Genomic DNA, 56630 nt, shown 5'->3' with positions numbered 1-56630 from the left:
TGCGCCCACACCACTTCCTCGACATTGGTCATGCGCGCGAGGCGTGCGACCAGCGGTTCACCGGGGAAGGGATAGAGCTGCTCGATACGAATGATCGCGGTGGTCGTGTCGCCCGCCGCGTCGCGTGCCTCGATCAGGTCATAGGCGACCTTGCCGGAGCAAAGCACCACGCGCTTCACATCCTTGTCCGCCGGCGCCGACGGGTCCGAGAGGATGCGCTTGAAATGCGTATCGCCCAGGAAATCCTCGGTCTTGCTGACCGCCAGCTTGTGCCGGAGCAGCGACTTCGGCGTCATGACGATGAGCGGCTTGCGGAAGTTGCGGTGCATCTGCCGGCGTAGCAGGTGGAAGTAGTTGGCGGGCGTAGTCACGTTCGCGACCTGCATGTTGTCGCCCGCGCACAGCTGGAGGAAACGCTCCGGACGCGCCGAGCTGTGCTCGGGGCCCTGACCCTCATAGCCGTGCGGCAGCAGCATCACGAGGCCGTTGGCGCGCAGCCACTTGGCCTCGCCCGCGGCAATGAACTGGTCGATCATGATCTGCGCGCCGTTGACGAAGTCGCCGAACTGCGCCTCCCACAGCACCAGCGTCTTGGGATCGGCGAGCGCATAGCCGTACTCGAAACCGAGCACGCCATATTCGCTCAAGGGGCTGTCGAGCACCTCGAACCGGCCGTGCGGAATCTCGTTCAGCGGCACATATTTGTGCTCATCGGTCTGGTCGACCCAGACGGCATGACGCTGGCTGAACGTACCGCGGCCCGAATCCTGGCCCGACAGGCGCACGCCATAGCCTTCCGACAGCAGCGAGCCGAAGGCCAGCGCCTCGCCGGTTGCCCAGTCGAAATTCTCACCCGACTTGAACATCGCGGCCTTGGCGTCGAGCACGCGGTTGAGCGTCTTGTGCGGGGTCAGGCCGTCCGGGATCGTCGTCAGCGTGCGGCCGAGGCTATCGAACAGCTTCTTGTCGATGCCGGTCTCGACGTTGCGGCGCGCGGTTTCGGCGTCCATCGGCGCGCCGAGGCCCTGCCAGCGGCCACCGAACCAGTCGGCCTTGTTCGCCTTATAGCTCGCGCCCGCGGTGAACTCGTCCTCGAGATGGGCAGTGAATGCGGCCGCCTGGGCCTTGGCGAACTCGCCGTCGATGACGCCTTCGCCCTCAAGCCGCTTGGCATAGATGTCGCTGACGCCGGGGTGACCCTTGATCTTGGCGTACATCAGCGGCTGGGTGAACGAGGGCTCGTCGCCTTCGTTATGGCCGAAGCGGCGGTAGCACCACATGTCGATGACGATGTCGCGCTTGAAGGTCTGGCGGAACTCGATCGCCATCTTGCACGCGAAGGTCACGGCTTCGGGATCGTCGCCGTTGACGTGGAAGATCGGCGCCTGGACGCCCTTGGCGACGTCGGACGGATAGGGCGACGAGCGCGCGAATTGCGGGCTGGTCGTGAAGCCGATCTGGTTGTTGATGATGAAGTGGATGCAGCCGCCGGTGTTGTAGCCGCGGATGCCCGAGAAGCCGAGGCACTCCCACACGATGCCCTGGCCTGCGAAGGCCGCGTCGCCATGGATCAGCACGGGCAGGACCTGCTCGTGATCCTCAAGGTCGTTGCGGTTGGTCTGCTGCGCACGGACCTTGCCGAGCACCACCGGGTCCACCGCCTCGAGGTGCGAGGGATTGGCGACCAGCGACATGTGAACGCTGACCCCGTCGAACTCGCGGTCGGTGCTGGTGCCGAGGTGATATTTGACGTCGCCCGAGCCGCCGATGTCGTCGGGGTTGGCCGAGCCGCCGGCGAATTCGTGGAAGATGACGCGATAGGGCTTGGCCATCACCGTGCCGAGCATGTTGAGTCGGCCGCGATGCGCCATGCCATAGACGATCTCGCGCACGCCCTGCGCGCCGCCATATTTGATGATGGCTTCCATCGCCGGGATCATCGATTCGCCGCCGTCGAGCCCGAAGCGCTTGGTGCCGACATATTTGCGGCCCAGGAACTTCTCCCACTGCTCGGCTTCGATGACCTTGGACAGGATCGCCTTCTTGCCTTCGGGCGTGAACTCGATCGCCTTGTCCTTGCCCTCCATGCGCTCCTGCAGGAAGCGGCGTTCCTCGACATCGGCGATGTGCATGTATTCGAGGCCGACATTGCCGCAATAATTGCGGCGCAGGATCTCGACCAGCTCGCGGATCGTCGCCTTCTCCAGCCCCATCGTGCCGCCGAGATAGATCGGACGATCGAGATCAGCGGCAGTGAAGCCGTGATATTCGGGCGTCAGGTCGGCGGGCAGGTTCTGGTGCGACAGGCCCAGCGGGTCGAGATTGGCGGCAAGATGCCCGCGCACGCGATAGGTGCGGATGAGCAGCATGGCGCGGATCGAATCGTTCGCGGCGCGCGCGATGTCGGCCGACGAGGCTGCGGGCGCCGCTGCCGGGGCGGGGGAAGCGCCGCCGCGCGCGGGCTTGGGCGCCGGCTCCATCTGGGTCGGATCGAGCGCCGCGGTGAGGGCGTCGGTGTCGCTGAGCGGCCAGTTGGGACGTTCCCAGCTCGGGCCGTTGACGGTGCCTTCCAGCCCGTCGAACCACTCGCGCCATCCGGCTTCGACGGACGCGGGGTCCGCCTTCCACTTGGCGTAGAGCGTCTCGACGAACGCCGGGCTCACGCCACCGGCGATGTCTGCGAAATCCAGGCTTTCAGCGCCCACCATCTTCCTCGTTCCTTCGTCACCCGGCCGGTGCCGGGATCTTCAACCGCACGATGCCCCGGCGCGAACCGGGGCGCCGGCGTGTTCGTCAGCCCTTCAGCACTTCCACCAGCGTCGAGCCGAGCTCGGACGGGCTGGCCGAAACGCGGATGCCCGCGGCTTCCATCGCCGCGATCTTGCTCTCGGCGTCGCCCTTGCCGCCCGACACGATCGCGCCGGCATGGCCCATGCGGCGGCCCGGAGGCGCGGTGCGGCCCGCGATGAAGCCGGCCATCGGCTTCTTGCGGCCGCGCTTGGCCTCGTCGATCAGGAACTGGGCGGCCTGCTCCTCGGCGTCGCCGCCGATCTCGCCGATCATGATGATCGACTTGGTCGCTTCGTCCGCCAGGAACAGCTCGAGCACGTCGATGAAGTTGGTGCCGTTGACGGGATCGCCGCCGATGCCGACCGCGGTCGTCTGGCCAAGGCCTGCATTGGTGGTCTGGAACACGGCTTCATAGGTAAGCGTGCCCGAGCGCGAAACAACGCCTACCGACCCTTCGGAGAAGATGCTGCCCGGCATGATGCCGATCTTGCACTGGTTGGGGGTGAGGACGCCGGGGCAGTTCGGGCCGATCAGGCGGGTCTTCGAGCCGCTGAGCGCGCGCTTGACCTTGACCATGTCGAGCACCGGAATGCCTTCGGTGATGCAGACCACGAGCGGGATCTCCGCGTCGATCGCCTCGAGAATCGAGTCCGCGGCGAAGGGCGGCGGGACGTAGATGACCGAGGCGTCGGCGCCGGTCTTGCTCTTGGCTTCGGCGACAGTGTCGAACACGGGCAGGCCGATATGCTCGGTGCCGCCCTTGCCCGGGGTCACGCCGCCGACCATCTGCGTGCCGTACGCCAGCGCCTGCTGGGTATGGAAGGTGCCGGTGTCGCCGGTCATCCCCTGGGTGATGACCTTGGTGTTACGGTCGATCAGAATCGACATTCAGAACCCTCCGATTGATTGGCTGACGAAAATCAGCCCTTGGATACCATAGGAAGCGCCGAGCGGATGGCCGCGCGGCACGTACGTAATTTCGAGGCTGACGCCCGGCTGCCACGGCTCCCAGCGCCGCTTGCTGGCGGTGCCATTGGCCTGAACGGTGTTGGGCGTGGCGCCGACCCATCCGTCGATCGTCTCGCGCGGCGGCGCGGCGGTGGCGTCAAGGTCATAGGCGCGGCAGCCCGTGGCCCAGCCGCCGTCCTTGCCTGACCTGGGGCCGGTCTCGATCCGGCTGGTCACCAGCCACACGTCGCGGCCGTCGAAGCGCTGACGAAACATCTGGCCCGAGACTTTCGCCTCCGGCGCTTCCTTGCGCATCGCCTCGCGGCCCTTGGCGACGATCGCGGTAACGCGCGGATCGGCCTGCGCCTCGGCGATCTCGACCCAGCCCGCGGCGGTCGCCGCGGCACCGACACCGTCAAATTTGCGCACGTCGAAACACGCCGCCTTGAATGCAGCAAACAACGGCGAGGGCGCAGGGCCAGCCTGCGCCGCTCCGACCGTCGCTGCGATCAGTCCAAAGGCGGCGAATGCCGGCATCAGCCGAGCGAGCTGTCGATGCCCTTGCAGGCGACCAGCAGTTCCTTGACCGCGTCGACCGAGACCTGGAGGTTGGCCTTGGCCTCCTCATTCAGCTCGATCTCCACGACCTGCTCGACGCCACCGGCGCCGATGATCACGGGCACGCCGACATAGAGGTCATCGACGCCGTACTGGCCGGTCAGGTGCGCGGCGCAGGGCAGCAGGCGCTTCTGGTCGTAAAGATACGCTTCGGCCATCGCGATGCCGCTGGTCGCGGGAGCGTAGAAGGCCGAGCCGGTCTTGAGCAGGCCGACGATCTCGCCGCCGCCCGAACGGGTGCGCGCGACGATGGCGTCGATGCGCTCCTTGGTCGAGCGGCCCATCTTGATGAGGTCGGGGATCGGGATGCCTGCGACGGTCGAATATTCGACCACCGGGACCATCGTGTCGCCGTGGCCGCCGAGCACGAAGCTGTTCACTTCCTTGACCGACACGTTGAATTCTTCGGCCAGGAAGTGGCTGAAGCGCGCCGAGTCCAGCACGCCGGCCATGCCGACGACCTTGTTGTGCGGGAGCCCCGAGAATTCGCGCAGCGCCCACACCATCGCGTCGAGCGGGTTGGTGATGCAGATGACGAAGGCGTCGGGGGCGTTGGCGGCGATGCCTTCGCCGACGGCCTTCATGACCTTGAGGTTGATGCCGAGCAGGTCGTCGCGGCTCATGCCCGGCTTGCGGGCGACGCCGGCGGTGACGATGATGACGTCCGCGCCCGCGATATCGGCATAGTCGTTCGAGCCGGTGATCTTGGCGTCGAACCCTTCGACCGGGCCGCACTGCGACAGATCGAGCGCCTTGCCCTGCGGAACGCCCTCGACCACGTCGAACAGGACGATGTCGCCGAGCCCCTTGAGGGCGGCGAGGTGAGCAAGCGTGCCGCCGATGTTGCCGGCGCCGATGAGGGCGATCTTCTTGCGGGCCAAATGAGCCTCCCTAAACAAGGTTGGGCGGCTCCAATGACTCTCCGGGCCGCAGGGAACGCAGGCGCATTAGGCGCTTTGGTCCCCTGCGGCAACCGTGGAATCGACCCTGTCAAGGAAATCTTTGCACTTGCGAATTAGTTGCAATAATTGAATTTGGATCGCGTCGTTTTCGCTATCACGAGACAGGGTGATGTCCGTGCCGCCCGGTGTTGAATGATCTTCCACGCGGCGGGCGTGGTACCAATCAGGCGGGCAGGGCGGTAAGATCCTGATAGAACATCAGCGTGTTGCCGTCGGGGTCGAAGAAGGTGAGCAGGCGGACCATTTCGGGGATGTCGAGGATCGGCCCGTCCTGTCGCACGCCTGCGGCATCGAGCGCAGCCTTGGCGGCGTCGATATCGGTGACGCCGAAGGTCAGCGTGGCGCCGCCCGGGCCCCCGGCATTCTCGACCTGTGACAAGCCGACATTGACGCGCGCCACGTCGCTTTCGAGTTCGCACCAGGCCAGGTCGTCGCGGCGGTAGAGCAGCCGCATGCCCAGGATGTCGGTGTACCAGGGTATCGCCTTGTCGAGACTGGAGACACCGATCGAACAGGTGAGGCCGCCGTCATAGGCGATCGCCGCGGCGGTCGCGGTTTCCGTGGTTGCAGAGCTTGCCATGTCATCCTCCCGTGACTATGGTTCCGTTTGTATAGTAGATTGCGAAATGGTCAAGTCCGTGAACGATCCGGTTCTTTCACCTGCGGTATTGCAGCTGCTGAGCGCCAGCCGCTGGGCGATCCCGGTGCTGGCGTTGCTCAGCCGGGACCAGGGATCGCGCTTCGCGGTGATCGAGCGGCGCTTCGGCCTGTCGCGCAACAGCCTGACGCGTACGCTCGCCTATCTGCGCGAACAGGGCTGGGTGATGCCCAACCCCGGCTATGGCCACCCGCTGCGCCCCGAATATGTGCTGAGCGACGCCGGGCGCGCGATCGGCGCGGCGTGCGAACGGATAGAGGGGGTGCGGATACGTCTGGGGCTGGAAGCGCCCGACCTGTCGCGCTGGACGCTGCCGGTGGCGGGCGGGCTGGAGGACGAGTGGACCCGGTTCAACGCGCTTCAGACGCGGCTCGCGCCGGTGACGCCGCGCGCGCTCTCGCTAACCTTGCAGGCGATGATCGGGCAGGATCTGGTGCGGCGGCGGCTGGAGGACCGGTTTCCGCCGCTGCCGCTCTATGGCCTGACCGGGCGGGGGCGGAATTGGCGGGGGCGGTGGCGGGGTGAGGGTCAGCCCGCGCTGCCATGCCCCTGCGCCAGATAGTCTTCCGACTGCATCTCCATCAGGCGGCTGACGGTACGTTCGAACTCGAACTTGCCGTCGCCCTCGCGGTAGAGGTCCATCGGTGAGGCGTCGGCCATCGCCAGCAGCTTGACCTTGTGCTCGTAGAGCGCGTCGATCAGCGTGACGAAGCGCGCGGCCTCGTTGCGGTTTTCGGGCCCCAGGCGGGGGATCCCGACGAGGATCACGGTGTGATAGCGGCGGGCGATGGCGAGATAATCGGCGGCGCCGCGCGCCTCACCGCACAGCCGCTTGAACGAGAAGACGGCGACGCCCTTGAGGCTCTTGGGGACGTGCAGCGTGCGGCCCTGCACTTCGAGATCCTCGGACGGCACATTGGCGCGATCCTCGACCGGATAGTCGGTGAGGCGGAAAAATGCGGCGGACAGGGTGGCGGTGTTCGCGGGGCTGTTCGGGACCAGCCACATGTCCATCAGACCGAGGCGATCGCGGCGATAGTCGGTCGGGCCGTTCAGCGGCAGGACGTCGAGCCTGTCCTTGAGCAGCGCGATGAACGGCAGGAAGGAATCGCGCTGAAGCCCGTCCTTGTAGAGATCGTCGGGCGGGCGGTTGGAGGTCGCGACCACCGTCAACCCCTCGGCCACCATCGCGGTGAACAGGCGGGAGAGGATCATCGCGTCGGCGGCGTTGTTGATCACCATCTCGTCGAAGGCGAGCAGGCGGAGATTGTGGGTCAGCGCCTTGGCGACGGGCACGATCGGGTCACCGGCTTCCTTCTTGCGCTCCTCCGCGATGCGCGCGTGGACCTCGATCATGAACTCGTGGAAGTGGACGCGGCGCTTGCGCTCGATCTTCACCGTCTGGAACAGCAGGTCCATCAGCATCGACTTGCCGCGCCCCACACCGCCCCACATGTACACGCCCTTGGGCGCCTCGGGCGCGCGGCGGGCGAGGCGCCACAGTACGCTGCCCTTGCGCGGCCCGGTTTCCAGCTCGTGCGCGAGATGGTCGAGCCGGCGCGCGGCCGCCGCCTGATCGGGATCGGCGCGAAGCTCGCCAGCGGCGACCAGCGCCTGATATTTTTCAAGAACCTTGGTCATGTATCCGACTTGGGCGGCGAGGACTTGCGCACCGTGCCCGAGAAGCTGGCGAGGACGTTCGCCTCCTGCTTCACCAGCCCGCGCATGAACAGCATGCGGCCGGTTTCGCGCAGCAACTCGACCTCGGCGACGATCGGCTGGCCGATCATGCTGGTACCGATGAACTGCGCCGACAGGTCGAGCGTCACCGCGCCGCCGGCCGAGAGCACGCCGAAGCTGCGTGCAGCGGCGAACAGGGCTACGTCCATGAAGCCGAGCAACGCGCCGCCATGGGTGGAGTCGCGCAGGTTGGAGTGCTCGCGCGCCGGCACCATCCGCACCAGTGCCTTGCCGTCCTCGACCCGGGTCAGGATCGGGCCGAGAAAGGCGTTGAAGCGTGTGGGATCGCGCAGCTCCCAGCGCTTCCAGCCGGGATGGTCGGGATCGTCGGTGAAGGTGAAATGCGGTTCTGCGTTCATTTGGGGCAGTTCTTGTCCAGTTCGCCGCTGCGGATGCGCTCGACATAATAGGGGATCATGGCGAGCACGCGCAGCTTGTCGGCGGGCGGTGTGCCGCCAACGGACCAATCCTGCCATCGGTCGGCGCAATAGGTCGCCTTCTCCTTCCCGCGCGCGCAGTCGAGAAGGCCGATGAATCGCTGCTTCCACGCGTCGAAAGCAGGGCGGTCCATCGGCGCGCCGTGCCCCGGGATCAGCGTGGCGAAGGGCGTCGCCGCAACTTCCTCGAGCGCCTTCAGCCAGCCATCGGGGCAGGCGGTGTCGAGGAAGGGGACGGGATTCGTCACCAGATCGCCCGCGACGAGGATGCGGCTCTGCGGGTCATAGAGCCAGACGTCGCCCGCGGTCGCGGCGTTACGGGCCAGACGCAGTTCGATCTTCCGCCCGCCTGCGTCGATCGTGCCGTTCCTGCGGACGACATCGTCGGGCCTCAGCTCGGTGCCACGTTCGAAGGTCGCGAGATCGCCGCGTACCTCGCTGGCCATCGGCTCGGGGATATTGCCGGCGTCGAGTGCGGGGCGGGCGGACTCGGCGCTGCGCTTGAGGAAGCCGGTGAGGGCGCCGTCGATCGCATCGCTGGCGGAGACGCGCATACCAGGATGCTTCGCCCGGAGCGTCAGGTTGCCGCTGACATGGTCGAGGTGCCAATGGGTGTTGACGATCCGCACCAGCGGCTTGCCACGTGCGGTGATCGCTGCCTCGATCTTCGCCACTTGGCTGGCATGGCGGCCGGTATCGACGAGCAGCAGCCCGGCTGGGCCCTCGATCAATACCGAGTTGCCGTCCGGCTGACGGCCCGGCTCATATCCGCCCTCGATCAGCCATATGCCCGGCGCGACCGGCTTGGCCTCCTGCGCCGCGGCGGGAACCGCGATCGCGGCCAGCAGCAGGGCGAGAGCGGCGCGCGCGATCAAACGATCCGCTCGGCTTCCATCTTCTTGATCTCCGCGATCGCCTTGGCGGGGCTGAGGCCCTTGGGGCAGACGTTCGCGCAGTTCATGATCGTGTGGCAGCGATAGAGGCGGAAGGGATCTTCCAGCTCGTCGAGGCGCTCGCCGGTGGCTTCGTCGCGGCTGTCGGCCAGCCAGCGATAGGCCTGGAGCAGGATCGCCGGGCCGAGGAAACGGTCGCTGTTCCACCAATAGCTCGGGCAGCTGGTCGAGCAGCAGGCGCAAAGGATGCACTCATAGAGGCCGTCGAGCTTGTTGCGGTCGTCCGGCGACTGCAGCCGTTCCTTGCCCGAGGGCGGCGGGCTGACCGTCTTCAGCCAGGGCTGGATCGATGCATATTGCGCGTAGAAATGGGTGAAGTCGGGGACGAGGTCCTTGATCACGTCCATCGCTGGCAGCGGGGTGATGCGGATGTCGCCCTTGATATCCTCGATCGCGGTGGTGCAGGCGAGGCCGTTCTTGCCATCCATGTTCATCGAGCACGATCCGCAGATGCCTTCGCGGCACGAGCGGCGGAAGGTGAGGCTCGGATCGATCTCGGACTTGATCTTGATCAGCGCGTCGAGAACCATCGGCCCGCAATCGTCGAGGTCGATGACGAAATTGTCGTAGCGCGGATTCTCGCCCGAGTCGGGATCGTAGCGATAGATGGTGAAGGTCTTGGTACGGCTCGCGCCGGCCGGCGCCGGGTGGCTCTTGCCCTTCGTGATCCTGCTGTTCTTGGGAAGAGCGAAATCAGCCATGTGAAACCCCGTACCGTGTCAGACGGGGCGCGGCGTGACGTACCGGCCCCTCGATTTGGACGGTCAGATACATAAGCGGGGCCGGTGCTGCAAACGCTTCGAACAGACAGGGCCAAAGATCAGCGCCGTACCGCGGCGAGACTCTCGGCAGACGGGCGGCCGACCGGCGCGGTTGTGGCCTTGGGCATTCGCGCTTCGAGCGGTGTGAGCCATGCGTCGACACCGGTGCCCTTGTCGTGCTGGGGCAACGATGGCTCGAGGCCGGCCTGCCGTTCCCATCCGGCGATCAGGCCGGCAGCTTCCGTCACTGCGGGGCCGAGCGGCTGGGGCTTGCGCAACGCGCGGTTGATCAGCGCGTCGCCGAAGAAGGTCCAGTCGTTCTCCGCGAGGCAGCCGAAGGAAGGACGGTCCGATGCCGCGGCGCTGACGATCATCGTCTGCGGCCCCCGAAGCACCGGTACGAACACGCCCGAATAGCAGGCGCTGACGATCAGCAGCCGTCGCTGGATGCCATATTCGCCGAGCAGATAGCCGAGGCGGTGGGGCGAGATCGCGCCCCAGCCTTCATTGCCGTCATTATAGACGATGCCGAACGGCGCGCCGTGGCTGGTGGCATAGAGGACCAGCACGTCCTCGGCCGGGTCCATCAGCTCGGCGATCCGCGCCAGCGCGGCTTCGAAATTGGCCGGAGACCCCATCGGCAGCGGGCTGGGTGCCGATCCCTCGCTGCCGCCGAGCACGATCGTGCGGCCCGCGGCATCGTAGCGGCGGGCGAGCACCTTGCCCGCCTCACGCGCCTCGCGCCCGAACACCGGATCGCTGTCGAGCGCCACCGAGACGACATAGGCATCGATCACCCCCTTGCGCTGGGGAAGCAGCGGGGCGAGCGCCCTGGCCATCCGGCGATGCTCGGCCAGCGCGTGGCGCGCGGGCCGGTCGCGCTCGATCTGGGTCCCGCCATCGGCCTGCTGGCCGATCTCGACCGGGGTCAAGCGGGCGACGGCGAGCGGGGGCGGGGCAGTATGCTGAGGGGCTGCATAGGGTTGCTGCTGCGATGCCGACGCCGGGAACAGCGCGAACAGGACGACAAGCGGCAGCAACATCGAACGCATCGACTTCCCCCGTGATCTACGGGGAAAGTGAGTGCGCTCCCAGGGATCGTCAAGGTGATGCGGGCCGGGGCCCGCACCACCTCAATACACCCGCTTCTTCGGCTTGATGTACTCGACCTCGTCGGTGAGCGTGTATTCGTGGACCGGGCGGTAGTCGATCGACGTCGCGCCGCCCTTGCCGCCCCAGCCATCGAAGGTCGCGACGGTGTGCTTCATCCAGTTCGCGTCGTCGCGATCCGGGAAGTCCTCGTGCATGTGAGCGCCGCGGCTTTCCTTGCGGTTCTCGGCGCCCTTGATCGTGACCAGCGCCTGGCCGATCAGATTGTCGAGCTCCAGCGTCTCGATCAGGTCGGTGTTCCAGATCAGCGAGCGGTCGGTGACGTCGATGTCCTCCATCCGCTTGTAGACCTGGTCCATGTGCTGGACGCCTTCGGACAACAGCGCGCTGTCGCGGAACACGGCGCAATGGCGCTGCATCGTCTTCTGCATGTCCTTGCGGATCTCCGCCGTCGACGATCCGCCCTTGGCGTTGCGGAAATGGTCGAGCCGGGTGAGCGCGAACTCCTCCGAACCCTTGGGCAGCGGGTTGTGCGGCGTGTTGGGCTTGAGCGTCTCCTTGAGGCGCAGGCCGGTGGCGCGGCCGAACACGACCAGGTCGATCAGCGAGTTGGAACCGAGGCGGTTGGCGCCATGGACGCTGACGCAGGCCGCTTCGCCGACCGCGAACAGGCCGGGGACGACCGCATCGGGGTTGCCGTCGCGCAGTTGCACGACCTCGCCATGATAGTTGGTCGGGATACCGCCCATGTTGTAATGGACCGTCGGCACCACCGGCAGCGGCTTCTTGGTCAGGTCGACGTTCGCGAAGATCTTGCCGGTCTCGGTGATGCCTGGCAGGCGCTCGGCCAGCACCTTGGGATCGATATGATCGAGGTGAAGGAAGATGTGGTCGTTTTCCTTGCCGACGCCGCGGCCCTCGCGGATCTCCATCGCCATCGAGCGCGCGACGACGTCGCGGCTGGCGAGATCCTTGGCGGAGGGGGCATAGCGCTCCATGAAGCGCTCGCCTTCGGAGTTGGTGAGATAGCCGCCTTCGCCGCGCGCACCCTCGGTGATCAGCACGCCCGCGCCGTAGATGCCGGTCGGGTGGAACTGGACGAACTCCATGTCCTGCAGCGCGAGGCCGGCGCGCAGCGCCATGCCGTTGCCGTCGCCGGTGCAGGTGTGCGCCGAGGTCGCCGACTGATAGACGCGGCCGCCGCCGCCGGTGGCGAGGACGACGGCATGGCTGCGGAAGCGGTGGATCGAGCCGTCTTCCATGCACATGGCGATGACGCCGCGGCAGGCGCCGTTTTCCATGATCAGGTCGAGCGCGAAATATTCGATGTAGAAGTCCGCGTCATACTTCAGGCTCTGCTGGTAGAGCGCGTGGAGCATGGCGTGGCCGGTACGGTCGGCCGCGGCGCAGGTGCGCTGCACCGGGGGGCCTTCGCCCATATTCTGCATGTGGCCGCCGAACGGGCGCTGGTAGATCGTGCCGTTGTCGTTGCGGCTGAACGGCACGCCGGCATGCTCGAGCTCGATCACGGCCGCGGGCGCCTCGCGCACCATATATTCGATCGCGTCCTGATCGCCGAGCCAGTCCGATCCCTTGACGGTGTCGAACATGTGCCAGGTCCAGTGGTCCGGCGAGTTGTTGCCCAGCGAGGCGGCGATGCCGCCCTGCGCCGCCACGGTATGGCTGCGGGTCGGGAACACCTTGGTGATGCAGGCCGTCTTGAGGCCGGCCTCGGCACAGCCCATCGTCGCACGCAGGCCCGAACCGCCGGCACCCACGACGACGGCGTCGTAGCTGTGGTCGATGATCTTGTAGGCTGCGGACATTATGCGGCGGCTCCGGTGAGGGAAATCTTGAGGATCGAGAAGATCGCGAAGACCGCGGCGGCGATCGCGAAGAAGTTGAGCAGCGTCATCAGCACGATGCGGCGGGCGTCGCGCTCATAATCCTCGATCACGACCTGAAGGCCCATCTTGAGGTGATAGAAGACGCTGATCACGAGCAGGATCATCGGCACTGCGGCGAGCGGCGAGGCGAGCCAGGCCTGAACGGTGGCATAGTCGAGGCTGGGCAGCAGGACGAGGCTGGCGATCAGCCACAGCATGAGCGCCAGATTGGCGCCCGCGGTCAGCCGCTGCTGCCACCAATGGTGCGTGCCCTCATGCGCCGAGCCGAGACCGCGCACGCGGCCGATGCTGGTTCCGTTGCCCATTACTTCGTCTCCACCTGGATCGGTGCATTCGCGACCGGCGGCGCAAGCAGGCGGTCGTAGCTCAGATACCCCCAAAGCAGCACGGTCAGCGTCACCGAAACCACCATCGTCAGGATCGCGAAATTGCGGTTGGCCTTCAGCTCGAACGCCGCGCCGGCATCGAGCACGAAGTGGCGGATGCCCGTCATCATGTGCTGGAAGAAGCTGAGCGTCAGGCCGATGCCGAGGATATAGCCGATGATGTTGGGCGCGCCCGACTTCACCGTCAGCAGGTCCATGAACCAGTCATGGCATTCCTTGCCGCCGGCGAGCGCGCCGAGCCAGGCGAGGAAGACGATCGCGCCGACCGTCGCCATGCCGGAGCCCGTGACGCGGTGCAGGATCGAGACCAGCATATGCGGACCCCATTTCCACACCTGAAGATGGGGCGAGAGCGGACGGTTTTCGTTGCGGGCGGATGCCAAGGCCAAGGTTCCCCTGTCGAGTTGCGCGCCTAATGAGACAGAGCGGCCATCGATGCAAGCCGCAAGGCGGATGCGTGGCTAACCGGGCCTTAACCCTTCTCCCTTAGGCCGGTGAAAGGGTCGGGACTGTCTCTCGGCAATCGGGCAATTCAACAAGGGTCGAATCGTGAGCGAATCCGCATCGAGCAAGCAGATGCCACCGGTGGGGAGTGTCAGCCCGACGCTCGATCTGCGCGAACGCTTGCGCCTGTTCGACCTGACCGATCCCGATCATGCCCTGGCACGCCAGCTCTGGGCCGCGCTCGAGCCCGACGCGGCGGTGGTGGCGGCGGCGCATTGGGAGCAGTGGCAGCGCTTCTACGGCGATCGCAAGACGATCGCACAGCACGACCATGACCGGATGATCGAGCTGGGCATCGCCTATCTGCGCAACCGCTATACCAATCTCACCGGGCTCGACTGGGTTCAGTCGGCCGAGCGCACCGTCGCGGCGGCCTATGCGCAGGACGTATCGCTCACCGCGATCCTTTCGATGACCGACGCGGGCGGGCGCGCGACGCTCGATATCCTCAACCGGCGGCTCGGCGGTTCGCCCGAACTGACCCCGATCATCGACCTGCTGTTCCGCCTGCGCTCCATGGAATGCGAAATCTACACTGCCCTCTACTCAGCCTATAACGAATATGATGCCCGCGCATCGCGCGACCAGCTGGCGGCGGAGTTCCGCGAATCGATCGGGATCACCGTCGAGCAGGCCACACGCGACGGCGAGGCATTGCGCGCGCAGGCGACGCTGACATCGGGTGCGACCCGCGGGATGCTGGGCAAGGCATCGGAAGTCGCAGCCGCGGCGGAGCAATCGGCGGTGGCGATGCGCGAGGCGGCGCATACTGCGGCGGGCCTGATCCGCGCGATCGAGGATGCGCGGACCGAGGTCGAGGCGGCGGCGGGGATCGCGACGCGGGCGTCGGCGCAGGCGGGCGAAGCGGTGGCGATGAGCGAGATGCTGTCCGATCACGCCAAGTCGATCGAATCGATCCTGGGCCTGATCCGCGACATTGCCGGGCAGACAAATCTGCTGGCGCTGAACGCGACGATCGAGGCTGCCCGTGCCGGTGACGCCGGCCGCGGCTTTGCGGTGGTGGCGCAGGAGGTGAAGAGCCTTGCCAACCAGACCGCGCGTGCGACCGACGATATTGCGGCGAAGATCGCGGCGATCCAGTCGGCGACCAAGGGCACGGTGGATACCAATGCCTCGATCCGCGACACGGTGATGGAGGTTCAGGCTTCGGCCGACCGCATCCGCACCGCGATGGAGATCCAGGCCCAGACCGTCACCGCGATCACCGCTGCCGTGGACGAGACTGCGCTCGCCGCCGACTCGATGTCCGCGACGATCGGGGCGATCCGCGAGGATACTGAGGCGGTTGCGAGCGAGATCGACCGGGTCGGGCAGGGCTTTGCTGCGCTTGACGGCCAGCTTGGCACGCTCAGAAACAGCGCGGGCGAGTTCGTCGCAAAAGTCGCCGCATAAAAGAGACTATGGAGGGGATGGATGGCCGGAGCGAAGGAGCTCGGCCAATGGAGCGGCCGCAGCCGTCCCATTGCCGAGCGGATCCGCGACTATGACTGGGATGGCGCGATCCGGGCCGGCTGTGCCGATATCGCCACGCTGATCGGCGACGATTTCGGGCGCGTCTCGCAGGCATTCTGGGATCATTATCTGTCGCTTGAGGCGACGGCGCATGTCCGAGACTATTTCACCGGCCAGCGGATGCGCGACCAGGTGCGCGCGAGCGCCGACTATATGGCGGCCAAGTTCCAGCGCCCGTTCGACGAAGCCTGGCTGAAGATGGCGTCTAAGCATGCCGATGACGCGCATCGCTCTCGCATCCCGCTTTCGGCGCTGCTCTCCGCCTTTGCCTATGCCCATACCCGCACACATGAGATCATCCGCGAGCGGCTGAGCAACGATCCGGCGCGGTTCGCCCAGCTGGTCGATGTCGCGCAGCGCATGTCGCTGCTTGAAGCCGACTTCATGGCGTCGCAGCTCGGCGCCCGTGATGCCGAACTGGCGCGCACCGAGCGGAGGGCGCGGGGCGAGCAGTTCCGGGGCGAGATCGCAGGAACGATCGAGCTAACCACGACGCTTGGCGCCAAGGTGCGCGGGCAGGCGCGCGGTGCAGCGGATTCCACGCGAGGCATGCTCGGCAAGACCAGCGAAGTCGCAGCCGCGGCGGAGCAATCGGCGGTGGCGATGCGCGAGGCGGCGCATACTGCGGCGGGCCTGATCCGCGCGATCGAGGATGCGCGGACCGAGGTCGAGGCAGCGGCGGGGATCGCGACGCGGGCGTCTGCGCAGGCGGGCGAGGCGGTGGCGATGAGCGAGATGCTGTCCGATCACGCCAAGTCGATCGAATCGATCCTGGGCCTGATCCGCGACATTGCCGGGCAGACCAACCTGCTGGCGCTGAACGCCACGATCGAGGCTGCCCGTGCCGGTGACGCCGGCCGCGGCTTTGCGGTGGTGGCGCAAGAGGTGAAGAGCCTCGCCAACCAGACCGCCCGTGCGACCGACGATATTGCGGCGAAGATCGCGGCGATCCAGTCGGCGACCAAGGGCACGGTGGATACCAATGCCTCGATCCGCGACACGGTGATGGAGGTTCAGGCTTCGGCCGACCGCATCCGCACCGCGATGGAGATCCAGGCCCAGACCGTCACCGCGATCACCGCTGCCGTGGACGAGACTGCGCTCGCCGCCGACTCGATGTCCGCGACGATCGGGGCGATCCGCGAGGATACCAAGAGCGTCGCTGACGAGATCGACACGCTCCAGCGCGAGTTCGGGGAGATCGATGAACGGCTCGGGCAGCTCAAGGACGCGGCGGGCAGCTTTTCGGCATCGGTCGCGGCCTGATCTCACATATCTCGACTTCGCTCGATCCGAGCGGGTAGAGGGCGGGGATGACCATCAACATTCTCGTCACTGGTGCCAGCCGCGGCATCGGCGCAGCCATCCTCGAAGCGCTGAAGCTGCCCAATGCGAAGGCGGTGGGGCAGGGCACGTCGAGCGGCATCCCCGCGGACTTCACCGATCCCGCCGCCCCGCGCGCACTGTGGGAGGCTGCCCTCGAGCAGCTCGACGGGCGGATCGACGTGCTGATCAACAATGCCGGCATCTTCGAAGCGGCGCCGGTCGATCTCGACGACGACGAATGGCTCGCCGTTTGGGAGCGGACGATGCAGGTCAACCTGACTGCCGCCGCACAGCTTTCGCGGCTTGCCGTCCGCCACTGGCATGAGCGCAAGCGCGGCGGGCGGATCGTCAATATCGCCAGCCGCGCCGCCTATCGCGGCGACAGCCCGGCGCACTGGCATTATGCGGCGTCCAAGGCGGGCGTGGTCGCGATGACCAAGAGCATCGCGCGCGGTTTCGCGCGTGAAGGCATCCTGGCCTTCGCGATCTGTCCCGGCTTCACCATGACCGGCATGGCCGACGACTATATGGCGAGCCGCGGCGGCGACAAGCTGCTCGCCGACATCCCGCTCGGCCGCGTGGCGATGCCCGAGGAGGTGGCGACGATGGCCCGGTTCTGCGCGCTCGAGGCACCCGCATCGATGACCGGCGCGGTGCTCGACGTGAACGGTGCGAGCTACGTGCGATGAGCAGCTGGAAGATCACGCTTCCCTGTACTCGCGACGAGGCTGAGGCGATCGATTTCGAGGGCGCCGAACTGCTCGGCATCGATCCGGCGCCGGTGCTGCTGACCAGCGAGACGATCCCCGATGATCCGCTCGCCTGGCAGATAGAGGCCTATTTCGAGAGCAAGCCGGGCAAGGCCGAGATCGCGGCGCTGCAAACGTTGGTACCGAGCGCTGGCAAGGCCAAGCCGCTGGTCGAGAAGCTGCCCGACGAGGATTGGGTGACGCTGAGCCAGGCGGGGATCGAGCCGGTTCACGCCGGTCGCTTCTACGTCCATACCGGCACCAATCGCGGCGACGTGCCGGAGGGCGCCAAGACCTTCCTGATCGAGGCCGGGCGCGCCTTCGGCACCGGCACGCATGAGACCACCAGCGGCTGCCTGCGCACGCTCGACGCGATGCGCGCACGGGGCGAGGTGGTGCGCAACCTGATCGATGTCGGCACCGGCACGGGATTGCTCGCCTTCGCCGCGATGCACCTCTGGCCGCGCGCCTATGCCACCGCATCGGACATCGATCCGGTCGCGGTCGAGGTGACGGCGGAGAATGCCGTCGTCAACGGCGTGCCGCTGGGCGTCGGTATGGGGCAGCTCGCGCTTGCCGCGGCGCCGGGGCTGGAGCATCCGCTGCTGCTCAACCGTGCGCCCTATGACCTGATCATCGCCAATGTCCTGGCCGGGCCGCTGATCGAATTGGCGCCGAGCATCAGCGCCGCGCTGGCCGAGGGCGGGACGCTGGTGCTGGCCGGGTTGCTGGAGACGCAGACCGAGCGCGTCGCCCATGCCTATCGCCGACAGGGCCTGCGGCTTGCCGGCCGGACCTCGACCGGCGAATGGCCCGCGCTGCGACTGCGCAAGCGCGCGCGCTACGGCTGGGGGCGGGTGGAACGGTCGGGGCCTGACGGGTTGGGTTTGGCTCCGGGCTTCGGCAGCTGGTAACGGCGCGCAACCGGATCGTTTCGGCGGCGTTCAAACCCCGGGGTGTACAATTTGCGACAATGTTTTGATGGACGCGACCGGCTGACCTGACCAGTTTCGGAGGCATGATGACCCGTCCGACGATCCTGATGACGCTCATCGCGCTGCCGCTCGCCGGTTGCGCCGCCGGGCCGGATTACCGGCCGAAAGGCGCGTCCGAGCTGGGCGTGCCGTCCGCTTACTCGGTCGAAGCGCGGCAAGAGGCGCAAGCGGACCTTCGCCAATGGTGGGCAGTGTTCGACGACCCGTTGCTGACCCGGCTGGTCGAACAGGCGGCGACGCAGAATCTCGATGTCGCTCAGGCTGTGGCCCGGCTGCGGCAGGCACGCGAGGCGCTGGTCCAGTCGCGGGCCTCGCTCCTCCCTGATGTCAGCGCAGGCGCCGGGGCTTCGCGGACCGAAGGTATTGCCGGCCAGTCGGGCGGCACGTCCAGCTTCTCGCTCGGCGCCGATGTCAATTATCAGGCCGACCTGTTCGGCGGCGTCCGTCGTGGTGTCGAGGCCAGCCGCGCGCAACTTGACGCCAGCGGCTATGACTATGCCACGGTGCTGATCTCCACTCAGGCAGAGATCGCGCGCAACTATATCCTCGCCCGCGCCGCGCAGGCGCAGCTTGCCAATGCGCGGGACAGCCTCGCCATCCAGGACGACAATCTGGAGATCGCCGGTTTCCGCGTTCAGGCGGGCCTCGTCTCCTCGCTCGACCAGGAGCAGGCACGTGCCAGCCGCGCACAGACCGCGGCGTCGATCCCCAATATCGAGGCGAGCTACAACAATGCGGTTTCCCGGCTCGGCGTGCTGACGGGGCAGGCCCCCGGCGCGCTGAAGGGCGAGATGGAAGCGGCGCGCCCGGTTCCACAAGGGCCGGCAGCGATCGCAGTGGGCATCCCCGCCGATACGTTGCGCCAGCGCCCCGATGTGCGCGCCGCCGAACGCAGCCTTGCCGCGGCGGTAGCGGGGATCGGCGTGGCGGAGGCGCGACTTTATCCTTCGCTCTCGCTGGGCGGAAGCATCGATGCCGGCGCGCCCAACCTCGGCGGTATCTTCGACGTCATCACCGGCCGCGTCTTCGCCAACATCGCGCAGACGATCTTCGATGCGGGGCGCACCCGATCGCAGATCCGGTCGGCGCAGGCGGCGGCGGACGGCGCCTTCTACGGCTACAAGCAGACGGTGCTGAACGCGCTCGAGGATGTCGAGAATGCGGTCGTCGCGCTGCAGGCGGCACAGCGCCGCGAGCGCGAGTTCACGATCGCGCTCGATGCGGCGAACAACAGCGCGATCCTCTCGCGCAGCTCGTACCGCGCCGGCCTCGCCGATTTCCTGACGCTCAGCCAGAGCGAATCCGCGCTGATTTCTGCGCGCAACGGGCTGCTTCAGGCGCGTTCGGATCAGGCGACGGCGCTGATCCAGCTCTATCTCGCACTCGGCGGCGGCTGGGACGCGGGCACCATCCCCATGCCGGAGCGCGTTCCCGCGCCCTCTACGCCAGGACAGAATTGATGGCCGAACCAGCAAACCCCAAGCTCGATGAATTCCTCGGCGGCAAGGTGACCCCGGTGTGGCAGCGCTACGCCAAATGGATCGCGCTCGTGCTTGTGGTGATCGCGGTGGCGTTCGGCCTGTGGCGCTATTTCGCGAGCAGTGAGCAGGCGGGTTACGCAACGCAGAAGGTGGAGCGCGGAGCGCTGACCGTCACCGTCTCGGCCACCGGCAAGCTCGCGCCGACCAATCAGGTTCAGGTCGGTTCGGAACTTTCGGGCCTGATCACCAAGGTGCTCGTGGACGTCAACGATCGCGTGACCGCGGGCCAGTCGCTCGCGCTGATCGACCCCTCGCGCCTCGACGACACGATCAAGCAGAGCGAGGCGGCGGTCGCCGCGGCGCAAGCGACGGTCGCGCAGAATCAGGCGACGGTGATCGAGGCGCGCGCCCAGCTCAACCGCTTCCAGGAAGTGAGCCGCCTGTCGGGCGGACGCGTGCCGGCCAAGACCGAGATGGACAATGCCCGCGCGGCCCTCGCCCGCGCGGCGGCGACACTACGCGCCAGCCAGGCGCAGGTCGTCTCGCAACAGGCCGCGCTGCGTTCGAACCAGACCCAGCGCGACAAGGCGATCATCCGCTCGCCCGTCAATGGCGTCGTGCTCGCGCGGCAGGTCGAACCTGGCCAGACCGTCGCGGCCTCGTTCAACACCCCGACGCTGTTCGTGATCGCCGAGGATCTGAGCGCGATGGAGCTGGAGGTCGCGATCGATGAGGCGGATGTCGGCCAGGTCAAGGACGGGCAGAAGGCGAACTTCACAGTGGATGCATTCCCGGGCGAGACTTTCCCGGCGGCGATCCGGCGCGTCGATGTCGGATCGAACCTCTCGGCGCAGACCAGCACATCGTCGTCTACCTCCTCGACCACGAGCGCGCAGGTGGTTTCCTATGGCGCCACGCTCAGCGTGGCCAATGCCGAGCAGAAGCTGCGCCCGGGCATGACCGCGACCGCGGAAATCGTCACGCTGCAGAAGAACAACGTCCTGCTTGTGCCCAACGCCGCCCTGCGCTTCACTCCCACCGACGCGAATGCACCGCAGGCGGGCGGCGGCATGGCCGGTGCACTGGTTCCCCGTCGTGGGCGGCGCGGGCAGGGCGGCGCGGAGAAGTCGGCGACGATCGGCCGCGGCGCCCGCCAGACAGTCTATGTGAAGGGTGCCGACGGCAAGCCGCAGGCGATCGAGGTGACCACCGGCGACACCAACGGCCAGGTCACCGAAATCCTCTCGGGCGACCTCAAGGAAGGGATGGAGGTCATCACCGGCCAATATGCAGGTGAGCGCTCCGGTTCCGGCCAGCGCAAGTCCGGCGGCGGCGGCGGTCAGCGGCGGCAGGGCGGTGGGGGCGCTACGGGTGGCTGACGCCGATCCCATCATCCGTCTGCGCAACATCACCAAGGTGTTCGGCGAGGGGGCGACGGCGTTCCAGGCGCTCAAGGGGGTCGATCTCGACATCGCCGAGCGCGATTTCGTCGCGGTGATGGGGCCTTCGGGGTCGGGCAAATCGACGACGATGAACATCCTTGGCTGCCTCGACGTGCCGACCAGCGGCGAGTTCCTCTTCAAGGGCGTGTATATCGAGACGCTCGATCGCGACCAGCGAGCGCTGGTGCGGCGCAAATATCTCGGCTTCGTGTTCCAGGGGTTCAACCTGCTCTCGCGCACCAATGCGCTCGAGAATGTCGAGCTGCCACTGCTCTATCGGGGCGAGGACAAGAAGGTCCGGCATGAGCTGGGCATGGCAGCGCTGGAAAAGGTCGGCCTTGCCGACTGGTGGGATCATACCCCGGCCGAGCTGTCGGGCGGCCAGCCGCAGCGCGTCGCGATCGCGCGCGCGATCGTCACCAGCCCCGCGGTGCTGCTCGCCGACGAGCCGACCGGTAATCTCGATTCGGCGCGTTCGGTCGAGATCATGGAATTGCTCACCAGCCTCAACAAGGACAGCGGCATCACCGTGCTGATGGTCACGCACGAGCCCGACATGGCCGCGTTCGCGCGCACCATCGTCCACTTCAAGGACGGGCTGGTCGAACGGACCGAGGCTGGAAACGGCGCGGGGGTTCCAGCCTGATGCTCGGGACCACCTTCACCCTCGCGATCCGGTCGATCCTGCGGCACAAGCTGCGCTCGTTCCTGACCACGCTCGGCATCATCATCGGCGTCGCCGCGGTGGTGGCGATGGTGACTTTGGGCAAGGCGACCACGGCGGCAGTGCAGCAGCAGATCGCCAGCCTCGGCACCAACATCCTTCAGGTGCGTCCTGGCCAGGGCTTCGGCCGCGGCGGCGGCGGTCCGCGACCGCCCGATTTCGAGGAAGCCGATGTCGAGGCGGTGAAGGAGCAGATCGCCGGCGTCACCGCGGTCGCCCCTCAGGCACAGACCACCGGCACCGCGATCCATGAAGGCGCCAACTGGTCGACGACGATCAACGGCACGACCAATGACTTCTTCAAGGTCCAGCCCTGGCCTCTTACCGCCGGCCGCGCCTTCTCCCCGGCCGAGGAAGCGGCGGGCAAGTCGGTCTGCATCATCGGCAATACGGTGCGCCAGAACCTGTTCCGCGGCGGAAGCGCCGTGGGCCAGCGGATGCGGATCAACAATATCTCGTGCGACGTGATCGGGACGCTCTCGACCCGCGGCCAGGCCGGCTTCGGCGGCGATCAGGACGATGTCGTGATCATGCCGATCAAGATGGTCCAGCGCCGCTTCACGGGCAATCGCGACATCAGGCTGATGCTGGTGGGCGTCGATCAGGCCTATGACAGCGCGCAGGTCCAGTCGTCGCTCAGCGATCTGCTGCGCGAGCGCCGGCGGATCGAGCCGGGGGCGGAGGACAATTTCAACATCTTCGACACCGCGCAGATCAGCGCGACGCTGACCGGTACCACCACCTTGCTGACCCAGATCGTCGCGGCGGTCGCCGGGATCAGCCTGATCGTCGGCGGGATCGGGATCATGAACATCATGCTGGTGTCGGTGACCGAGCGCACGCGCGAAATCGGTATCCGCCTCGCCATCGGCGCGATCGCAAGCGAGGTGCTGCTGCAATTCCTGGTCGAGGCGATCGTGCTGTCGATGCTCGGCGGCGTGATCGGATTGGCGCTCGCGCAGCTGGTGATCGCCATCATCACGCCGTTGATGCAGGTGCCGTGGACGTTCGACCTGCAGATCAACGTCATCGCCTTCCTCATCTCTGCGGCGATTGGCGTGGTGTTCGGCTTCTTCCCGGCGCGCCGCGCGGCGAGCCTCAACCCGATCGACGCGCTTCGGCACGAATAGTCAGCTAAACTGGAGCAGTACCAATCCAGCTGCGAGCGTGATCGCCGCGACGATGCGTCGCCGCCCCAGCCCCTCGCCCAGGAAGCGCGTGCCGATCACTGCCGCCCAGACCACTGCGGTCTCGCGTAGCGCCGAGACCTTGGCGACCTCGATCAGTGAATAGGCGTAGAGTGCTGCCCCGAACGAGGCGATCGAGAGTGCGCCCGCGATGGCGCCGGTTCGCCAGGTCTCGGCGATCGCGCGCCGCAACTCGCGACGCCGCAGGATCAGCGCGGTCGCGGTCACGCAGATGGCGTCGAGCATGAACAGCCAGACGATATAGGTGAAGGGATCGGGCGCCACGCGCACGCCGCGCGCATCGGTCATGTTGTACAGTGCGACCCCCAGCGCCGTGGCCAGCGCCCAGCCCATCGCCGCCTTGTCGGGATGCGCGCGTAAGGAGACACCGCGTGCGGGAAGCGCGAAGACGATCACCGCGCCGGTCGCGATCAACAGTCCGAGCCAGCCGATCGCGGGTAGATGCTCGCGCAGAATCACAACCGCGAACCCTGCCGTCAGCAACGGAGCTGCACCGCGCATGATCGGAAAGACAAGGCTCAGTTCACCGCGTTGCATCGCCCGGATCAGGCAGATCTGGTAGAAGAAATGCGCCGGGATCGCCCAGGCCAGCGCTTGCCAGGTCGCGGCGTTCGGGAGCGGTACGATCAGCGCGAACGGGGCGACCAACAGCGCCGCGATCGACGACAAGGTCGCGCGGCCGGCGAGGATGTCCTGCCCCTTCTTCACCGCCGTATTGGCGAGTGCCAGCGTGAACGCCGAGAACAGGCCCAATGCGATCGCCAGCGCCTGGCTATCCATGGATCAGCTTCGCCAGGTCTCCGGGTGTGTCGACATCCACCAGTTCGGCGGGGGAGGTGACGACATGATGTCCCTGCTTCACCAGATCGCGCACGGCCATGTCGTCCGTGCTGCGCAAAAGCCGGTCGAAATGTGCAGCGCCGAACAGGACTGGCGGGCGCGGGATAACACCGTCGCTTGACGCCACGATTGCGTCTGGTCCCTCGGCCCGGTCGAGCAGGCGATAGACATGGGTCGCGGTGACGCGCGGCATGTCGGCGAAGGCGATCAGCACCGCCTCTGCCGCCCCCGCACATGCGGCTTCGATCCCGAGGCGCAGCGACCGGCCAAGGCCCGCTTCCGGATCGTCATTGCGAACGATCCGGTACCCGCATGCCGCCAGATCAAGCCGGGTGCCGGAAACCACCGCAACCCGTTCGCAGAACGGCACGCCCTCGAGCGCGACCACGACATGCAATCCCAGCGGACGCCCGAGATAGGGCGCCATCAGCTTGTCCGCGCCGCCGAAGCGCCGGGACCGGCCTGCAGCCAGCAGCACCAGTGCGACGCGTTCGGGCTGAATCATGGGCTGCCTCAATGCTGTCATGCGAATCGAATAGCCGATCGGGCGATTTGAAGGAGATAGGGAGATGCCGGACCTGTGGCGAGCCGTGCTTGCACTGACTATGGTCGCGGTTCCCGCCGCCGCGAAGGACGCGACCATGCCTGCCCAGAAGCCCATCGTCATCGCGCATCGCGGCGCCAGTGGCGAGCGGCCCGAGCATACGCTTGCCGCCTATGAACTGGCGATCGAGCAGGGCGCTGACTTCATCGAACCCGATCTGGTGATGACGCGGGATGGTCAGCTCGTCGCTCGGCACGAGAACAACATCACCGATACCACCGATGTCGCCTCGCGGCCCGAATTCAGGGATCGCAAGACGAGCAAGACGATCGACGGCACCAGGCATAGCGGCTGGTTCACCGAAGATTTCACGCTCGCCGAACTCAAGACGCTGCGTGCGAAGGAGCGGCTGCCTTTGCTCCGCCGCGGCAATACCAAGTTCGACGGCCAGTTCGAGGTGCCGACGCTGCGCGAGGTGATCGCTCTCGCCAAATCGGCCTCGGCAAAGACCGGCCGCACGATCGGCATCTACCCCGAGACCAAGCACCCGAGCTATTTCGCCTCGATCGGCCTGCCGCTGGAGGCGGCGTTGGTCGCTGAGCTCGGGGCTGCGGACTGGGACCGTGCCGATGCGCCGGTGTTCATCCAGTCGTTCGAAGTGAACAACCTCAAGGCGCTGGCAAAGCTGACGAAGGTGCCGCTGATCCAGCTGATGGATGCGGAAGGCGGCCCCGCCGATGGCGCGCAGCCGAGCTATGCGGCGATGATCACGCCCGAGGGCTTGAAGGCGGTCGCCGCCTATGCCGCCGGCATCGGCCCGGCCAAGGTGATGGCGGTGAAGGCCGACGGTACCGTCACGCCGCTGGTGGCGGACGCGCATGCGGCGGGCCTCAAGGTCCATCCCTGGACCTTCCGCGCGGAGAATTTCTTCCTTCCTTCAGGGCTGCGCGGCGGGATCAACCCGGCCGGGCACGGGCGGCTGGGCGAGGAGATTTCGCGCCATCTCGCGGCCGGTGTGGATGGCTTCTTCACCGATTTCCCCTATCAGGGCGTAGAGGCGCGCGATCGGCATGTTCGCTGACCGCCCGGGAGAGAGCAGGATGCGTAAGGGTTTGATTCTGGCGGTCGCGGCGCTGCCGCTGCTGACCGGCGGCTGCCTCAGGACCGCGGCGAGCATCGTTACGGCCCCGGTCAAGGTGGTCGGCAAGACCGCGGACTGGGCGACCACCAGCCAGGACGAAGCCGACCGCAATGCCGGCCGCAAGCTGCGCAAGCAGGAAGCGCGCGAAGGCCGAGAGCGCAAGAAGCACGAGGAGGCATGCCGCAAGGATCCCGACACTTGCGGGCCCTATCAGGGCTATCGCGCCGGCGACCCCGAACTCGAGGACAATTAGGACGCTTGCGCGCCGCGCCCCAGCGTATCGGCGATGGCGCGCAGCACTTCGGGTTTCATCTGAACCCACAGATGCGAGCTGTCGACCTCGATCGAACGCGCATCGCCCTGTTCGGCCTCATGACAGCACATGCCGTTGACCAGCCCGTCGTTGCGGCTCCAGATCGCCGTGGCGGGAACGGGCAGGGGTGTCGCGGCTTCCTCGAGCCAGGCGCGCACTGCCGGGTCGTCGGCGCGTTGTCCGCAGACCAGCTCGAACACGCGCCAGACATTGGTTGCGGTGGGCAGGCCCGCAAAAGGCGAGCTTACCGTGATCACTTCACGCACCAGTTCGGGATGCCGGTGCGCAGCGACGCGCGCCATGATCCCGCCCAGGCTGACCCCGATCAACGTGACCTTCTCGCCCGTCTCGTCATGGATGGCGGCGATCCGTTCGAACAGCCGTTCGCCCTCCCTGCCGATCGCGCGCGGGCCGAAATTGCGCCCCAGCTCCCATGGCAGCGCGCGATAGCCGAGCGCATCGAGATAGCGGCGCATGACGATATTCGAGAGGTCGCTGTTGACCAGGCCGGGCAGCGTCAGCACGGGGCGGCCGTCGCCGCGCGGCGCCTGCATCAATTCGGGCCAGGCGAAGGGCAGGGTCGATAAACCCCATGCCGCGCGGGGCCACTCGGAGAGCATCACCGCCATCGGCGGGGCCTTTGCATCGAGGTTCAACGCCATCTCACCACCTTGTAACCGAGATAGGGGGCGATGCGAGCGTTTCTAGGGCATGCTGCAGCGCAACTTGTTTCCGTTGTTACGATAGCCATGATATGATGCAGCATGAGCAATGAAACCCATGTTCTCGACCGCCCGCCCGAGGGTGCGGCGGCCGACTGGACGATCCCGCAGAATTGGGACGCCTTCACTGCGGAAGAACATGGCGTGTGGGACACGCTGTTCGAACGCCAGATCAAGCTGCTGCCCGGCCGCGCGTCGAAAGCGTATCTGCATGGGCTTGAGCTGCTTAAGCTCTCCGACGGCGGCATCCCGAATTTCGAGGAGCTGTCGGAACGGCTGGTGAAGCTGACCGGCTGGCAGGTCGTGGCCGTGCCCGGCCTCGTTCCCGACGACGTGTTCTTCGATCACATGGCCAATCGCCGTTTCGTCGCGGGCAATTTCATCCGCCGCCCCGATCAGCTCGACTATCTGCAGGAGCCGGACGTCTTCCACGACGTGTTCGGCCATGTCCCGATGCTCGCCGATCCGGTCTTCGCCGACTATATGGAGGCCTATGGCCGCGGCGGCGGCCGGGCGATGGAACTGGGCGCGCTCAAGCAGCTTTCGCGTCTCTATTGGTACACCGTCGAATTCGGGCTGATCGAGGAAGCGGGCGACCTGCGCATCTATGGCTCGGGCATCGTATCCAGTTCCGCCGAGAGCCGTTTCGCGCTGGAGAGCGACAGCCCCAATCGCATCGGTTTCGATCTCAAGCGGGTGATGCGTACCGAGTACCGGATCGACGACTTCCAGCAGAATTATTTCGTGATCCCGAGCTTTGAAACCCTGCTCCGGGCGACCGTCGAGACCGACTTTGCACCGCTCTATGCCGAGATCCTCGCCCAGCCCGATATCCCGATCGCAGAGATCGTGGCGGGCGACCGGGTGATCACCCACGGCACGCAGGAATATGCCAATTCGAAGGCCTGATCCGCACGGACCTTCGCCTGAGATCGCTATCACTGAAGCTTAAGGTCGCAAAAGCGCCGTTGGCGTTGCCTTTTCCGGGCCGGAAACTACAGCTCCGGCCCGAAGGGAGAGGCAATGACCGGCGAGATTCATCCAGTTCCTGCGGAATGGGCACGGGAGGCGCGTTACGATGCGGCGGGCTATGAGCAGCTTTATGGGCGCTCGATCGCCGATCCGGGCAGCTTCTGGCTCGATCAGGCGAAGCGTCTCGACTGGGTGAAACGTCCGGAACTGGCGGGCGACTGGTCGTTCGATGAGAGCGATTTCCGCATCGAATGGTTTGCGGACGGCAAGCTCAACGTCGCGGCGAACTGCATCGACCGGCATCTGGCGAGCCGCGGTGACGAGGTCGCGATCATCTGGGAGCCGGACGATCCCGCCGAGGCGTCGCGCCAGTTCACCTATCGCGAGCTTCATGAAGAGGTCTGCCGCTTCGCCAATGTGCTGAAGGGCCAGGGCGTCAAGAAGGGCGACCGCGTCACCATCTACATGCCGATGATCCCCGAAGCGGCGTTCGCGATCCTCGCCTGCGCGCGATTGGGCGCGATCCATTCGGTGGTGTTCGGCGGCTTCTCGCCCGAGGCGCTGGCGGGACGCATCACCGATTGCGACAGCAGCGTCGTGATCACCGCCGACGAGGGCCGTCGCGGCGGCAAGCGCATCGCGCTCAAGGCCAATGTCGATGCCGCGGCCGAGCGTGCGCCGGCGCTTGAGAAGGTGATCGTGGTCAAGGCAACCGGCGGTCATGTGACGATGACCCCGGGCCGCGATGTCTGGTATCACGAGGCTGCGGCGGGCGTGGGTACCGACTGTCCGGCGGAGACGATGAACGCGGAGGATCCACTGTTCATCCTCTATACCTCGGGCTCGACCGGCAAGCCCAAGGGCGTGCTCCACACCAGCGCGGGCTATCTGCTCTGGGCGAGCCTGACGCATGAGCTGGCTTTCGATTATCGCCCCGGCAATGTCTGGTGGTGCGCGGCCGATATCGGCTGGGTCACCGGGCACAGCTACATCCTCTACGGTCCCCTCGCCAATGGCGCGACGACCTTGATGTATGAAGGCCTGCCCAACTGGCCCGACGCCAGCCGCATCTGGCAGGTGGTGGATCGGCATAACGTCCACACCATCTTCACTGCCCCGACGGCGCTGCGCGCGCTGATGAAGGACGGCGATGATTTCGTGACGAAGACCAGCCGCACGTCGCTGCGTCTGCTCGGCACGGTCGGCGAGCCGATCAACCCGGAAGCATGGCGCTGGTATCATGAGGTGGTGGGCGAAAGCCGCTGCCCGATCATCGACACCTGGTGGCAGACCGAGACCGGCGGGGCGATGATCGCGCCGATGCCGGGCGCGACGGACCTCAAGCCCGGTAGCGCTACGCGGCCGCTGCCCGGGGTCGATCCGCAGCTGGTCGATAGCGAGGGCGCGGTGCTGCACGGCGCGACCGAGGGTAACCTCGTCATCGCGCGCAGCTGGCCGGGGCAGATGCGCACCGTCTGGGGCGATCATGAACGCTTCTTCCAGACCTATTTCACAACTTATCCCGGCAAATATTTCACCGGCGACGGCTGCCGCCGCGACGAGGATGGCTATTACTGGATCACCGGGCGGGTCGACGACGTCATCAACGTCAGCGGCCATCGCATGGGTACGGCCGAGGTCGAGAGCGCGCTGGTGCTCCATCCCAAGGTCGCCGAGGCCGCGGTCGTCGGCATGCCGCACGATGTGAAGGGCCAGGGCATCTACGCCTATGTCACGCTCAACGCCGGCTGCGCCGCCGACGACGCGCTGCGCGCCGAGCTGGTGAAGTGGGTCCGTACCGAGATCGGCCCGATCGCCACGCCCGACGCGCTCCAGTTCGCACCGGGCCTGCCCAAGACCCGTTCGGGCAAGATCATGCGCCGCATCCTGCGCAAGATCGCCGAAGGCGATGTCTCGTCGCTGGGTGACACCTCGACCCTCGCCGATCCGTCGGTGGTCGACGATCTGGTGGCGAACCGCGTGGGATGAGCCGCGCGAGATAACGGACACCAAAAAGGGCGCGGGGAGTGATCCCCGCGCCCTCTTCTTGTCGGCTTTGCTCAGACCCGCTTGGTCTCGAGATCCGGACGGGTACCTGCCGCTTGCGCCTCCGCCAGCTCCGCCTGACCCGCCAGCGGGTCGTCCTTGAGCGTGTCGAGGTGCATCCAGCGCCGCACGACCGGGCTGAACAGCAACACCGCCACGCCCACGCCGATCGCGATCCAGCCGAACAGGTCATAGATGTCGAGCAGTCCGGCCTTGGTCATCTTGCCGTCGTGACCGCCAGTCGCTTCGCCGATCTTGCCGGCGACGAAATTGCCGACCGCGGTCATGTAGAACCACGCGCCCATGATGAGCGAGGCGAGGAACTTGGGCGCGAGCCGGTTCATTGCGGAGAGGCCGACGGGCGAGAGGCAGAGCTCGGCGGTAGTCGCGAACAGATAATAGGCGAAGACGAGGAAGACCGGGGTCATCGCTTCGATGCCCCATGCATGCGCGCCCCACACCAGCACCAGATTGGCGAGGCCCATCTGGAGCAGGGCGATGCCGAACTTCGCCGGCGCCGACGGCTCAAGCCCGCGCTTGCCGAGGAACTGCCACAGGCCGGCAAAGAGCGGCGCGAACAAGATGATGTAGATCGGGTTGATCGACTGGAAGATGCCGGCCGGCACGCCGCCGCGATCGACGAACTCGTTGGTGAACAGGTTCATCGATCCACCGGCCTGTTCGAACAGGCCCCAGAAGATCGGGTTGAGCGAGATCAGGAACAGGATCGCGAACATGCGCTCGCGGGGTTCCTTGGGCAGCTTGAAGCTTTCGTAGAGCACGTAGCCCAGCAGCGCGACGCCCGAGATGGCGAGCAGCGTCTGAATGACGTCCTGATACTGGACCAGCGCCCAGATCACCGCGACCGAGGCGAGACCGACGCCGTACAGCGCAAATTCGCGCGCGCGCGTCAGCGGCGCTGGCGCTTCGCCGGCACCGCGGAGCGACGCCTTGCCCAGCACGAACACGATCAGCCCGGCGAGCATGCCGATCCCGGCGAGGCCGAAGCCATAGCCCCAGCCAATGGTCTGGCCGAGATAGGCGACCAGGATGGTGCCGAGCGCGGCGCCGACGTTGATGCCCATGTAGAAGATCGTATAGGCCGCGTCGCGGCGCGTGTCGGTGAGGTTGTAGAGCTGTCCGACCATCACCGAGATGTTGGCCTTGAGGAAGCCCGAGCCGACGATGATGAAGGCGAGCGCCGCCCAGAAGACGTTGATCGTCGGATCATTCTGCCCGCCGGTGCCCTCGACCGCCATCAGTGAATGGCCCGCGGCCAGCAACAGGCCGCCGAAGATCACCGCCTTGCGCTGCCCGAGATACCGGTCGGCGAGATAGCCGCCGAGCACCGGGGTGATGTAGACCAGCGACGTATAGGCGCCGTAGATCAGGTTCGACTTGCCGTCCGAGAACAGCCAGTGCTGGGTCAGGTAGAAGATCAGGATTGCGCGCATGCCGTAGTAGGAGAAACGCTCCCACATCTCGGCGAAGAACAGCATGTACAGGCCCTTGGGGTGGCCGGCGAATTCGGGTTTGCGGCTGGCTGCGATCATCGCGCCGCCTGCGAGGAAGGCGAAGAGCAGGACCGTGGCGATCACGGCGATCCACTCGGCCTCAGCCCATAGGCTCATGTCTTTGAAATGCGGCAAGGCTTGACCCCTTATCTAATGCCATGCGGCGCTGCTCTCCTGAACGGCGCATAAAGATACGAGCGACCCTAGCGGCGAAACCTCACATGTTGAAGCATGATTGTTACAAGGGAAACCGTGCCCCGTAATCGGGTTGTCGATTGAGAATCGTTCGCAATGACCCTTTGCGGCGCGCGGCGAAGCGGCTAACGGGCCGGCATGACTTTCAACGACCGCTCGACTCCGCTCTCGCTGCTCGCCACCCGCCGTTCCGGCAAGGCACGCGACATGATCGCGCCCGGCCCGGATGCGGGCGAGCTCGACCAGATCCTTGAGATCGCCGCGCGTACGCCGGATCATGGCAAGCTGGCACCCTGGCGTTTCGTGATCGTGCCGACGGATCAACGCGATTCGCTCGCGGCCGCGATCGTCGATGCCTACCGCGCGGAAAAGCCGGGGGCTGGGCGGCTGGAGATCGAGGCGATGGACCAGTTTGCGCGGCAGGCGCCGGCGCTGGTCGTCGTGCTCGCCTCGCCGAAGGTCGAAAGCCATATCCCGCTCTGGGAGCAGGAATTGTCGGTCGGTGCGGCGACGATGAACCTCGAACATGCCGTGCACGCGATGGGCTATGCCGCCTGCTGGCTTACCGGCTGGGCGGCGTTCAGCGACCGGGTGCGCGACCTGTTCGGCGCCGCTCCCGAACGAATCGCAGGCTTCGTGTTCATCGGCACGCCGGGCAAGCCGCTGGAGGAGCGTCCCCGGCCGGACATGGCGAAAACCGTGTCGATCTGGGCCGGGCCGGCGGCAGGCGGTAACTGACGAAACCTTCTTTGGTATGGATGTTTCCGCTCCCATGCTGTATTAAGGCAGCATGACAGCGCTTGAGCATGAAGACAGCCCGGTTTATCTGAAGCTGCGTGCCAGCATCGCGACGGCGATTCTGCGTGGCGAATACCGGGCGGGGGACCAGTTGCCGTCGGTGCGCGCGCTCGCCGCCGAACACGGCGCCAACCCGCTGACCGTCGCCAAGGCCTATCAGAGCTTCCAGGACGACGGCTATGTCGAGGTGCGCCGCGGCGTCGGCATGTTCGTCCTGCCCGGCGCGGTCGAACGGCTGAAGGTCGCAGAGCGCGACCGCTTCCTCACCAGCTACTGGCCCAAGGTGCGCGAGCATATCGGCCTGCTCGGGCTGAGCGCGCATGAGTTGCTGGACCGCGAGATCGCCTGACCCCCGACTCCCACCGTCGTCATCCCGGCCTTTTGCCGGGATCCACGGTGCCTTGCACTATGCCTCCAAGCGCCTCGACCCTTGCTCACCTCCCGAGGGACCCCGGCACAAGGCGGGGTGACGAGTATGACTAGGCGGCAAAGGTCTCCGCATTGATCGAGTACAGCACATCCGCGTCCGCCAGCGCGGCCGCCTTAAGGCCCATTGCTTCCGGCACGATCTGCTCAACGTAGAACCGAGCCGCGGCCTGCTTCATCGCCAGAAAGGCCGGATCGCCCTCCGCGCTCGCCGCGATGCCGCATTGCTTCTCCATCAACCAGCCGCACACCGCGACCGACAGCATCGTCAGGAACGGATAGGAGCCAGCCAGCCGGTCCTCGACCTCGCTCGCCAGCATGTGCCGCCCGACTTCCTCGCACGCTTCGATCAGCGCGATGAGCCCGGCATCCTGCGCCTCGCTCCGCACTTGCGCGGTCAGCGCAAACAAGGTGCCGCCATTGTCCATGCTCAGCTTGCGGCCGACGAGATCGGCGGCCTGAATGCCGTTGGTGCCCTCGTAGATCGGGGTGATGCGCGCGTCGCGAAAATGCTGGGCGGCGCCGGTCTCCTCGATATAGCCCATGCCACCATGTACCTGGACGCCCAGGCTCGCGACCTCGTTGCCGATGTCGGTGCCGTGCGCCTTGGCCAGCGGGGTGAGCAGCTCGAGCCGCGCCTTCGCCGCCGCTTCGCCGGCGTTCGCCCGATCCACCATCGAAGCGGCGAGATAGACCAGCGCGCGGGCCGCCATCGTCTGCGCCTTCATCCGCATCAGCATGCGGCGCACATCGGGATGCTCGATGATCGCTACCGGCTCGCGGCCATGCCCGGCGCGTGCCGACTGGACGCGTTCGCGGGCATAGGCGACGGCGCGCTGGGTCGCGCGCTCGGCGACCTGCACCCCCTGAAGTCCGACATTGAGCCGCGCATTGTTCATCATCGTGAACATCGCGCGCATGCCGCCCAGTTCCGGCCCGATCAGCTCGCCCACGCAATCGCCATTGTCGCCGAACGAGAGAACGCAGGTGGGGGAGGCGTGCAGTCCCATCTTGTGTTCGATCGATACGACGCGGACATCGTTGAATTCGCCCGGATTGCCGTTGGCATCGAGCCGGTACTTCGGGACGAGGAACAGCGAGATGCCCTTGGTCCCCGGCGGGGCATCGGGTGTGCGGGCGAGGACGAGGTGGACGATGTTGTCCGCCATGTCGTGATCGCCGAAGCTGATGAAGATTTTGGTCCCGGTGATCGACCATTTGCCGTCGGCGCGCGGCGTGGCGCGGCTCTTGAGCGCGCCGACGTCGCTGCCCGCCTGCGGTTCGGTGAGGTTCATCGTCCCGGTCCACTCGCCGGTCGAAAGCTTGGGCAGCCACAGGTCCTGCTGCTCGGGCGTGCCATGGTGAACCAGCGATTCGATCGCGCCGACGTTCAGCGTCGGGCACAACGCGAAGCCGGTATTGGCGGTACCAAGCGTTTCCAGCACTGCGGTCGCGAGGGTGAAGGGCAGGCCCTGGCCGCCATAGGCTTCGGGCGATCCGATCGTGCCCCAGCCCCCCTCGACATAGGCCTTGTACGCCTCGGGATAGCCTGCGGGCATCTTCACCCCCTCGGGCGTCCATTTCGCGCCGACGGTATCGCCGGCGCGATCGAGCGGCGCCCATTCGCCCGCGGCGAACGCGCCCGCGCCTTCGAGCACGGCATCGACCAGATCGGGAGTCGCTGCTTCGGACAGCTCCGAAATGCCGGCGATATGCTCCAGCGCGAAACGCTGCTCTGCAGTGGCGGGGGTGAAGCTCATCGGTCCTCTCTTGCCGTCATTTTTGCCTCGCTATAGCCAGAGGACATGGCCGCTCCAAATCCGCTGATCGAAACCCTGATCTTACCCTACGGCGAGGCTGCGATCGCACGTGCCGCCGGGGTGATCGATGGGGGGGGATGCGTCGCGATTCCGACCGAGACAGTCTATGGGCTCGCCGCCGATGCCACGAATCGCGATGCGGTGGCGGGCGTCTATGCCGCCAAGGGGCGTCCGTCGTTCAATCCGCTGATCGTGCATGTCACGGATCGGCGGGCGGCCGAGAAGATCGCGTTGTTCGACCGGGATGCGCGCGCGCTCGCCGATGCTTTCTGGCCCGGCCCGCTCACGCTGGTGCTGCCGTTGCGGCCGGAAGCTGAAATCGCCGGCATCGTGACCGCGGGGCTCGATACCGTCGCGATCCGCGTGCCCCAGCATCGCGCGATGCAGGCGTTGCTCGCGGCCAGCGGCAAGCCGCTCGCCGCACCCTCGGCCAATGCCAGCGGTACGATCAGCCCGACGCGTGCTGCGCATGTCGCAGTCAGCCTGCATGGCCGCATCCCGTTGATCGTCGACGATGGCCCCACCAGCGGCGGCATCGAATCGACCATCGTCGCGCTCGGCGGCAATCCGCGGCTGCTGCGTCCCGGCCCGATTCCGGCAGAGGCGATCGAGCGCGAGATCGGGCGCTGGCTTTCCGGGGGAAGCGAGGCGATCGAGGCGCCCGGGCAGCTCGCCAGCCACTATGCGCCTACCAAACCGGTCCGGCTCGATGCGACCGAGCGCTGCGCGGACGAATGGCTGATCGGCTTTGGCGCAGTGGCGGGTAACGACACGCTTTCCGCCGCCGGCGATCTGATCGAGGCGGCAGCGGCTCTGTTCGATGCGCTTCACCGTGCCGACGATTCGGATTGCGCGGCGATTGCCGTCGCGCCCGTTCCCGACAAGGGTATCGGCGTTGCGATCAATGATCGCCTCCGCCGCGCCGCGCACCGTCCATAGTACGAGACCGGCCCGCTCCCTGCTGCCATTGGGTGGCCGGGTGGGGCGGGTCCGGCGCTGCTTCAGCCAGGCTGAACTTCAAGCAAAGCCTTTACACCCACGCAACGACCCCTAGTCTCCCGCTTGCCGCGTTCAGGGCGAGTGTTCGAACACGAGAGTGGGAGAGACATGATGACCAATGTGCAACGGGGGCTGGCCGAACTGGTCGGCACATTCTGGCTGGTCTTTGGCGGCTGCGGCAGCGCGGTGCTGGCGGCGGCGTTTCCGGAAGTCGGCATCGGGTTGCTTGGGGTATCGTTCGCCTTCGGCCTGACGGTGCTGACAATGGCCTATTCGATCGGGCACATTTCGGGCTGCCATCTCAATCCGGCGGTGACGTTCGGCCTGTGGGCCGGGGGGCGCTTTGCGGGCAAGGATATTCCGCTCTATGTCGTCGCGCAGGTGATCGGCGCCGTGATCGCGGCATGGCTGCTTTATTGTATCGCAAGCGGTGCGCCGGGGGGATACGACCTCGCGGGCGGGCTCGCCGCGAACGGCTTTGGCGAGCATTCGCCGGGCAAGTTCAATCTCCAGTCGGCGCTGGCGATCGAGGTCGTGCTGACCTTCATGTTCGTAGTCATCATCATGGGATCGACCGACAGCCGTGCGCCCGCGGGTTTCGCGCCGATCGCGATCGGTCTTGCACTGATGCTGATCCACCTCATCTCGATTCCGGTCACCAACACCTCGGTCAATCCGGCGCGCAGCACCGGGCCGGCGCTGATCGTCGGCGGTTGGGCCATCAGCCAGCTCTGGTTGTTCTGGGTGGCGCCGATCGTCGGCGGCGTGCTCGGCGGGATCTTCTACAAGGCGCTCGGCGCCGATGCGTCGAAGCGGCCCCCGGTGGAGGGTGCGCCGCTCTAGGCCGGCCTTTGTGTTTCATCACCCCGGTGCGCGCCGGGGTGATGGAGGACTTCAGGCCTGAGCGCCTTCCTTGATCCGGTTGGCGAAGCTCTTGCGCAGCTTGTTGAGCTTGGGCGGAATTACCGCCAGGCAATAGGGATTGCGCTGGCCTTCGCCTTCCCAATAATCCTGATGATAGCCCTCGGCCGGCCACCAGGTGTCGTTCGCCTCGATCGTGGTGACGATCGGCGCAGGCCATTCGCTGGCGTTGCGCTCGATCCCGGCCTTTGCCGCTTCCTCCTGCTCGGGCGACTGCGGGAAGATCGCCGACCGGTACTGCGTGCCGACGTCGTTGCCCTGGCGGTTGAGCTGGGTCGGATCGTGCGTCGCGAAGAAGATGTCGAGCAGGTCGCCATAGCTGATCTGCGCGGGGTCGAATACGACCTTCAGCGCCTCGGCATGGCCAGTATCGCCACCGCAAACCGCCTTGTAGGTCGGTTCGGGCACGTGCCCGCCGATATAGCCGCTTTCGACTGACTCGACGCCGATCAGGTCCTTGAACACGGCTTCCACGCACCAGAAGCAGCCGCCCGCGAGAATTGCGGTTTCGGTGGTCATTCGCTTCAACTCCTTGCTACGCCATGCAAGATAGGGTTGAGCGGGCGGCGTAACTAGTATCTGTTTCAGCTGCGCTGAAACAGGGCGGCACCGGCCCGCTCCCCCACCCGGCAACCCAGCGCTAGCGTCATATGGGTGGCCGGGTGGGGGAGCGGGCCGGTGCTTCTTCTCTCGAAGAGGACAGGAATGATGCGCGACGGCGCGGTGATGGTGACGGGCGGGGCGGGCTATATCGGCAGCCATGCGGTGCTGGCCCTGCTCGATGCAGGCTGGCGCGTCGTGGTGCTCGACAATCTCGTCACCGGGTTCGACTGGGCGGTCGATCCGCGCGCAAACCTGGTGGTCGCCAATGTCGCCGACGATGATAAGGTCCGCGCGGCGATCCGCGAGCACGGCATCACCGCGATCATGCACTTCGCCGGATCTGTCGTGGTTCCGGAATCGGTCAGCGACCCGCTCAAATATTATCGCAACAACACCGCGGCATCCCGCAGCCTGATCGAGAGCGCGGTGGCCGAAGGGGTGAAGCACTTCATCTTCTCCTCCACCGCAGCGACCTACGGCATTCCCAAAGTCGTCCCCGTGCGTGAGGATTCGCCGCAGCTGCCGATCAACCCCTATGGCATGTCGAAGCTGATGACCGAGCATATGCTTCGCGACGTCGCGGCGGCGCACCCGCTAAACTTCGCCGCCCTGCGCTATTTCAACGTCGCCGGTGCCGATCCGCAGGGCCGCTCGGGTCAGAGTACTGCGGGCGCGACTCACTTGATCAAGGTCGCGGTCGAGGCGGCGACCGGCAAGCGTGACGGCGTGTCGGTGTTCGGCACCGATTTCGCTACGCGCGACGGCACCGGGGTGCGCGACTATATCCATGTCACCGATCTCGCTGCGGCGCATGTCGATGCGCTCGACCTGCTGGTCGCGGAACCCAGGCAGAGCCACTTCCTCAACGCCGGCTACGGACGGGGCTATTCGGTGCTCGAAGTGCTCGACGCGGTCGATCGCGTGACCAATGTGAAGATCGAGCGCCGCCTCGAAGGGCGCCGTGCAGGCGATCCGGATGAGCTGATCTCGGACAATCGCGCGATCCTCGAAGCGCTGCCGTGGCGGCCGAAGCATGACGATCTCGACCGAATCGTGAAGGATGCGCTCGCCTGGGAGCGCAAGCTGGCGGAGCGCGCATGATCGAGCTGTTTCTCTCCGCCTTCGCTACGCTGTTCGTGGTGATCGACCCGCCGGGCTGCGCGCCGATCTATGCAGGCCTGACCAAGGGCGCGCCGCTCGCGCAGCAGCGCAGCATGGCGATTCGTGCGGTGGTGATTGCCAGCGCTATCCTGCTGGTGTTCGCACTGGTCGGAGAGGCGCTGCTCAAGACGCTCGGCATCAGTCTCAATGCCTTCCGCATCGCGGGCGGGATCATGCTGTTCATCATCGCGCTGGAGATGGTGTTCGAAAAGCGTCAGGAACGCCGCGAGGACCGCGCCAACAAGATCATGGAGACGCCCGAGGTCGAGGACGTTTCGGTCTTTCCGATGGGCATGCCGATGATCGCGGGGCCGGGCTCGATCGCGACCGTGATGCTGCTCGTCTCGCGCAGCGACGGGGCGGGTGAGACTGCGGTGGTATTCGCCGCGCTCGGGCTGGTGCTGATCCTGACCCTGATCGCGCTGCTCGCCGCCGGACCGCTGATGCGGCTGCTCGGCGCCAAGATCGAATCGGTCATCACCCGCCTGCTCGGCGTGCTGCTCTCGGCCCTGGCGATCCAGTTCGTGATCGACGGGATCAAGCGCAGCTTCGGGCTGTAGCAGCTATTTGTCGTAGCGGATCCGCCACAGCCGGTAGGGCGCCTTTTCGGGCAGCTTCACCGGATCGAGCCAGGTGAACGTCTTGCCCTTGGCAAGCTGACCGTAGAAGCCGCTGGGCGCGCGGCTGCGGTAGATGGTCGTCTCGGCCATGTTGGGGCAGACCAGCAGGTACTGCGCGCCATAGCGCTTGGCGATGCCGCGGAACGCGTCGGGGCTGCCCGCAAAGGCGTGGTGGACGTCGAGAATCGCCTGTTCGTTGCGATGATAGGGCCCGGCGATCCCTTTGTGATGCGTCATCACGATCAGCCGGGGCCCCAGATCGACATGGGTGAACAGCGTCGCAGGCGGCAGCGACCGGTCGATGAGCGACATGCCGGGCGCACTGGCGCAGCGCGCATTGGCGCGGTTGACCACGCTGCGCGCCTTTTGCGGCTTATCGACCTTCACATATTTGACGACGAAGCCGGTGAAGAGGCCTGAGAACAGCAGGAACGCCACCACCGCGCCTACGACGCGTACCGCCATATACTTCTGATTGAGGAACCACGGCACGATCATCCACACCAGCGCAGTCGCGCCGGGGATGGCGAGCAGCTGTGCCGCCGGTCCGGCACGGATCTGCCATAGCAGCATCGCTCCGGCGAAGGCGGTGAACAGCCCGATCGCGATCCAGCTGGTCAGCTGCACCGCCGATGCACGGGCGCGCCAGGCTGCGACGGCGGCGCCGATGACCCCGATCACCGGAAGAACCGCGATCGGGAACCCCATCGCAAAGCTGTGGCGGTAGATCGGTCGCGCCTCGCGCACATTGCTCAACCAGATGTCGTAGAGCTCGTCCGACACGCCCTCGGGGCGCGACAGGCATTGCGGGAACAGCGCGGCGAACCCGCCCGCGATTGCCGCTCCCGCTACCGCAGCGAGCCCCAGCCGGGCAACTCGGTTGGCCGGATTGAGCAGGCTGATCGCAAACAGCAGCAAGCCCGCCGCAATCGTCACCGACAGCCATACCGGGGTCAGCGCGTCGCAGCGCATCGCATAGTTGGCGTTCGAGGCGAAGACCGCAAACCCGATCGTGCTTCCACCCGCCAGCGACAGCGCATAGGCCTGCATCCGCCGCACCTCGCCGCCGTCCCAAACCCAGCGCAATGTCACGATCGCTCCAGCTATTGCGCAATAGGGCAGCAGTTCGAGCCCGATGGTGAGCGACGCGGCGCTTGAAAGCCCGACGATCACCCCGCCGCGCGCGCCTTTGGGATCGGCGATGCCCGCCAGCGTCAGCGCGAGGCAGGCGAGCTGCCAGCCGTGATGATCGATGCGCAGCGGCATGAACATCAGCATCGTCGCGCCGCAGCCGAGCAGGATGATCGTGGCGATCGGCCAGACGGCCGGCGCGACTAGTCGCCGCACGGTCGCGCCGAGCGCAGCCATCGTTACGGCAAGCGGCAGCAGCGGGGCGATGCCGCATGCCAGCCGTTCGGCCATCGGCGTTCCGACGAACGGCTTGAACAACAGGATCAGCGCGGCCAGCGGCAGATCGACCAGCCGCGACCAGTGGATGTCGAGCCCGCCCGGGGGGCTGAGGCGATACTGGCGCAGATCGTACCAGCCCTGCCCGTCGAGCAGCGCGCGGACCTGCATTAGCCGCATATTGTCGTCGGTGTCGCCAAGGGCCAGCGCGTTTATCTGCCCCCAGCGATCCCACAGGAACCATGCGGCGATCAACGCCCAGGCCAGCAGCGTCCAGCGCAGCCAGTGGACCGACAATTCCCGTTCCAGATCGAAGCCACGCACTGCGTTGGTCAAAACCGCTTCCCCTACCGATTGATGGGCATTAGTGCGGCGCCCGGCTTCAGGGCAAGGCAGGCGTGACGGCGATCATCCACAGAATAGGCGAATTGCAGCGTAGCGGGGTGCTGGGGCAGCTCGTGCGCTTCGGTATCGTGGGCGTGGCGTCGACGGTGATCTACTCCGCCGTCTACCTGCCGCTCGTCTGGTGGGTGTTTCCCAACCTCGCGGTCGCGGCGGTGCCGTTCGCCTTCGCTGTCGCGGTGACCTGCGGCTTCTTCATGCACAGCGCGTGGAGCTTCAAGGGACACGGCACGCGTGAGAATAGCGGGCGCCAGCACCTCAAATTCCTGGTCGTCCAAGGCTTCGGGCTGCTGCTCAACGCGCTCTTCACCTGGCTGATCGCCGACCTAATGCATTATCCCGAATGGGTGCCGCTGATCCCGATCATGACCGTCACGCCGGTCGCGACGTTTGCGCTCAACCGCCAATGGGTGTTTGGTTAGAAATCTATGGACCGTATCGTTTACGACCGCATGGCCGAGCATGATTCCACCCATTGGTGGTATGTGGCGCGCCGCGACATCCTCGCCGATTTCATCGGGCGTGAGGTGAATCCGCCCAAGGGCGCGCGCATCCTCGAAATCGGTTGCGGCACCGGGCACAACCTTCCGATGCTCGGCGCCTTCGGCGAGGTCGATGCGATCGAGATCGATCCCGCAGCACGCGAAATCGCGAGCAAGCGTCTCGGCAAAGAAGTCGGCAGCGCGCCGTTGCCCGAACTCTCGGGCGTCGCCGAGGGGCAGTATGACATGATCGCCGTGCTCGACGTGGTCGAGCATATCGAGGATGACGTTGCCGCGCTCGAAGCGATGGCGAAGCGGCTGAAGCCCGGCGGCACCATCCTGATCACCGTCCCCGCGCACCAGTGGATGTGGAGCGCGCACGACGTGGTGAACCACCACAAGCGCCGCTATTCCAAGGCGACGCTGATCGCCGCGCTCGAACGCGCCGGTCTCAAATGGCGCAAGCTCGGCTATTTCAACTCGCTGCTGTTTCCCGCTGCGGTCGCCGCGCGGCTCGCGGGCAAGATCACCGGCAAGGACGACAGCGACGATTCGCCACCCGCCAAGCCGCTCAACGCAATCTTCGAGAAGATCTTCGGGCTCGAGCGGCATCTGGTCGGCCGCGTGCCGTTGCCGCCGGGCCTGTCGCTGATCGTCCTCGCTCAGCCCAACGGTTAGCCGGCCACAGAAGGGGCGTGCCACTTGTTTTTCGCACGCTGGCTCTGTGGTGCGTAATATAGCGTAGTGCTTGGCACTGGTTGTTCAGGACATAGATCGGTTCTGAACCATGCTCCGTACTGCAAAATTAAATAGTGCCCTATACCATTATTAACACTGGCGTTTGAGCTGGGGGCGGTAGTCTGTAACTAAAAATCGATTAAGGATGGTGCTATGAATCTTATAAAGATTGGTGTGATCGCTGTCGCTTTGTTTGGTCAGTCTATTACTAACGCCGCAAATGCTCAGCGTTTTGAAGATGAAAGCCCCATTGGCCATGGAAACAACGACGAAGTTGCGGCCTTGATCGATATTTTCTGTGAGACTGGCGACTATGCGGCGCTTGGTTATACTTCGGTAGGCCAGTGCAAGGCTCAGATGTTTATCGACATCGCGCCCGAAGGCGCGGGTGAAGGCGTCTACGATACCAAGGTGCTTCCGGGCGGGCCGGTATGTGTCTTCCGCAGCGGCATCTATTTGGGCAATTGCTGACGCGATAGATTTGGGGCGCCGCCGAAAATGTGGCGCCCCTCGTGTCAGCAACCCCGGTTTTGGTCAGTTCGCTTCGGCGACCGCTACCAATGCCGCGTCCATCGCCGGAGTTGCCGCGGTGCCTGAAGGCACGTCATTGGCATAGGCGGCGAAGGTCAGCGTCTTGCCACTCTTCGCGGTCAAATAGCCGGCAAGCGCATTGGTGGCGTTGATCGTGCCGGTCTTGGCGAAGATCCTGCCTTCCAGCACCGTGCCCTTGAATCGGCGCGCCAGCGTGCCGTCCACCCCGCCGACCGGCAGCGTCTCGCGCCACGCCGCGCCCCAGGACTGGGCGCTGATCCAGTGGAGCAGCTTGACCATCCCGCGCGGCGCGATGCGGTTGTAGGTCGACATGCCCGACCCGTCGGAGAAATCCCACGACGTGCGCGGCACGCCCGCGGCGGCAAACATCGCCTCGACCTGAACCTGTCCGTCGGCGACCGATCCTGTCCCCTTCACCAGCCCGACGCGGCGCAGCAGCAGTTCGGTGTGCAGGTTCTGGCTGACCTTGTTGATCACGCGCATGTCCTCGCTCAGCGGCGGCGGAGTCAGCGCTGCGAGCGGGGCAGGGGGCGTCACGCGCGGAGGTAGCGCGGCGCCCCGCTGACGGGGATCGTCGCTCGTGTCCGGCGTGCGGTAGCGCGAGCGGATATCGCCCGAAACCTTGACCCCGCGCTCGCGCAGCAACGTGGCGAGCCGCCAGGCGGCATAGTGCGCCGGGTCGTCGATCCCCATCCGGATCTTCTGCGGTGTAGCGTCTGCGGCGATCGTGCCGGTCAGGCGGATACTACGGTCGAAGGGCAGCCGATCGACATTGAGGTCGGTCTTGCCGCCCGCCGCCACGGTGATGGCGCGGTTGTCGATCGTGAGATAGCCGAGATGGGCGACGCCCGGTGTTGCTCCGGCCTTGCCCGGTGTCGCGGTCGCGATCAGCTCATTGTCGTCCAGTGTGAGCGCGCTGAGTGCGGTTCCATAGGGGCTGGGGATGTTGTTCCAGCTCATCCCCGAACTCCAGCGCTCGTCGGGGAACAGGGTCGCGTCGCCGGTGATGTTGCGCACGCGCTTCGTCTTGGCGGCGATCGCATCGGCGAGCTGCGACAGGCAGTCGGTGGCGCAATCCGCCGCGCTCGACAGCCGCGCGTCGCCGCGGCCCGTCAGCACAACGTCTTGCCCCTCGATCCGGACGGTCGCGCCCCCTTCCGTATCGGGCCGGTCGATCCCCGGCAGTGTCATATAGGCCGCGGCGGTGGTGACGATCTTGGTGTTCGACGCCGGGATGAAGCGCTGGTCGGGATTGACCGCCACGATCTCGCGCCCCTGCACATCGGTGACGACCAGGCCGAACCGCGTGCCCGGCGCCGCCTTGGCGAGCTCGGCCTCGACGCGGCTCTGGAGCGGCGTCGCCTGCTGTGCGGCAAGCGGCGTCGCTGCGGCGAGCGCAAGGAGAGAGAGCGGGCGCTTCAAAGCAGTGTCGGCGGCTCGTCGGCGCCCTCGGCTTCACCCTGAACAGGCTTGCGGCGCGGCACCTTGATCGCAGCGACAGGCGCGGCTTCGGGCAATTCGTGGCGGGCGGGGGCATGGGGCGACACGGTCACCTCGCCCGAATCGGCGAAGCGATATCCGAGCGAGGCGTGCCCCTTTACCGGGCCGGCGACATCGGCGACCAGATAGAGCGGCCGCCGCTTCGATTCGACATAGAGGCGGCCCAGATACTCGCCGATCATGCCGAGCACGAACATCTGCACCGCGCCAAGGAAGACGACGACCAGCATGGTGGAGGTCCAGCCTTGCACCGCGTTGCCGAGCAGCCAGCCGATGACGATGTAGAAGAACAGCAGGGCCGACAGACCGGTGAGCGCGAGGCCGGCATGGCTGGCGAAGCGCAGCGGCGCAGTGGAGAAGCCGGTGACCGCGTCGAGCGCGAAGCGGATCATCTTGGCGAGCGGATATTTGGTCTCGCCGGCATGGCGCTCGTGCCGGTCATAGACAAACGGCACCTGGCGAAAGCCGACCCAGGCGACCATGCCGCGGATGAAGCGCGCCTGTTCGGGCAGCGACAGGAACGCGTCGAGTGCCCGCCGCGTCATCAGGCGGAAGTCGCCGGTGTCGAGCGGGATCGGCGTGTCGGTGATGCGATCGAGCATGCGGTAGAAGAACGCCGCAGTGATCTTCTTGAAAAAGGTCTCGCCCTCGCGCTTGCGGCGCACCGCGTAGACGACGTCGGCGCCCTGCTCGCGCATCGTCGCGCGCATCTCGGTCAGCAGCTCGGGCGGGTCCTGCAGGTCCGCGTCGATGATCAAGATCTCCTCGCCCGCGCACAGGTCGAGACCCGCGGTCAGCGCGAGCTGGTGTCCATGGTTGCGCGAAAGGTTGACGGCGACGAGGCGCGGGTCGGTGGCCGACAGCCGCTGCATCACCGCCCAGCTGCCGTCGCGCGATCCGTCATTGACCAGCACGATCTCATAATCATCGCCAACCGCGGCGCGCGCGGCGGCGGAGACCCGGCCGTGCAGCAGCTCGAGACAGCCTTCTTCATTGTAACACGGCACGACGACCGAGAGCTTGGGACGTTGCATGGGGAGCGGCTTTAGCGCGCTGCCCACGAAACGTCATGCGTGATTTGCACCCCATTCCACTGCCTCTGGTTAATTGACAACGGTTCGCAACAAGCTTAGGCGGCGAAGCTAATGCGAATCAGTCGCAACCATAAGTTCAAGGGGAAATCATGTATCGATCACGCAGCTTCCTTGCCGCCGGAGCCAGTCTGTTGGCGACCGTCGCGGTCCCGGCGTTTGCCGAGGAAGCCGATGCCGATGCGCGCGACACGGTCACCGTCACCGCGACCCGCTCGCCGTTGGCGACGCAGGACGCGCCTGCGACCGTCAGCGTTATCGGCGAAGAGCAGATCGCCGACGAGCTGGTGACGGACATCAAGGAACTGGTGCGGTTCGAGCCGGGCGTCAGTGTCAATCGCCAGCCGGCGCGCTTCGGCGCTGCACTCGGCACGACCGGACGCGCGGGCAATGAAGGCTTCAACATCCGCGGTATGGGCGGCAACCGCGTGCTGATCCAGATCGATGGCGTGCGCGTCCCAGACGGGTTCAGCTTCGGTGCGCAGGGCGTCGGCCGCGGCGACTATGTCGATCTCGGCCTGATCAAGTCGGTCGAGATCCTGCGCGGCCCGGCCTCGGCGCTCTACGGCAGCGACGGTCTGGCCGGTGCGGTGAGCTTCATCACCGCCGATCCCAAAGACTTCCTGCGCGAGGGCGAGGGTTTCGGCGGCCGTGCGCGCGCCGCGTGGAGTTCGGCCGACAATGAATTCAGCGAGACGCTGATCGTCGCCGGCCGTTCGGGCGACTGGTCCGCGATGGCCGCCTATACGCGCCGCGACTTCAACGAGTACGAGAATCACGGCAGTGTCGGCGGCACGGGGGCAACGCGCACCAAGGCCAATCCGCAGGACGGGCGTTCGAACGCTGCGCTTGGCAGGGTCGTCTACGAAAGCGGCGGGCATCGCTTCCGCCTGACCGGCGAGTATCTCGACACCTATCTCTTCTCCGACGTGCTCTCGGGACATGCGACCCCGCCGCTAGGCGCGACGAGCGTCCTCAACCTCGACGCGACCGATACCGGCCGTCGCTGGCGCGGTGCGTTCGACTGGACCTGGACCGGCAACGGCACGATCGAGCAGGCGCGGCTGACCGCCTATCTGCAGGATTCGGAGGATCGCCAGTTCACCGTCGAGGATCGCAATATCGCGGCCGACCGGACCCGGCTCAATACCTTCGAGAACCGCGTCTATGGCGCGGCGGGCGATGTCCGGCTCAACTTCGGTTCGGCGGAAGCGCCGCAGCGCTTCGTGCTTGGCGGCGATATCAGCGTCACCAACCAGAAGGGGCTGCGCAGCGGCACGGTACCGACCCCGCCCGACGTCTTTCCCTCGCGCGCCTTCCCGGAGACCGACTATACGCTGGCGGGGCTGTTCGCGGCGGGCGAGCTGACGCTCGGGCCTGTGACGCTGCACCCGGCGCTGCGCTTCGATCACTATAATCTCGCGCCGGACAAGGACTCGCTGCTGCCCAACTTCGCCTCGGCCAAGCAGGATGGCTCGCGCGTCTCGCCCAAGATCGGCGCGGTGGTGAAGCTGGGCGATACGGTCCGCCTGTTCGCCAACTACGCCCAGGGCTTCAAGGCGCCGGAGCCGAGCCAGGTGAACCAGTTCTTCGAGAACCTCGCCTTCGGCTACACCTCGCGGCCCAACCCTAACCTCAAGCCCGAAACCAGCGAGGCGTTCGAGGCCGGTTTGCGCATCATCGGCAGCAACGTCCGCGTCGACCTTACCGCCTTCCATGTCGACTATGACGACTTCATCTCGCAGGAAAGCGTCGGCGGCGCCGGCACGGCCGCAAACCCGACGATCTTCCAGTTCATCAACATCGATCGGGCGCGGGTGAAGGGCGCCGAGGCACGGTTCGAGGCGTGGAACGACGCGGGCTTCACGGGCCGCCTCGCCATCTCCTACGCCACTGGCGACGAGATCAGCCCGGCAGGCGTCGAGACGCCCTTGCTGTCGGTCGATCCGCTCAAGGTCGTCGCGGGCATTGGCTGGCGCGATCCCGGTGGCCGGTTCGGCGGACAGGTGATCGCGACCCACAGCGCCCAGAAGGAAGCGCGCCGTGCCGGCGGCCAATACGCCCCGCCGGGCTTCACCACGCTCGACGTGACCGCGTTCCTGAAACTCGCTGACAGGGTCACCCTGCGCGGCGGCCTCTTCAACCTCACTGACGAGAAATATGCCTGGTGGAGCGACGTGCGCGGCCTGGCGCCGACCTCGGCCGTCAAGGACGCCTACACCCAGCCGGGCCGCAACGGCAGCGTTTCGGTGAGCGTGCGCTTCTGAACTCGAACGACCAGAAAAGAGGGCAAGAACAATGAAGAAGATGATGTGGATCGCCGGCGTCGCGCTGATCGCCTGTGCCACTCCCGCGCTCGCGGACGGACCGGTCAAGCAGGGCAGCGAGGCGGAGGCAAAGGCATCGTTCGAGGCCGATCGCAAGGACATCCTGGCGATGGCCGGCAACTACAAGGTCCGGTTCGACATGCGGGAATCGACGCCGTGGCGCGCCGATTACACGCCGATCGAGGCCAAAGTTTCGGGCGGACATGAATCGGTTCGCGTGATCGAGGACACCGGTCGCGTGATCCGCCTCCAGCACCTGCTCGTCGTCAGCCACGAGGGCAAGGACATGGTCATCAAGCACTGGCGTCAGGACTGGGAATATGAGCCGGCCAGGCTGCTGGTCTATTCCGGCCCCGACAGCTGGACCTGGGAGGACGTGCCCGAGCGCATGCGCAAGGGCCGCTGGTCGCAGACCGTCTATCAGGTCGACGACAGCCCCCGCTATGGCGGCTGGGGCCAGTGGACGACCGAAGCGGGAGTCCGCCGCTGGCGCTCGAACTGGACCTGGCGTCCGCTCGCCCGCCGCGATGCGGTGCGCGGCCCGGTCTATGACCGCTATTACGGGATCAATCGCCACCAGATCAGCCCCGCCGGATGGATCCACTGGCAGGACAACACCAAGATGGGCCAATTCGGCGGCAGGCTCGAGCCGGTGGTGCAGGAATATGTCCTCAACACATACACCAAGTTCGACGGCTACGCGGTGAAGGCGGCGGACGATTACTGGGCGGCGACCAAGGGCTATTGGGCTGCGGTTCGCGGGGAATGGGATCGCATCGCCACCGCAAAGAACGGCATCCGCATCACCGAGGCGGCTGAGGCCGGCACGGTGATCGCCAGCCGCCTGCTGGGCATCGCGGATGAGATCCAGAGCGGTAAGACCAAGGAAGCCGATGCAATTCGGACCGCGAAGGCGTTGATGGATCAGGCGACCCGCGCCGCAGGCCCGTCCGCGAGCTAGTCGGGAGCGAGCCGGCGCCGCAACCTGAACGAGACCCTCCGGCACCCCATGTGCCGATTTCCTTGCCCGTCCGGCCCGTGCCGGGCGGGCTTTTTTTGCGTGCAATGGTGCGCTGCAACAGGTTCGTCACCAATTGCCGACATGAGGCCCCGACCGGGACATTCCGTCCACGTCAACAGGGGCTCTCAATCATGCCGATCCGCTTCCCGCTTCCGATGCTCGCCAGTTCGATCGCGCTGGTCACAGCCGTTCCCGCACTGGCGCAGGAGGCGCCGGCAGAGGCCCCCACCGAGGGTGAGATCGTAGTCACCGCGCAGTTCGTCGAACAGCGCCCGATCGAGGTGCCGTTCGCGCTGACCGCCTATGACGACAAGTTTCTCGAGCGGCTCAGTATCCAGGAGTTCGACGCGCTCTCGCGCTACGTGCCGGGGTTCGAGGTGCAGAATCAGTCGCCCAACAATCCCGGCTTCGTGATGCGCGGCATCACCTCGGATTCGGGCAGCGCGTTCAACGAACCGCGCGTGTCGGTGTTTCAGGATGGCGTGTCGATCTCCAAGTCGCGCGGTTCCTATGTCGAGTTGTTCGATATGGAGCGGATCGAGGTCGCCAAGGGCCCGCAATCGACCCTGTATGGCCGCGGCGCGCTTATCGGTGCGGTCAACCTGATCCAGGCCAAGGCCGATCCGAAGGCCGGCTATGGCATGCTGCATGTGTCGGGCGGCGACTATGGCATGTATCGCGTTGACGGGACGTGGAACATCCCGCTGGCCGAGAATCTCGCCATCCGCGCCGCGGCGCGCGTCAAGAAGCGTGACGGCTTCGTCGAGGATCTGCTGGGCGGGCGCGACTTCAATGGGATCGAGAGCGAGGCGGTACGCGGCAGCCTGCGCTGGGAGCCGGCGGGCTTCACTTTCGACCTGATCGGCAACTACCAGACCGATCGCGCCACCGGCACTGCGTTCAAGTCGATCGCCTACAACCCGACCGACACGATCACCGGCGCGGTGATCGGCAATCGCGGCCGCAATAGCGGCGCGGCGCTTGCCGCTGGCCCGGGGTTCGAAGGCGGCAAACGCCTCGGTCTCGAGCGTGAGGTTTGGGGCGTCACCGGGATCGCCAATGCCGAGCTCGGCAACGGTTTCGCGCTCAACGGCACGCTCGCCTATCGCGAATTCAGCGGCACCGAGATCTTCGACGCCGACGGCATTTCGCTCCCCGCGCTGACCGCGGCGGAGGACGCGGCTGGCACCCAGACCATGGCGACGCTGCGCCTCAACTGGGACAATGGCGGCCCGCTCAAGGGCTTTGTCGGCGCGACCTATTTCTACGAGGACGGGCATCAGCGCGCGCCCTCGCAGTTCGACGAGCGCGTGGCGCTGGCGCGGGTCGCCAACGCGCTGAACGGTGGCGGCGCGATCCCGGGCCGCCCGGCGACCGATCCGGCGCCGATCTCGGTATTCGGCAACACCGCCTTCACCAGCCAACTGCTGCGCGGCATCGTGCGCCAGAATGTCTCCACGCTGGTTCCGGCTGGAACGCCCAACCGCGACGCGGTGATCGACGCACAGACCAATTTGATCCTGCCTGTCGCGACCGCCACCGGCATCGCCGCGAACCTCAAGAGTGCGCATCGCGAAACCAGCACCAATTTCAGCCGGACCAAGGCATGGGACCTGTTCGCCGACGTCACCTTCGACGTGACCGACGCATTCCAGATCGGCGGCGGCATCCGCTACAGCCGCGACGACAAGCGGACGCGCTATACCGCGTCGGTGCAGAATGGCCGCTCGATCCTGGGCGGGTTCATCGGCGCACTCAGTCAGAGCGAGCCGACGCGAACCGCGCTGCTCAACGCGCTCGCGGTGCCGGGCGCGGCCAACATCCCGCAATCGGCGCTCTACCCGGTGCCGATGTTCGGCCTCGGCCTCCAGCCGACCGCGGGTAACGGCAATCTGGCCGAAGCGAGCAACGACAGCGGCGGCTTCACCTGGCGCGCCACGGCTCGCTACGAGCTCAGCCCGCAGGCAAGCGTCTATGCCAATTACGCGCGCGGACGCCGGCCCGAAGTGCTAGGCGTCTCCCCGCCCGCAGCGCCAAGCGGCGCGGCGCGGTTCAACGTCTTGCCTGCCGAAACGGTCGACAGCTTCGAAGTCGGTCTCAAGACCGAGTTGATGGGCCGCACCCTGTTCTTCGACGCCGCGGCTTTCTACTATGACTACAGCAACTTCCAGACGACCGAGCAGGTCGGCACCACCTTCGTCACGGTCAACGCCGGCAAGGCGGAAAGCTATGGGTTCGAGGGCCAGATGCGTTGGAACCCGGCGGACTGGGTCAATCTGTTCGCAACCTACGCCTATAACCATAGCCGCTTCAAAGCGGGCGCGCGCGATGGCAACCGCTTCCGCCTTTCGCCCGATCACAGCGCGTCGGCGGGCATGACGCTGCGCGGCGACGTCGGGCCGGTGGCGATCGACTTCACCCCGGACGTCACTTGGCAGTCGCGTGTCTTCTTCGACGACGACAACGACATCGCCCGGTTGCAGACCGGTAACCTCATCCCGGATACCGTGCAGGATGAGGTTCAGGGCGCCTTTGCCACGGTCAATGCGCGCATCGGGATCGAGACCGCCAACGGCCGCTGGCGAATCGAGGGCTTCGTCACCAACCTGTTCGACAAGGAATATATCAAGGACGCGGGCAATACCGGCGACGGCCTGGGTATGCCGACCTTCATCGCGGGCGAACCGCGCATGTGGGGTGCATCGCTGACGCTGCGGCTCGGGGGCAAGTAAGCCCCGGGCCGCACCGGTCGCTCAGCCCGCCGCCATCCGCCGCGCGTCTTCCTCGACCAGCCTTTCGAGCGTGGTGAGGGGAACGGCGCCGCGGCGGATCACCTCGTGGAAGCGCTTGAGGTCGAACTTCGCGCCCGCGATCTCCTGCGCCTTCCGGCGCGCCCGGACCCAGCTGGTGTGGCCGATCTTGTAGCTGCACGCCTGACCCGGCTGGGTGCAGTAGCGTTCGATTTCGCGTTGCGAGCGCGGTCGGGCGAAGCCGACGGTATCGACCATATAGTCGGTGGCCTGCTCGCGGCTCCACTTCTTGGCGTGGATGCCAGTGTCGATCACCAGCCGCGCGGCGCGGAACAGGAAGGACTGGAGATAGCCGGCGCGCTCCAGATCAGTCGCGTAGGCGCCGAGTTCGTCGGCGACCTGTTCGGCATAGAGCGCCCAGCCTTCGGTATAGGCGCCGAAGAAGCTGAACTTACGGATCATCGGCCCTTCGGCCGCCTGCGATGTGCTGATCTGGAGGTGATGGCCCGGGAGCCCCTCATGATAGGTCAGCGAGGGCAAAGTGTATTTTGGCCAGTCGCCGACGCTCTTGAGGTTGATGAAGTAGATGGCCGGGCGCGAGCCATCGAGCGCGGCGCGATTGTAGTAGCCGTTCGACGCGCCGTCCTGAATCTCGACCGGCACCGCGCGGATCTCCAGCGGCGCCCGGGTCGGGTCGATGAACATCTTAGGCAGCAGCTTGGCGATCTTGTCGTTATCGACGTTGAGCGACTTGATGAGGTCGATCCGTCCCTGCGCGGTATCGGGCCAGAGCTGATCGGGACGCTGGTTGAGCGCGGTCAGCCGCTCGCCGACGCTGCCCTTGGTCAGGCCTTGAGCCTTGAGGATCGTGTCGAGTTCCGCGGTGATCTGCGCCACTTCCTCCAGCCCGACCTTATGGACTTCGTCGGGCGTGAAATTGGTGGTCGTGGCCTGTGCGAGCGCGGCCGCATAGATATCCGCGCCCTGCGGCACGTCCCATACGCCCGCGCTGGTGCGGGCCTTGGCCCGCTGCGCCTTGATCAGCGCGATCTGGCGGTCGAGCGCGGGGTAGACCGACGCGTCGATGATCCTGGCCGCGCGCGTGCCCCAATCGCCCGCGATGCCCTTGGCCGCGGCGCGCCGGACCAGCGATTTGGCGATGGTGTTGTCGGCCGCCGCAGGCGCGCGCAGCTTGGCCATCTGCTCGATCGTCAGGTCGAGGCAGAAATCGGGGGCGACGACGCCGCGCTTGCCTAGATCTGCCTGTTCCTGCGTGTTGTAGTCGAGTGCCTGTCCCATCTGCTCGAGCCGCGACAGCAGCGCCTCGGCATCGTCCGCGGTGTTGATCGTATGCGCGGTGTTGAGGAAATCGGGCATCGAGAAATAGATGCCGCCCTGCTGGAAGATCGCGAACGGGCGCATCACCGCGTCGAGATCGAACCGCTCGCGCGGCACCAGCTGGGTCTTGAGCGAATAGGCGACGATCTCGCGGTCGAGCTTGGAGGCTTCGGAGAGCGTCGCGGGATCGACGGCTTCGATCCGGGCGAGCGCGGCCCTGGTCTCGGCCTGCGCCTTCGCCTTGGCGGCCGGCGAGCGGTCGGTCAGCTGCCGCTTCAGCGCCGCGCCCGGCCCCTTGTCGAACCCGATTGAGGTGGCGAGTTCGGGTGAGCGCTGGATCGTCTGGCGCAGCACATCGTCGAAGATCGCGTTGAGCCCGGCATCGCCCGGTCCCGCGGCTGGTTTTGCGGCCGACTCCTGGAGCGCGCGGGCGGCGGGTGAGGCGGCGAGCGCAGCGGTCGCAGTGCCGGAGGCGAGGAAGGTGCGGCGATCCAAGGGACGATCCTTTCGGCTAGTGTGGTGCCAGCCTAGCGCACCCGCGACGCGCGGCAAGAATCTTTCAGGCGCGCTCGGCCGAACTCACCGCGTCGGCCGCGCGCAGGGCGCCGATCAGCTTCATCAGATGGGCCGCGTCACGCACCTCCAGGTCGATCATGTTGGTGTGGAAGGTCGTGTCGCGCGTGTCGAAGCGGATGTTGAGGATGTTCGCCTTGTGCTGGCCGAGCAGGGTCGCGACCGCACCGAGCGCGCCGGGCTCGTTCTTGACCGTCACCGCGATGCGCGCGGTGCCGCCCTCGGCCTTGTCGCCCCAGCCGATGTCGATCCAGTCCTTGTCCTCGACATTGTCGAGCTTGGGACAGCTGATCTGGTGGATCTCGATCGGTTCGCCGGGCTGGCGCACGCCGACGATGCGATCGCCGGGGATCGGGTGGCAGCACGGGGCGAGGGTGAAGGCGACGCCGGGGGTGAGGCCCTTGATCGAGATCGGATCGCGTGTGGCGGGAAGCGGGGCAAGGTCGCCCTCGGTCGATCCCGGCATCAGCGCCTCCATCACCTGGACGTCGGAGAGCTTTCGGCGCGCGATCGCCTCCATCAGTGCGTCGGCATCGTCGAGCTTGAGGCGGGTGAGCGCGGCGCCCAGCGCCTCCTCGCCGATGGGCACCGGCAGGCGGCGGACGATGTCGTCATAGAGCTTGCGGCCGAGCGCGATCGTTTCGTCCAGCTCCTTGTGGCGCAGATGCCGCCGGATCGCGGCGCGCGCCTTGCCGGTGATCGCGAAGTTGAGCCAGTTATCCTGCGGCCGCTGCGCCTTCGAGCGCAGGATGGCGACTTGGTCGCCTTGTTGAATTTCTGTGCGCAGGGGCACGACCTGGCCGTTGATCTTGGCACCCACCGCCTGATCGCCGAGATCGGTATGGACGGCATAGGCGAAGTCGATCGGGGTGGCGCCCTTGGGTAGCTGGATCAGCTCGCCCTTGGGTGTGAAGGCGAAGATCCGATCCTGATACATCGCCATCCGGGTGTGCTCGAGCAGTTCCTCCGGGCTTTCGGCGGTCTCGAGAATCTCGACGAGGTCCTGGATCCAGCGGACCTGCGTGTCGGGGCGGACGCCCGATTGTTTGTACGCCCAGTGCGCCGCGAGGCCGTGCTCGGCCTGAGCATGCATCTCCTGCGTGCGGATCTGGATTTCGACGCGGGTGTCGCCGGCGTGCATCACCGTAGTGTGCAGCGAGCGATAGCCGTTGCGCTTGGGCGTCGAGATATAGTCCTTGAACCGGCCGGGCACGAACGGCCAGCGGCGGTGGATGATGCCAAGCGCGCGATAGCATTCTTCCTCGGTCCCGACGATCGCGCGGAACGCCATGATGTCCGACAGCTGTTCGAAGCTGACGTGCCGCTCCGACATCTTCTTCCAGATCGAATAGGGGTGTTTCTCGCGTCCCAGCACTTCGGCATCGACGCCGCCGCGCGAGAGCAGCAGCTTGAAACCCGATCCGATCTTGGCGATGCGGTCCTCACCCTCGATCTTGAGTCCTTCGAGCCGCTTGGTGATCGACTCATAGGCCTCGGGCTCGAGTTCGCGGAAGGCGAGCGTCTGCATCTCGGTCATGAATTCATACATGCCGATCCGCTCGGCGAGCGGCGCGTAGATATCCATCGTCTCGCGCGCGATGCGGCGGCGCTTCTCCGGCTTCGGAATATGATGGAGCGTGCGCATGTTGTGCAGCCGGTCGGCCAGCTTGACCAGCAGCACCCGAATGTCGTCGGACATGGCGAGCAGGAATTTCCGCAGATTCTCTGCCGCGCGCTCATTCTCGGTCTGCGCTTCGATCTTCGAAAGCTTGGTGACCCCGTCCACCAGCCGCGCGACGCTGGGGCCGAACTTGCTCAATATCTCCTCAGGCGTCGCGACCGTGTCCTCGATCGTGTCGTGGAGGATCGCAGTCGCGATCGTCTCGTCGTCGAGATGGAGGTCGGTCAGGATGCCCGCGACCTCGATCGGATGGCTGAAATAGGGGTCGCCGGACGCGCGCTTCTGGCTGCCATGCGCGTGCATCGAAAACACGTATGCGCGGTTGAGAAGCGCTTCATCCGCTTCGGGATCGTAGCTCAGGACCCGATCGACAAGTTCATATTGACGCAGCACCGCTCCAAGATGGTGCGGCGGGCTGCTGCTTTGCAATATGTTTCAACGCAAAGCGGGCACCGGCAATGCCGATGCCCGCTTCACTGTGGCTTTGGTGTGACTTGAAGCCGTTCGAATCAGCGCGCGCGTGCGTTGCAGGCGGCGAGCGCCTCGGCATCGAACGCGGTGCCACCGGCGGTAAAGGCCGAGAGGGTGCCGACGTTGCGCACGACGCGTTCGCACACGACCTTGTCCTGCGATGCGGCGCGGGGCGCGGTGCACACCGCGTCCTTGCACTTCCAGATCGTGTTCTGCGTGACGAAGCTGCTCTTGCCGGGCGCTTCGACCGCAGTCGCGGCATAGTGGGCGCCCGACTGGGTCTGGGCGGTGGCGGGCATGATCGCCGCGAGCGACAGCGCTGCGGCGGCAAGCGAAACGAGGCGGGTCATGATGCAATTCTCCCTGGGGTACGCAACAAAGGTTGCGAATCGCTACTTATCTCTATAGGCGTTAAGTTGCAATCGGAAACTGGTGCTGCATTGCGGTAACCGAACCAGTTTGTCCACCAGGGAATTTCGGAGTAGGTTCGACGGTTATGGGTCACAATGGACTGCGAGAACCGCTTCGTCAGTTGGCCAACAACTGCAGCCTGCCCGCCGCGCTGGAGGCGATGGGCGAGCGCTGGTCCTTCCTGATTTTGCGGGCGTCGTTCAACGGCCTCTATCATTTCGAGGAGTTCCAGTCCGAACTGGGCATCGCCCGGAATATCCTCGCCAACCGCCTCGCGCGGCTGGTCGATCACGGCATTCTGGCCCGCCAGACCTGCGACGACGACCGGCGCAAGGTGGAGTATCGCCTGACCGACAAGGGCTTTGCGCTGCTGCCCACGATGGTCGCGCTGCGGCAGTGGGGTGAGCGCTGGGAGACGGGGATGCCTGCGACTCCCGTGCTGGTCGATGCGCGCGATCACCGGCGGATCGCGCCGGTACAGGTGATGAGCCATGATGGCCGCCCGTTGACCAAGCATGACCTGCTCTGGTCGCTGCCCGAAGATGTTGCGGGCGAGGGGCACGGCGCGCCGCAGGAAGCAGCGGAGTAACGCTTCAGCCGTCGGCGAGTACGGTGCGGTTGCGGCCGGCGGATTTGGCCCGGTAGAGCGCGGCATCGGCGCGGCGCATCAGTTCGTCGGCGTGGATGCCGGGTTGCATGGGGGCGAGGCCGATACTCACCGTGACCCGGAAATTTCCCTCGGCCGCGGCGATGTCGGTCCGTTCGAGAGCACGGCGCAGGCGTTCGCAGGTGGCGAGCGCGGCCGGTGCGGAGAGCGTCGGAAACAGGATCGCGAACTCCTCGCCGCCGAGCCGGGCGATCGCATCCTCGCTGCGCAGATTGGCGCGCATCAGATCGGCGAAGCTGAGCAGGGCGGCGTCGCCTGCCGCATGGCCGAGCCGGTCGTTCACGCCCTTGAAGTGATCCAGGTCGAGTACCGCCAGCGTGCCGACATGACCGAACTCGCGTGATGCATTCTC

Annotated in this window: 52 protein-coding genes (2 of these 52 running past the window's edge); 26 read left to right on the top strand and 26 right to left on the bottom strand. The window is 66.2% G+C overall.

Features of this window, described 5'->3' with window-relative positions:
• The 5 genes from BDW16_RS06605 to BDW16_RS06585 form a co-directional block, all read right to left on the bottom strand.
• Positions 1 to 2705 carry the 5' portion of a 2-oxoglutarate dehydrogenase E1 component gene (locus tag BDW16_RS06605; protein WP_241230622.1) on the bottom strand. It extends 262 nt beyond the left edge of the window, so 2705 of the gene's 2967 nt are visible here — the first part of the coding sequence; the start codon lies at positions 2703 to 2705; the stop codon falls past the left edge of the window.
• 88 nt (positions 2706 to 2793) lie between these two features.
• Positions 2794 to 3678 (bottom strand): succinate--CoA ligase subunit alpha, encoded by an 885-nt coding sequence (gene sucD / locus BDW16_RS06600; RefSeq protein WP_066579624.1) that lies wholly within the window; start codon positions 3676 to 3678, stop codon positions 2794 to 2796.
• Entirely contained in the window at positions 3679 to 4275 is a 597-nt protein-coding gene (locus BDW16_RS06595; protein WP_066579625.1) for a hypothetical protein, read from the bottom strand.
• Positions 4275 to 5237, bottom strand: coding sequence for a malate dehydrogenase (gene mdh / locus BDW16_RS06590; RefSeq protein WP_066579627.1), 963 nt, complete (start codon positions 5235 to 5237; stop codon positions 4275 to 4277). The genes BDW16_RS06595 and mdh overlap by 1 nt, the downstream gene beginning before the upstream one ends.
• Before the next feature lie 244 nt (positions 5238 to 5481).
• The gene (locus BDW16_RS06585) at positions 5482 to 5898 is read right to left on the bottom strand and encodes a VOC family protein (protein ID WP_066579629.1); all 417 of its coding nucleotides are present in this window, start codon (positions 5896 to 5898) and stop codon (positions 5482 to 5484) included.
• Between the two features lie 58 nt (positions 5899 to 5956).
• Between BDW16_RS06585 and BDW16_RS06580 the strand changes: the two genes are divergently transcribed.
• The gene (locus BDW16_RS06580) at positions 5957 to 6538 is read left to right on the top strand and encodes a winged helix-turn-helix transcriptional regulator (RefSeq protein ID WP_198585773.1); all 582 of its coding nucleotides are present in this window, start codon (positions 5957 to 5959) and stop codon (positions 6536 to 6538) included.
• On the opposite strand, the gene zapE is transcribed toward BDW16_RS06580, so the two are convergent.
• From zapE to sdhC, 8 genes are all read right to left on the bottom strand, one after another.
• Positions 6505 to 7617 (bottom strand): cell division protein ZapE, encoded by a 1113-nt coding sequence (gene zapE, locus BDW16_RS06575; RefSeq protein ID WP_066579634.1) that lies wholly within the window; start codon positions 7615 to 7617, stop codon positions 6505 to 6507. The genes BDW16_RS06580 and zapE overlap by 34 nt on opposite strands.
• Entirely contained in the window at positions 7614 to 8075 is a 462-nt protein-coding gene (locus BDW16_RS06570; RefSeq protein ID WP_066579636.1) for a PaaI family thioesterase, read from the bottom strand. Before BDW16_RS06570 ends, zapE begins: the two co-directional genes overlap by 4 nt.
• A complete protein-coding gene (locus BDW16_RS06565; protein ID WP_066579639.1) occupies positions 8072 to 9028 on the bottom strand; it encodes an MBL fold metallo-hydrolase in 957 nt (318 codons plus the stop codon). The genes BDW16_RS06570 and BDW16_RS06565 overlap by 4 nt, the downstream gene beginning before the upstream one ends.
• Positions 9025 to 9807 carry a succinate dehydrogenase iron-sulfur subunit gene (locus tag BDW16_RS06560; protein WP_066579642.1) on the bottom strand — a complete coding sequence of 261 codons (783 nt, stop codon included), beginning with the start codon at positions 9805 to 9807 and terminating at the stop codon, positions 9025 to 9027. The genes BDW16_RS06565 and BDW16_RS06560 overlap by 4 nt, the downstream gene beginning before the upstream one ends.
• A gap of 119 nt (positions 9808 to 9926) precedes the next feature.
• A complete protein-coding gene (locus BDW16_RS06555; RefSeq protein WP_066579644.1) occupies positions 9927 to 10919 on the bottom strand; it encodes a C13 family peptidase in 993 nt (330 codons plus the stop codon).
• An 81-nt stretch (positions 10920 to 11000) separates the two neighbouring features.
• Complete coding sequence (gene sdhA / locus BDW16_RS06550) at positions 11001 to 12803, bottom strand: succinate dehydrogenase flavoprotein subunit (RefSeq protein WP_066579647.1); 1803 nt, start codon at positions 12801 to 12803, stop codon at positions 11001 to 11003.
• Complete coding sequence (gene sdhD / locus BDW16_RS06545) at positions 12803 to 13189, bottom strand: succinate dehydrogenase, hydrophobic membrane anchor protein (RefSeq protein WP_066579648.1); 387 nt, start codon at positions 13187 to 13189, stop codon at positions 12803 to 12805. Before sdhD ends, sdhA begins: the two co-directional genes overlap by 1 nt.
• Entirely contained in the window at positions 13189 to 13653 is a 465-nt protein-coding gene (sdhC, locus tag BDW16_RS06540; RefSeq protein ID WP_075151310.1) for a succinate dehydrogenase, cytochrome b556 subunit, read from the bottom strand. Before sdhC ends, sdhD begins: the two co-directional genes overlap by 1 nt.
• Positions 13654 to 13846: 193 nt before the next feature.
• On the opposite strand from sdhC, the gene BDW16_RS06535 reads away from it, so the two are divergent.
• The 8 genes from BDW16_RS06535 (at position 13847) to BDW16_RS06500 (ending at position 23154) form a co-directional block, all read left to right on the top strand.
• Positions 13847 to 15187 (top strand): methyl-accepting chemotaxis protein, encoded by a 1341-nt coding sequence (locus tag BDW16_RS06535; RefSeq protein ID WP_100362841.1) that lies wholly within the window; start codon positions 13847 to 13849, stop codon positions 15185 to 15187.
• A 21-nt stretch (positions 15188 to 15208) separates the two neighbouring features.
• Complete coding sequence (locus tag BDW16_RS06530) at positions 15209 to 16573, top strand: methyl-accepting chemotaxis protein (RefSeq protein ID WP_066579673.1); 1365 nt, start codon at positions 15209 to 15211, stop codon at positions 16571 to 16573.
• A 47-nt stretch (positions 16574 to 16620) separates the two neighbouring features.
• Positions 16621 to 17322: an SDR family NAD(P)-dependent oxidoreductase gene (locus BDW16_RS06525; RefSeq protein ID WP_066579676.1), complete on the top strand. Its 702-nt coding sequence runs from the start codon at positions 16621 to 16623 to the stop codon at positions 17320 to 17322.
• A complete protein-coding gene (locus BDW16_RS06520) occupies positions 17319 to 18296 on the top strand; it encodes a 50S ribosomal protein L11 methyltransferase (protein ID WP_066579679.1) in 978 nt (325 codons plus the stop codon). The genes BDW16_RS06525 and BDW16_RS06520 overlap by 4 nt, the downstream gene beginning before the upstream one ends.
• A 107-nt stretch (positions 18297 to 18403) precedes the next feature.
• Entirely contained in the window at positions 18404 to 19837 is a 1434-nt protein-coding gene (locus BDW16_RS06515; RefSeq protein ID WP_066579711.1) for an efflux transporter outer membrane subunit, read from the top strand.
• The gene (locus BDW16_RS06510) at positions 19837 to 21237 is read left to right on the top strand and encodes an efflux RND transporter periplasmic adaptor subunit (protein WP_066579682.1); all 1401 of its coding nucleotides are present in this window, start codon (positions 19837 to 19839) and stop codon (positions 21235 to 21237) included. Before BDW16_RS06515 ends, BDW16_RS06510 begins: the two co-directional genes overlap by 1 nt.
• The gene (locus BDW16_RS06505) at positions 21146 to 21946 is read left to right on the top strand and encodes an ABC transporter ATP-binding protein (protein ID WP_083954342.1); all 801 of its coding nucleotides are present in this window, start codon (positions 21146 to 21148) and stop codon (positions 21944 to 21946) included. Before BDW16_RS06510 ends, BDW16_RS06505 begins: the two co-directional genes overlap by 92 nt.
• On the top strand, positions 21946 to 23154 hold the full coding sequence (locus tag BDW16_RS06500) for an ABC transporter permease (protein WP_066579683.1): 1209 nt from the start codon (positions 21946 to 21948) through the stop codon (positions 23152 to 23154). The genes BDW16_RS06505 and BDW16_RS06500 overlap by 1 nt, the downstream gene beginning before the upstream one ends.
• On the opposite strand, the gene BDW16_RS06495 is transcribed toward BDW16_RS06500, so the two are convergent.
• Positions 23155 to 24012, bottom strand: coding sequence for a DMT family transporter (locus BDW16_RS06495; protein ID WP_066579686.1), 858 nt, complete (start codon positions 24010 to 24012; stop codon positions 23155 to 23157).
• Positions 24005 to 24577, bottom strand: a complete 573-nt coding sequence (locus BDW16_RS06490; protein ID WP_066579689.1) for a nucleotidyltransferase family protein — start codon at positions 24575 to 24577, stop codon at positions 24005 to 24007. Before BDW16_RS06490 ends, BDW16_RS06495 begins: the two co-directional genes overlap by 8 nt.
• 64 nt (positions 24578 to 24641) lie before the next feature.
• Here BDW16_RS06490 and BDW16_RS06485 point away from each other — a divergent pair, with 64 nt between their 5' ends.
• Together BDW16_RS06485 and BDW16_RS06480 are read left to right on the top strand one after the other, a co-directional pair.
• The gene (locus tag BDW16_RS06485) at positions 24642 to 25697 is read left to right on the top strand and encodes a glycerophosphodiester phosphodiesterase (RefSeq protein ID WP_083954343.1); all 1056 of its coding nucleotides are present in this window, start codon (positions 24642 to 24644) and stop codon (positions 25695 to 25697) included.
• A gap of 19 nt (positions 25698 to 25716) precedes the next feature.
• Complete coding sequence (locus BDW16_RS06480; protein ID WP_066579693.1) at positions 25717 to 26010, top strand: hypothetical protein; 294 nt, start codon at positions 25717 to 25719, stop codon at positions 26008 to 26010.
• Here the strand turns inward: BDW16_RS06480 and BDW16_RS06475 are convergent.
• Positions 26007 to 26732 (bottom strand): alpha/beta fold hydrolase, encoded by a 726-nt coding sequence (locus tag BDW16_RS06475; protein WP_066579695.1) that lies wholly within the window; start codon positions 26730 to 26732, stop codon positions 26007 to 26009. The genes BDW16_RS06480 and BDW16_RS06475 overlap by 4 nt on opposite strands.
• Positions 26733 to 26834: 102 nt before the next feature.
• On the opposite strand from BDW16_RS06475, the gene phhA reads away from it, so the two are divergent.
• Positions 26835 to 27701 carry a phenylalanine 4-monooxygenase gene (gene phhA, locus BDW16_RS06470; RefSeq protein ID WP_066579697.1) on the top strand — a complete coding sequence of 289 codons (867 nt, stop codon included), beginning with the start codon at positions 26835 to 26837 and terminating at the stop codon, positions 27699 to 27701.
• Positions 27702 to 27815: 114 nt separating this feature from the next.
• Positions 27816 to 29753: an acetate--CoA ligase gene (gene acs / locus BDW16_RS06465; protein WP_066579701.1), complete on the top strand. Its 1938-nt coding sequence runs from the start codon at positions 27816 to 27818 to the stop codon at positions 29751 to 29753.
• A gap of 71 nt (positions 29754 to 29824) precedes the next feature.
• Here the strand turns inward: acs and BDW16_RS06460 are convergent, their stop codons facing one another.
• Entirely contained in the window at positions 29825 to 31441 is a 1617-nt protein-coding gene (locus BDW16_RS06460; RefSeq protein ID WP_066579715.1) for a peptide MFS transporter, read from the bottom strand.
• Positions 31442 to 31657: 216 nt separating this feature from the next.
• Here BDW16_RS06460 and BDW16_RS06455 point away from each other — a divergent pair, with 216 nt between their 5' ends.
• Positions 31658 to 32257 carry a nitroreductase family protein gene (locus tag BDW16_RS06455; protein WP_066579703.1) on the top strand — a complete coding sequence of 200 codons (600 nt, stop codon included), beginning with the start codon at positions 31658 to 31660 and terminating at the stop codon, positions 32255 to 32257.
• A 52-nt stretch (positions 32258 to 32309) separates the two neighbouring features.
• Entirely contained in the window at positions 32310 to 32666 is a 357-nt protein-coding gene (locus BDW16_RS06450) for a GntR family transcriptional regulator (RefSeq protein ID WP_066579705.1), read from the top strand.
• 130 nt (positions 32667 to 32796) lie between these two features.
• Here the strand turns inward: BDW16_RS06450 and BDW16_RS06445 are convergent, their stop codons facing one another.
• Positions 32797 to 34503, bottom strand: a complete 1707-nt coding sequence (locus BDW16_RS06445; RefSeq protein WP_066579706.1) for an acyl-CoA dehydrogenase family protein — start codon at positions 34501 to 34503, stop codon at positions 32797 to 32799.
• A 45-nt stretch (positions 34504 to 34548) separates the two neighbouring features.
• On the opposite strand from BDW16_RS06445, the gene BDW16_RS06440 reads away from it, so the two are divergent.
• Both BDW16_RS06440 and aqpZ read left to right on the top strand, forming a co-directional pair.
• Complete coding sequence (locus BDW16_RS06440) at positions 34549 to 35502, top strand: L-threonylcarbamoyladenylate synthase (RefSeq protein WP_066579708.1); 954 nt, start codon at positions 34549 to 34551, stop codon at positions 35500 to 35502.
• A 171-nt stretch (positions 35503 to 35673) separates the two neighbouring features.
• Positions 35674 to 36405 carry an aquaporin Z gene (aqpZ, locus tag BDW16_RS06435; protein WP_066579717.1) on the top strand — a complete coding sequence of 244 codons (732 nt, stop codon included), beginning with the start codon at positions 35674 to 35676 and terminating at the stop codon, positions 36403 to 36405.
• A gap of 51 nt (positions 36406 to 36456) precedes the next feature.
• On the opposite strand, the gene msrA is transcribed toward aqpZ, so the two are convergent.
• The gene (gene msrA, locus BDW16_RS06430; protein ID WP_066579710.1) at positions 36457 to 37002 is read right to left on the bottom strand and encodes a peptide-methionine (S)-S-oxide reductase MsrA; all 546 of its coding nucleotides are present in this window, start codon (positions 37000 to 37002) and stop codon (positions 36457 to 36459) included.
• A 189-nt stretch (positions 37003 to 37191) separates the two neighbouring features.
• Between msrA and galE the strand changes: the two genes are divergently transcribed.
• Together galE and BDW16_RS06420 are read left to right on the top strand one after the other, a co-directional pair.
• Complete coding sequence (gene galE, locus BDW16_RS06425) at positions 37192 to 38187, top strand: UDP-glucose 4-epimerase GalE (protein ID WP_066580961.1); 996 nt, start codon at positions 37192 to 37194, stop codon at positions 38185 to 38187.
• Complete coding sequence (locus BDW16_RS06420; RefSeq protein WP_066580874.1) at positions 38184 to 38807, top strand: MarC family protein; 624 nt, start codon at positions 38184 to 38186, stop codon at positions 38805 to 38807. Before galE ends, BDW16_RS06420 begins: the two co-directional genes overlap by 4 nt.
• Before the next feature lie 3 nt (positions 38808 to 38810).
• On the opposite strand, the gene BDW16_RS06415 is transcribed toward BDW16_RS06420, so the two are convergent.
• Positions 38811 to 40610, bottom strand: coding sequence for an AcrB/AcrD/AcrF family protein (locus BDW16_RS06415; protein WP_241230591.1), 1800 nt, complete (start codon positions 40608 to 40610; stop codon positions 38811 to 38813).
• A 62-nt stretch (positions 40611 to 40672) separates the two neighbouring features.
• On the opposite strand from BDW16_RS06415, the gene BDW16_RS06410 reads away from it, so the two are divergent.
• The 3 genes from BDW16_RS06410 (at position 40673) to BDW16_RS21065 (ending at position 42367) form a co-directional block, all read left to right on the top strand.
• Positions 40673 to 41098: a GtrA family protein gene (locus BDW16_RS06410; RefSeq protein WP_237241293.1), complete on the top strand. Its 426-nt coding sequence runs from the start codon at positions 40673 to 40675 to the stop codon at positions 41096 to 41098.
• A 6-nt stretch (positions 41099 to 41104) separates the two neighbouring features.
• Positions 41105 to 41836, top strand: a complete 732-nt coding sequence (locus BDW16_RS06405; protein ID WP_066580878.1) for a class I SAM-dependent methyltransferase — start codon at positions 41105 to 41107, stop codon at positions 41834 to 41836.
• Between the two features lie 213 nt (positions 41837 to 42049).
• Positions 42050 to 42367: a hypothetical protein gene (locus tag BDW16_RS21065; protein WP_125958860.1), complete on the top strand. Its 318-nt coding sequence runs from the start codon at positions 42050 to 42052 to the stop codon at positions 42365 to 42367.
• Between the two features lie 63 nt (positions 42368 to 42430).
• Here BDW16_RS21065 and dacB read toward each other — a convergent pair whose 3' ends face one another.
• Together dacB and BDW16_RS06390 are read right to left on the bottom strand one after the other, a co-directional pair.
• Positions 42431 to 43870 (bottom strand): D-alanyl-D-alanine carboxypeptidase/D-alanyl-D-alanine endopeptidase, encoded by a 1440-nt coding sequence (gene dacB, locus BDW16_RS06395; protein ID WP_066580882.1) that lies wholly within the window; start codon positions 43868 to 43870, stop codon positions 42431 to 42433.
• Entirely contained in the window at positions 43867 to 44982 is a 1116-nt protein-coding gene (locus BDW16_RS06390) for a glycosyltransferase family 2 protein (RefSeq protein WP_083629454.1), read from the bottom strand. Before BDW16_RS06390 ends, dacB begins: the two co-directional genes overlap by 4 nt.
• Positions 44983 to 45131: 149 nt before the next feature.
• Here BDW16_RS06390 and BDW16_RS06385 point away from each other — a divergent pair, with 149 nt between their 5' ends.
• The 3 genes from BDW16_RS06385 (at position 45132) to BDW16_RS06375 (ending at position 51119) form a co-directional block, all read left to right on the top strand.
• The gene (locus tag BDW16_RS06385; protein WP_066580883.1) at positions 45132 to 47306 is read left to right on the top strand and encodes a TonB-dependent hemoglobin/transferrin/lactoferrin family receptor; all 2175 of its coding nucleotides are present in this window, start codon (positions 45132 to 45134) and stop codon (positions 47304 to 47306) included.
• A gap of 31 nt (positions 47307 to 47337) precedes the next feature.
• Entirely contained in the window at positions 47338 to 48327 is a 990-nt protein-coding gene (locus BDW16_RS06380; RefSeq protein ID WP_066580885.1) for a DUF6607 family protein, read from the top strand.
• 191 nt (positions 48328 to 48518) lie between these two features.
• Positions 48519 to 51119, top strand: a complete 2601-nt coding sequence (locus tag BDW16_RS06375) for a TonB-dependent receptor (RefSeq protein ID WP_083954420.1) — start codon at positions 48519 to 48521, stop codon at positions 51117 to 51119.
• A 21-nt stretch (positions 51120 to 51140) separates the two neighbouring features.
• On the opposite strand, the gene BDW16_RS06370 is transcribed toward BDW16_RS06375, so the two are convergent.
• The 3 genes from BDW16_RS06370 to BDW16_RS06360 form a co-directional block, all read right to left on the bottom strand.
• The gene (locus tag BDW16_RS06370) at positions 51141 to 52970 is read right to left on the bottom strand and encodes a DUF885 domain-containing protein (RefSeq protein ID WP_066580887.1); all 1830 of its coding nucleotides are present in this window, start codon (positions 52968 to 52970) and stop codon (positions 51141 to 51143) included.
• Positions 52971 to 53034: 64 nt separating this feature from the next.
• Positions 53035 to 55122, bottom strand: coding sequence for a RelA/SpoT family protein (locus BDW16_RS06365; protein WP_066580889.1), 2088 nt, complete (start codon positions 55120 to 55122; stop codon positions 53035 to 53037).
• A gap of 116 nt (positions 55123 to 55238) precedes the next feature.
• Positions 55239 to 55550: a CC_3452 family protein gene (locus tag BDW16_RS06360; protein WP_066580891.1), complete on the bottom strand. Its 312-nt coding sequence runs from the start codon at positions 55548 to 55550 to the stop codon at positions 55239 to 55241.
• Positions 55551 to 55696: 146 nt separating this feature from the next.
• Here BDW16_RS06360 and BDW16_RS06355 point away from each other — a divergent pair, with 146 nt between their 5' ends.
• Positions 55697 to 56200, top strand: coding sequence for a winged helix-turn-helix transcriptional regulator (locus tag BDW16_RS06355; protein WP_066580892.1), 504 nt, complete (start codon positions 55697 to 55699; stop codon positions 56198 to 56200).
• A gap of 4 nt (positions 56201 to 56204) precedes the next feature.
• Here the strand turns inward: BDW16_RS06355 and BDW16_RS06350 are convergent, their stop codons facing one another.
• Positions 56205 to 56630: the 3' end of a sensor domain-containing diguanylate cyclase gene (locus BDW16_RS06350; RefSeq protein WP_164519427.1), read on the bottom strand. The gene runs 1302 nt beyond the window's last position; the window shows 426 of its 1728 coding nt (coding positions 1303–1728); the start codon falls outside the window, past its right edge; its stop codon occupies positions 56205 to 56207.

The sequence above is a fragment of the Sphingomonas koreensis genome (genome assembly GCF_002797435.1).
Taxonomy (GTDB): Bacteria; Pseudomonadota; Alphaproteobacteria; order Sphingomonadales; family Sphingomonadaceae; genus Sphingomonas; species Sphingomonas koreensis.
Note: the sequence above shows the minus strand (reverse complement) of the source record. Positions and strands in the feature narration are given on the sequence as shown.

Excerpts from the sequence above, each read along its gene's own strand:
- sucD (WP_066579624.1), bottom strand. The coding sequence starts at position 3,678 with ATGTCGATTCTGATCGACCGTAACACCAAGGTCATCACCCAGGGGATG.
- BDW16_RS06595 (WP_066579625.1), bottom strand. The coding sequence starts at position 4,275 with ATGCCGGCATTCGCCGCCTTTGGACTGATCGCAGCGACGGTCGGAGCG.
- BDW16_RS06585 (WP_066579629.1), bottom strand. The coding sequence starts at position 5,898 with ATGGCAAGCTCTGCAACCACGGAAACCGCGACCGCCGCGGCGATCGCC.
- zapE (WP_066579634.1), bottom strand. The coding sequence starts at position 7,617 with ATGACCAAGGTTCTTGAAAAATATCAGGCGCTGGTCGCCGCTGGCGAG.
- BDW16_RS06570 (WP_066579636.1), bottom strand. The coding sequence starts at position 8,075 with ATGAACGCAGAACCGCATTTCACCTTCACCGACGATCCCGACCATCCC.
- BDW16_RS06560 (WP_066579642.1), bottom strand. The coding sequence starts at position 9,807 with ATGGCTGATTTCGCTCTTCCCAAGAACAGCAGGATCACGAAGGGCAAG.
- BDW16_RS06555 (WP_066579644.1), bottom strand. The coding sequence starts at position 10,919 with ATGCGTTCGATGTTGCTGCCGCTTGTCGTCCTGTTCGCGCTGTTCCCG.
- sdhA (WP_066579647.1), bottom strand. The coding sequence starts at position 12,803 with ATGTCCGCAGCCTACAAGATCATCGACCACAGCTACGACGCCGTCGTC.
- sdhD (WP_066579648.1), bottom strand. The coding sequence starts at position 13,189 with ATGGGCAACGGAACCAGCATCGGCCGCGTGCGCGGTCTCGGCTCGGCG.
- BDW16_RS06535 (WP_100362841.1), top strand. The coding sequence starts at position 13,847 with ATGCCACCGGTGGGGAGTGTCAGCCCGACGCTCGATCTGCGCGAACGC.
- BDW16_RS06530 (WP_066579673.1), top strand. The coding sequence starts at position 15,209 with ATGGCCGGAGCGAAGGAGCTCGGCCAATGGAGCGGCCGCAGCCGTCCC.
- BDW16_RS06525 (WP_066579676.1), top strand. The coding sequence starts at position 16,621 with ATGACCATCAACATTCTCGTCACTGGTGCCAGCCGCGGCATCGGCGCA.
- BDW16_RS06520 (WP_066579679.1), top strand. The coding sequence starts at position 17,319 with ATGAGCAGCTGGAAGATCACGCTTCCCTGTACTCGCGACGAGGCTGAG.
- BDW16_RS06515 (WP_066579711.1), top strand. The coding sequence starts at position 18,404 with ATGACCCGTCCGACGATCCTGATGACGCTCATCGCGCTGCCGCTCGCC.
- BDW16_RS06510 (WP_066579682.1), top strand. The coding sequence starts at position 19,837 with ATGGCCGAACCAGCAAACCCCAAGCTCGATGAATTCCTCGGCGGCAAG.
- BDW16_RS06505 (WP_083954342.1), top strand. The coding sequence starts at position 21,146 with ATGCAGGTGAGCGCTCCGGTTCCGGCCAGCGCAAGTCCGGCGGCGGCG.
- BDW16_RS06500 (WP_066579683.1), top strand. The coding sequence starts at position 21,946 with ATGCTCGGGACCACCTTCACCCTCGCGATCCGGTCGATCCTGCGGCAC.
- BDW16_RS06495 (WP_066579686.1), bottom strand. The coding sequence starts at position 24,012 with ATGGATAGCCAGGCGCTGGCGATCGCATTGGGCCTGTTCTCGGCGTTC.
- BDW16_RS06490 (WP_066579689.1), bottom strand. The coding sequence starts at position 24,577 with ATGATTCAGCCCGAACGCGTCGCACTGGTGCTGCTGGCTGCAGGCCGG.
- BDW16_RS06485 (WP_083954343.1), top strand. The coding sequence starts at position 24,642 with ATGCCGGACCTGTGGCGAGCCGTGCTTGCACTGACTATGGTCGCGGTT.
- BDW16_RS06480 (WP_066579693.1), top strand. The coding sequence starts at position 25,717 with ATGCGTAAGGGTTTGATTCTGGCGGTCGCGGCGCTGCCGCTGCTGACC.
- BDW16_RS06475 (WP_066579695.1), bottom strand. The coding sequence starts at position 26,732 with ATGGCGTTGAACCTCGATGCAAAGGCCCCGCCGATGGCGGTGATGCTC.
- phhA (WP_066579697.1), top strand. The coding sequence starts at position 26,835 with ATGAGCAATGAAACCCATGTTCTCGACCGCCCGCCCGAGGGTGCGGCG.
- acs (WP_066579701.1), top strand. The coding sequence starts at position 27,816 with ATGACCGGCGAGATTCATCCAGTTCCTGCGGAATGGGCACGGGAGGCG.
- BDW16_RS06460 (WP_066579715.1), bottom strand. The coding sequence starts at position 31,441 with ATGAGCCTATGGGCTGAGGCCGAGTGGATCGCCGTGATCGCCACGGTC.
- BDW16_RS06455 (WP_066579703.1), top strand. The coding sequence starts at position 31,658 with ATGACTTTCAACGACCGCTCGACTCCGCTCTCGCTGCTCGCCACCCGC.
- BDW16_RS06450 (WP_066579705.1), top strand. The coding sequence starts at position 32,310 with ATGACAGCGCTTGAGCATGAAGACAGCCCGGTTTATCTGAAGCTGCGT.
- BDW16_RS06445 (WP_066579706.1), bottom strand. The coding sequence starts at position 34,503 with ATGAGCTTCACCCCCGCCACTGCAGAGCAGCGTTTCGCGCTGGAGCAT.
- BDW16_RS06440 (WP_066579708.1), top strand. The coding sequence starts at position 34,549 with ATGGCCGCTCCAAATCCGCTGATCGAAACCCTGATCTTACCCTACGGC.
- aqpZ (WP_066579717.1), top strand. The coding sequence starts at position 35,674 with ATGACCAATGTGCAACGGGGGCTGGCCGAACTGGTCGGCACATTCTGG.
- msrA (WP_066579710.1), bottom strand. The coding sequence starts at position 37,002 with ATGACCACCGAAACCGCAATTCTCGCGGGCGGCTGCTTCTGGTGCGTG.
- galE (WP_066580961.1), top strand. The coding sequence starts at position 37,192 with ATGCGCGACGGCGCGGTGATGGTGACGGGCGGGGCGGGCTATATCGGC.
- BDW16_RS06420 (WP_066580874.1), top strand. The coding sequence starts at position 38,184 with ATGATCGAGCTGTTTCTCTCCGCCTTCGCTACGCTGTTCGTGGTGATC.
- BDW16_RS06405 (WP_066580878.1), top strand. The coding sequence starts at position 41,105 with ATGGACCGTATCGTTTACGACCGCATGGCCGAGCATGATTCCACCCAT.
- BDW16_RS21065 (WP_125958860.1), top strand. The coding sequence starts at position 42,050 with ATGAATCTTATAAAGATTGGTGTGATCGCTGTCGCTTTGTTTGGTCAG.
- BDW16_RS06390 (WP_083629454.1), bottom strand. The coding sequence starts at position 44,982 with ATGCAACGTCCCAAGCTCTCGGTCGTCGTGCCGTGTTACAATGAAGAA.
- BDW16_RS06385 (WP_066580883.1), top strand. The coding sequence starts at position 45,132 with ATGTATCGATCACGCAGCTTCCTTGCCGCCGGAGCCAGTCTGTTGGCG.
- BDW16_RS06380 (WP_066580885.1), top strand. The coding sequence starts at position 47,338 with ATGAAGAAGATGATGTGGATCGCCGGCGTCGCGCTGATCGCCTGTGCC.
- BDW16_RS06375 (WP_083954420.1), top strand. The coding sequence starts at position 48,519 with ATGCCGATCCGCTTCCCGCTTCCGATGCTCGCCAGTTCGATCGCGCTG.
- BDW16_RS06360 (WP_066580891.1), bottom strand. The coding sequence starts at position 55,550 with ATGACCCGCCTCGTTTCGCTTGCCGCCGCAGCGCTGTCGCTCGCGGCG.
- BDW16_RS06355 (WP_066580892.1), top strand. The coding sequence starts at position 55,697 with ATGGGTCACAATGGACTGCGAGAACCGCTTCGTCAGTTGGCCAACAAC.